The sequence below is a fragment of the Bacillus sp. ok061 genome (assembly GCF_900108285.1).
Taxonomy (GTDB): domain Bacteria; phylum Bacillota; class Bacilli; order Bacillales; family Bacillaceae_G; genus Bacillus_A; species Bacillus_A thuringiensis_S.
Genome location: NZ_FNUW01000009.1, coordinates 115,344 through 173,014, shown reverse-complemented (window position 1 = coordinate 173,014; position 57,671 = coordinate 115,344). Strand labels below are relative to the sequence as shown.

Genomic DNA, 57,671 nt, shown 5'->3' with positions numbered 1-57,671 from the left:
TTCGCCGTGTTACATTACCGATGCTATCGCCAACTTTATTCTTTATTGTAACAGTAACGTTAATTAGTGCGTTCCAAAGTTTTGGACAAATTGATATTTTAACGCACGGTGGACCGAATGATGCAACGAATTTGATTGTGTACTCGATTTACAAAGAGGCGTTTGTGAATCATCAATTTGGAACAGCAAGTGCACAAGCGATGGTATTATTTGTTTTCATTTTCGTTGCTACATTACTTCAATTTAAGTTTGCTGAGAGAAAGGTGCATTATAAATGATTGTTAAACAGTGGAAACAAAATTTCCTATTATACATGCTGCTCATTATTAGTGCAGTAATGGTATTTTTTCCTGTACTGTATGCATTTTTAATAAGTTTTATGACACCAGACGATATTCAAATGAGAAGGTTATTTCCGACCCAGTTTACTTTTGATAATTTCATTAATATTTTTCAAAAAGTACCACTTTTTACATACTTATATAACAGTTTAATTGTATCGACAGTCGTTATGATTGGACAACTTATCGTATCAAGTTTAGCAGCTTATGCTTTTGTTTTTCTTCAGTTTAAAGGGAGAAACTTAATTTTCTTCCTGTTTATTTCAACGATGCTGATTCCGTGGGAAGCAACGATGGTGCCTAACTTTTTAACGATTCAAAACTTTGGCTGGATCAATAGTTTCGCCGGGATGACAGTGCCGTTTTTTGCAACAGCTTTCGGTATTTTCTTGTTACGTCAACATTTTATGACACTTCCGAATGAACTAAAAGAAGCTGCGTTTATTGAAGGGATTGGAAATGTAAGGTTTTTATTCAGCGTTGTAATTCCGTATTGTAAAACGAGTTTTATTACGCTTGGAGTATATAGCTTTTTAACAACATGGAATATGTATTTATGGCCACTTTTAGTGACCACTGATGAAAAAGTAAGAACAGTGCAAATCGGTGTGAAGCAGCTTCAGTCTCAAGAAGTTGCAACTGATTGGGGAAGCGTAATGGCCGGTGTTACGGTTATCGTTATTCCAACATTGATTTTACTATTTTTAGGGCAAAAGCAATTACAACAAGGATTAACAAAAGGTGCAATTAAATAATTAAGAGAAGGTGAGATTTAAATGAATCTAGTAAAAAAAGGTGCTGCTCTATTAATGGTAGCAACAATGGCATTATCTAGTGTCGCTTGTTCAAATAGTAAAACAGAGGGAAAACCTGAAGCACAGGCAAAAGTAGCACCAGTTGAAAAAAATGGTGATAAAACAGTAATTCGCTTCTGGCATGCGATGGGTGGAAAAACACAAGGAGTACTAGAGGGTCTTGTTGCAGACTATAATAAGTCGCAAAATAAATACGAGATAAAGGCAGAGTTCCAAGGGACATATGAAGAGTCTTTAACGAAATTTAGAACGATGTCTGCAACGAAAGAAGCGCCAGCTCTTGTTCAATCGAGTGAAATTACAACGAAATATATGATTGATAGCAAAAAAATCACACCAATTGATAGCTGGATAAAAAAAGATAAGTACGATACGTCAAAATTAGAAAAAGCAATTACAAATTATTATTCAGTTGATGGAAAAATGTATTCTATGCCATTTAATTCATCTACACCAGTATTAATTTATAATAAAGATGCTTTCGCAAAGGCGGGCTTAGATCCAGAGAAAGCTCCAAAAACATATGCGGAATTACAAGAAGCAGCGAAAAAGTTAACGATTAAAGAAGGCGGAAATGTAAAACAATATGGATTCTCCATGCTTAACTATGGTTGGTTCGTTGAAGAGTTGTTAGCGACACAAGGTGCTTTATATGTAAATAACGAAAACGGCCGTAAAGATGCTGCAAAGAAGGCGGTATTTAACGGTAAAGAAGGACAGAAAGTATTTGGAATGTTAGATGATTTAAATAAAGCTGGCGCACTTGGAAAGTATGGAGCAAGTTGGGATGATATTCGTGCTGCGTTCCAGTCTGGACAAGTTGCTATGTATTTAGATTCTTCAGCAGGTGTTCGTGATTTAATTGATGCATCTAAGTTTAATGTAGGTGTTTCATATATTCCATATCCAGAGGATTCGAAACAAAATGGTGTTGTCATTGGAGGCGCATCATTATGGATGACGAATATGGTTTCAGAAGAAACGCAACAAGGTGCTTGGGACTTTATGAAATATTTAACGAAGCCAGACGTACAAGCGAAATGGCATACGGCAACAGGCTATTTCTCAATTAATCCAGATGCATATAATGAGCCGTTAGTAAAAGAGCAATATGAAAAATATCCACAGTTGAAAGTAACAGTAGATCAACTGCAAGCGACGAAGCAATCTCCAGCAACACAAGGTGCTTTAATTAGTGTATTCCCAGAATCACGAGATGCAGTTGTAAAAGCATTGGAAGCAATGTATGACGGAAAGAATAGTAAAGAGGCGTTAGATGAAGCTGCCAAAGCAACAGATAGAGCAATTAGCATTTCAGCTCGTACGAGTCAAAAATAAGAGAAAGCCGTATCCTTAAAAGGGATACGGCTTTCTTTATAGGGAGATAAGGGATCAAAGAAATGATGAAGTCTTATCTCTTTTATATGAGTAAAGGGTCTAGAGTGAATGTTGTCCTTTTCATTATTTATTCAACTCCATTGCGACTTGTTTACCATTTACGAAAACCTCTACTATCGCTACTACAACTTCCATTACTTTTTTCATCTCTCATCTCTCCTTGTTTTTTGTTTCATTTCTTACTCTCAGTATAAGGAGATACAGTAATTACAACTATCGAATTGGATGACAAGAGACTTACATTGTTGTAAGGATAATAGTTTAGTTTGTAATAAAGTGAAACTTTAATCAATGGGGCTTTTCTTCATCCCCCAATGATTATTAGCCCTCACCAATCGGGCTTTTACGGGCAGCCCTACCCCCACCTAACTTCTTTGCTTCTGCTGAATTTTGAGGTGGGGGTCTTACTGCCCGTTAATGCGAGATAAATTTAATTCAAGGTTAAGATTCGGAATTTTCCGTTGTTTTGAACTATAATTAGAAAGAGGGGGGATAATATGAAAAGAATTCTTGTTATTAGTGATATTCATGGAGAAATAGAAAAGTTCGAACAGTTGTTGAAAGAAGCTCAATATGATGCGAAACAGGATCAATTAATCTTACTGGGAGATTATGTAGATCGTGGTCCAAATGCGCGTGCTGTAATTGAAAAGGTAAAAGAATTGAAAGAAGAGGGAGCTCTCATTTTAAAAGGAAATCATGAAGATATGATGATTAAGGCGTTAACGACAAATGAGGAACGTTCATGGAACCATTGGGTAAAAAGAAATGGTGGAGATAAGACATTATATAGTTATGGATTTCTAGAAGAAGATATTGTGGTTAATGAGAAAGACTTCCAAAAACCGATTTTACAATCTTCTGTATTAGAGGAACATATAAAGTTTATTCAAGAATTAGATCATTACATTGAAACAGAAGAGTATATATTTGTACATGCTGGGGTTGAGCCGATGAAACGAGTTTCTGAATCTGAACCATATACGTTAATGTGGATCCGTAATGAATTTCATAATGGATATAGCGGTGAAAAGTTTGTTGTATTTGGGCATACGGAAACAAAAACGCTTCATAGTAGTGAGGATTGCGGAGTGTATTTTGGTAGTAATCGTATTATTGGAATTGATGGCGGGGCTGTGTATGGTGGTCAGCTAAATTGTTTGGAGTTGCCAAGTAAAAAGGTATATGTAATAAAAAATTGAAAGAGATAAGAGGAATCTTATTTCTTTCAATTTTTTATTAAGGTAAATTTAAGACAAAGTTTTTATAATAAAATTTCAAAATTTTAGAAGGAAATAGTTGAAAATGAAATTACGTAATATAACAACATTCTTTTGTTATGAAGAGAAGAAATGTAATAATAAATAGAATTGAACTATTTGATGGAAGGTGAGAGCATGCGCTTACTTGTAGTAGAAGATAATACTTCGTTATTAGAGTCTATCGTACAAATTTTGCGTGATGAATTTGAAGTAGATACGGCAATAAATGGAGAAGATGGATTGTTTTTAGCGCTTCAAAATATATATGATGCAATTTTGTTGGATGTGATGATGCCAGGGATGGACGGATTTGAAGTGATTCAAAAAATACGTGATGAAAAGATTGAAACACCAGTCCTGTTTTTGACAGCGAGAGATTCTTTAGAAGATCGGGTGAAGGGATTGGACTTTGGTGGAGATGACTATATCGTTAAGCCATTTCAGGCCCCTGAATTAAAAGCGAGAATTCGCGCTTTACTACGCAGAAGTGGTAGTTTAACAACGCAGCAAACCATTCGCTATAAAGGGATTGAATTGTTCGGAAAAGATAAAGACGTTCAAGTAGATGGACAAGGTATTAAGTTGACATTGAAACAATATGAGCTACTAGAGTATCTCATTCAAAATAGCGGGAAGATTTTAATGCGTGAACAAATTTTTGATCGTGTTTGGGGATTTGATTCAGATACGACAGTAGCAATTGTAGAAGTGTATGTGCATCATTTACGTAAAAAATTAGAGCCATTCGGTTATCAGAAAGATATTCAAACCGTTCGAGGTATTGGATATATATTAAAAGAACAATGAAAAAAGGAAGTATGTTTCAAAAGACACGCATTCGTTTGACTATAGTGAATTCATTAGTATTTATCCTATTAATAGGGATATTAGGCAGTATTATTTATTCATACACATATAAGCGTATTTATAATGAAGTGGATCAATCTATAAAAATGATGGCTCAGTATAGAGAAAAATTAGATGTCAAAATACCACCAAGAAAACGCATGGAGAATATCCAGATTGGAGATCCGCGAGTAACTAGAATAACTTGGAATGGGAAAATAGTGAAAATAGAGGGCGATAACCGTAAATTCCGTTCTATTTTTGAAGAGAATTTGGAAAAGTTTTCTCCAAAAAAATTAGGGGAGTTACAAGATATTGAAGTACAAGGACGATATTTTAGAGTATTCTCGCTTCAAAAAGATGGAGAAATAGTTCAAATCTTGCGAGATATAACAGCGGAAGAAGGAATGTTAAATACTTTATTTTTAATTCTAGTTATAGGTTGTAGCATAGGAAGCCTCTGTGCGATAGGTATTGGCTTTTTCCTAGCTGGTAGAGCACTTGTACCTATTCAAAATTCATGGGAGAAACAGCAGCAATTCGTTTCTGATGCATCACATGAACTAAGGACACCACTTGCAGTTATTCAATCAAAAACGGATGTGTTATTCCAATCACCATCCGCTACGATAGAAGAAAAAGCGATGGATATTTCTACAATTTCAAAAGAATGTAGGCGGTTATCGAAACTCGTTAGTAATTTATTATTGCTAGCACGTTCTGATTCTAATCAAATTGAGATGGATAAGAAAACATTTGAACTTGATAAATTGTTAGAAGAAATAGTAGCTCCATATAAAGAGATTGCTTCTTATCAAGAAAAAGAAATGATACTAAAAGTAGAACGTGGTGTATCTTTTATGGGGGATAGAGAGCGGATTCATCAAATGATGGTCATACTGTTAGATAATGCGATGAAATATACAAACGAAGGTGGGCATATTCAAATCGATTGTACGCAAACGAGTAGTTCAATTCGTATACAGGTGAAGGATGACGGGATAGGAGTGAAAGAAGAAGATATTCCGAAATTATTTGATCGTTTTTATCAAGGGGATAAAGCAAGAAGTACGTCAGAAGGAGCTGGATTAGGTCTTTCAATCGCCAATTGGATTGTAGAAAAGCATTATGGAAAAATATCAGTAGAGAGCAGATGGGGAAATGGCACTTGTTTTGAAGTGATTTTCCCTAAAAATCAAAAAATATAAGTAAGAAGACGATCTTGTTTTTACAAGGTCGTCTTTTTTTTAAGGGAAAGTTAAGAAACTATTTATATTATGTATGGCATAAAGAACGTTCGTTACATGAAGAAGAGACTAGGTGTATGTGAGTCGATTTTATCAATCATAATGTTATCTCAAGCAGCGATGAGATGTATGTATAGTATTAAAAAAACTAGGGGAATGATGGAAAAGAAAGTATAAGAGGGAGGAATTAATTTTGAAAAAGAAAATGATGACGGTATTCACTATTGGAGTAATGAGTTTAAGCATATTAGGGGGTGCCTCTCCTTCTGAAACACAAAGAGGAAAGACAGATTACACGCAGCGCAGTAAAGAACAATTGAACAATGGTAAGATACATGCAGTGCATACAGAAGAAAAAGCAGAGAAACTAGGTATCGAAACGGAAGGAAAAGAACAAATTACATTAGAAAAAGAAATTCATGAAACAGAAGTAGGAAGGGAAGCAGAGCAGTTAGGTATTTCGATTGAAGGAAAAGATGTTGGGACGCTGTCAGAAGAAATCTATGAAACAAAAGTAAAGCAAGAAGCGTTAAAGCTAGGCATATCTATAGAGAATACATCAATTGTAGATTTAATTACTCAAATTAATACGATTAAAATTAAAGATGAAGCAGATAAATTAGGCATTTCTACAGATGGAAAAGAAATCGAAGACATTGCGGAAGAAATCTACGGAACGAAAGTAAGAGAAGAAGCAGGAAAGTTAGACATTTCTCAAAAAGGAAAAGAAATTGAAGAGTTAGCACAAGAAGTGTACGAACAAAAAGTACAGGAAGAAGCAAAAAAATATCATATTGATTTGTATGGGAAAGATATATATCAAGTATTAAGAGAAATTAATGAACAAAAGGTGCTACAAATGGCAGATGAGCTTAATATGGATAAAATGAATATGAATATTCAAGAGTTAGCGGAAAAGATAAAAAAAGAGCAGCCTGAAAAAGGAAAAGAACTAAATTTTGTACCGATGATACGAACGGATGCTGACGCATTTTATTCTTATTTAACGAATTAATAAGGGCGTGAAAGCGATAAGAAAATTGAAGTGGTATATATGTACAGCTTTACTAGGTGCAGCAATATGGAGTGTATATACAAATGGAATTCCAAAGTATGTAGAGAAGTTAACATTCTCAAATATACAAAGAGGAAAAGAAACGGAGTTTAGTAATAACGATGAAAAAGTCATCTTATCAAATGTTCCCTTAATTCAGCAGTTACCAGAATTGGATAGAGGCTGTGAAGTGACAAGCTTAGCGATGCTGTTACAATACGCTGGTGTTTCAGTGGATAAGATGACATTAGCAAATGAAATAAAAAAAGTTGATTTTATAGACGATGGTGTGCGCGGGAATCCGAATGAAGGATTTGTAGGTAATATTTATACATTTTCTGAATCAGGATACGGTGTATATCATGGGCCACTTTTTCAGTTAGCGGAAAAATGTTTACCTAATAAAGCTGTAGACTTAACTGGGAAGAATATAGAAGAGATTTATAAGAGTATAAAAGCAGGGAAACCGGTAGTCATGATTACGAATGCAACATTTGCACCATTAGATGAAGATGAATTTACTACATGGGAAACAAATAGTGGAGATGTTTCTATTACGTATAATGAACATTGTGTTGTACTTATTGGGTATGATCAGGAATCTGTATATATTCGAGATCCACTTGAGGATAGCTTAGATGTAAAAGTACCGAGAGAAACCTTTGAACAGGCATGGGTACAAATGGGAAGTCAGGCAATTAGTTATGTAAAGAGCTCCAAATAAATTAGGATGAAGAGTTTTAGTAATATGACTATAAGGCGAAGGATAGAGATTGAGGATTATAAGAGAAATTTTGTAGAGTAGAAGCTGTTGAGAAATAAGAGAACTTTAGCATATATAATGCTAAAGTTCTCTTATTTTTATGATTAAAATCCTTATTAAGGAGTGAATATGCAAAAATGCATAATTGACGAAAAATTTACATGTTATCATTATATATTGTTTTATATATGTTAATTGTATAAAATGACACAAGTATCCGCATTACATAAAGGAGGCTTATTATGCAAAAAATATTTAACTGGGTTAAATGTATGAGTATCAATAAAAAATTAATCATTTCATTTTTTATTATTTTAACTATACCAGGAATTATTATCGGTGGTGTTTCATATCAAACTGCCAAAACAAATTTTGAACATCAAATGACAGATAAAGCAAAGGAGAATATTTCGATTTTAAATACTGTTATTTCTCAAAATATAGAAGAGAAATTTGTTGATGCGACGTACTTTGCAGACATCTTAACAGAGGATACATATCCAAATGGACAAGAAGAAATAGTGAGAACGAAATTAGCACAATATATAAAGCTTCATCCAGAAGTAGAAGGTATTTATATTGGAACAGAGACGGGAAAGTTTATAAGAGAACCATTTATCCAAATGGCTGATGGGTATAATCCAACAGATAGAGCTTGGTATAAAGAAGCACATGAAAATAAAGGGAAAGTAATTGTTACTGCACCATATCAATCAGCATCTACAAAAAATATGGTAGTGACCATTGCGAAAGAAGTAAAAGATGGTAAAGGTGTTATAGGAATTAACTTAAATTTAGATAACATCTTAAAAATTTCCAAAATGATTAACATTGGTGAAAAAGGTTATGCAGTTATTTTAGATCAAAATAAGCAAATTGTTAGTCATCCATCTAGAAAACCAGGTGCAAAAGTTACTGATCCTTGGATTAAACCAATTTATGAAGATAAACAAGGAAATGTGTCTTATACAGAACAAGATGATAAAAAGAATTTAATCTTTGCAACAAATGAGAAAACAGGCTGGAAAGTAGTTGGCGTTATGTTCGATGAAGAAATTACCCAAGCTGCCAGTCCAGTGTTTTATAAGACTTTAATTGTTATTGCTATCGCTATTGCATTTGGTAGTGTATTAATTTATTTCATTACAAAGTCTATTACAGGGCCATTACGAAAAATAGCTGAATCGGCATATAAAATTAGTAAGGGAGATTTAACAGAGAAAATTACAATCCATTCCAAGGATGACATAGGAAAATTAGGGAATTCATTTAATGAAATGTCTACGTCTTTACAAGATGTTATTACCCAAATTAGCTTTTCAGCAGAACATGTTGCAGCATCGGCAGAAGAGTTAACAGCGAGCGTACAGCAAGCAAATGATGCGACAGACCAAATTACAATTGCAATGGAACAAGTATCAGGTGGGGCTGAATCACAAAGTCAAGGTGTTGAAGAAGGTGCGGCTACATTGCAACAAGTAAATACAGCAATTCAAGATGTAACTGGAAGCGCAGAGTCAATTTCTATTTCCTCATTACATGCGAGAGAAAGAGCTGAAGAGGGAGAAGATTTAGTTGAACAAACTGCAAAACAAATGCAGTCTATTTCTAGGTCGGTATCCGAGTCAGATGCTATTATTAAACTTCTTGATGAGAAATCAAAGCAAGTAGGAGCTATTTCTGAAGCAATTCAAAACATAGCTACTCAAACGAACTTATTAGCTTTAAATGCGGCTATTGAAGCAGCAAGAGCAGGTGAACAGGGACGAGGATTTGCTATTGTAGCAGATGAGGTTAGAAAATTAGCAGAGCAATCAGGAGAGTCATCTGGAGAGATTGCAAATTTAATTGCAGAAATTAAGGCGGATATTGAACATACTGTTAAGGCAATGGATAATGTGAATGGAGAAGTTCAACAAGGCCTTGATGTTGTAACAAAAACGAAAGTAAGTTTTACGGAAATTTTAAGTTCTACTACACATATTGTTTCTCAAGTTAATCAAATGGTAGAAACAACGAAGAGAATTGCTGGAGATGCAAATGAAGTGACAAATGCTATTGATGAAATTGCAGCGGCTGCAGAAGAAAATACAGCTAGTATGCAAAGTGTTGCAGCTTCAACAGAAGAACAGGTTAATTCAATGGAGGAAATTAGTTCAGCTTCGCAAAACTTAGCTGGGATGGCCGAAGAACTACAAGCGATGACTAGTAAATTTAAAGTATAATAACAGCAGATAAGTAAGGTGAAAATAATATCACCTTACTTATTTTTCTATTCAGCAATTAGGGGAGTCATTAACGGGATGAAAAAAAGAAAAAGACTATGGAATTTGTGGAAAACGATTACATTGTTAGTTTGTACAGTTGTAATTTTTTCTTTACTTGTGACAGATATATTAATTAGTCATAATGTAGAACGGGCGACGGAGGATAGCCAAGCAGAGAAAGCAAAAACAATTGCACACATTGTGGCGAATGATTCAATTGTAATCAATGGTTTGGTTGGGAAAGCGGATACCCCTGCAATCCAAACGTATACAAATAGGATATTAAAAAACACAGGTGTTCAATTTATCGTAGTTATGGACATGGATGGAATAAGAAAATCTCATCCAGATCCTCAAAAAATAGGTCGTCATTTCATTGGTGGGGATGAAGGGCCTGCATTGAAAGGAAAAGAACATGTATCGTTAGCAGAAGGAACTTTAGGTATTTCCATGCGAGTGTTTGTACCAATATTTTCTGAAACAGGTGAACAACTTGGAGCAGTGGCCGTTGGTATTTCAGCAGATAATGTAAAAGAGAGAGTTAAGGAAAGTAGACATATCATTTATATTGGTGTCGGAGTTGGAGTATTAGTCGGAATTATAGGAGCAATATTGCTAGCTAGACATATAAAGAAAAGTTTATTCGGTCTTGAGCCGCACAGGATAGCAAAAATTCTTGAAGAAAGAAATACGATGCTACAATCTGTAAAGGAGGGGATCATTGCTGTAGATAAAGAGGCTAGAGTAACGCTAATTAATAATGAAGCAAAACGTCTATTTAAAAAAAGCGGACTTGAAGAAAATTTTATCGGTAAAGATGTTGAGTTGTATATGCCAAATTCACGTATAAAAGAAGTATTGCAAACGGGAGAAGTACAATTAAACGAAGAACAAAATATTTATGGAATTACGATTGTGACGAATCGAGTTCCTTTATATGTAAAAGGAGAAATAGTTGGTGCAATTGCAACATTTCGTGATAAAACAGAGATTAGAAAACTAGCAGAGGAACTAACTGGTATTAGACTATATGCAGAAGCATTACGGGCACAATCTCATGAGTTTATGAATAAGATGCATGTCGTATTAGGGCTTACACATATGAAACAGTATGAAGAATTACAGAAGTATATAAGCGGTATGGTATCAGAGCATCAATATGAAATTGGTGGAGTTATGAAAAGAATAAAAAGTCCAGTATTTGCTGGTTTTTTACTAGGTAAGCTCAGCTATGCTAGAGAGAAAAATATAAAATTAATTATAAGTGAAGATTCTTACATGCCGGAAATAGATGATGAAAGTATTACTCATGAACTTATTACGATTGTCGGAAATTTAATTGATAATGCATTAGAAGCAGTGACGAATTGTGAAAAGAAGCAAGTTGAAGTTGAGATACAACATGGGGATATATTAACTATTACAGTACAAGATACGGGAAAAGGTATACAAGAAAAAGAAATAGAGGAATTATTTACGAAAGGTTATTCCACAAAGGGAGATAACCGCGGTTATGGTTTGTATCTTGTAAAAGAAAGTATACAGCGAATAAATGGGGAAATTCATATGCATTCATTAGTAGGAAAGGGAACAACGATAACAATTGAAATACCTAAAGGTAGGGATGAGAGGCAAATATGATTAAAGTTTTAATTGTAGAAGATGACCCGATGGTAGCAATGTTAAATACGCATTATTTAGAGCAAGTAGGAGGGTTTGAACTTGTTCAAGCAGTTAACTCAGTAAAGTCGGCGATAGAAGTATTAGAGAAATCACGAGTGGATTTAGTATTACTTGATATTTTTATGCCTGAAGAGACTGGGTTTGAGCTTTTAATGTATATCCGGAACCAAGAAAAAGAAATCGATATAATGATGATTTCAGCTGTACATGATATGGGGAGTATTAAAAAAGCATTACAATATGGAGTTGTAGATTATTTAATTAAACCATTTACATTTGAACGATTTAAAGAGGCATTAACGATATATCGAGAAAAATTTACTTTCATGAAAGAACAACAAAAAATTAGTCAATCGGAATTAGATTCGTTAATTTTACAAAAAGAAAAAAGAGAGCCTACTGTCACTAAAGAGCTTCCGAAAGGGTTAACGAAGCAAACGTTGCAATTAATTTGGCAGAAGATCGAGTCGCTGAATGGAAGAGTGTTTACAACAGATGAAATGGCACAATTAGTTGGAATTTCAAGAGTTTCTATTCGAAAATATGTAATGTTTTTGACTGACATTGGGGTGTTAGAAAACGAAATGATGTACCAACATGTGGGAAGACCTGTAAGTAAATTAAGATGTGTTGATCAAAAGAAAATAGAGTTTTACGTATAAGCGACTTAGTATAAGTCGCTTATACTTTTTTTAATTACAAAATCAATTACAAAACTTACAAAAACTATTTTTACTATTGAAAGCGTTTTAATATTGTTATTAAGAAAACGAGGGGGTGCCATATGGGAATTCAAAAAAATGTGGAAGCGGTATCATTTCCTGAAGGAAATGAAGTACAAAGAGAATCTTTCGCTTCTAAAATTATGAATGTAAAAATCGGTGTTATACCTTTACCGTTATATGTAGTATTGGCTGCTATTATTTATGGGGCATCTGTATATAATAAATTGCCAGCAGATATGATTGGTGGATTTGCAGTTATTATGATCATGGGGATTTTCTTAGGTGATATTGGGATGAGAATTCCAATTTTAAAAAATATCGGCGGTCCAGCAATACTTTCGTTATTTATTCCATCATTACTTGTATTTTTTAACTGGATGAATCCAGCTTCAATGGAAGCTGCGACAATGTTAATGAAAAAATCGAACTTTTTATATCTATATATTTCTTGTTTAGTAGTCGGAAGTATTTTAGGAATGAACCGTAAAGTGTTAGTACAAGGTTTCGTTCGTATGTTTATTCCTTTAGTAGTAGGGACGTTAGCTTCTGTAGCAGTAGGATTATTGGTCGGTTCACTATTTGGATTTGAAATGAAGCAGACATTCTTCTTTATCATCGTACCAATTGTGAGTGGTGGTATCGGGGAAGGAATTTTACCATTGTCGCTAGCTTATAGTGACATTTTAAATGAATCATCAGCAACGTTTGTATCACAGCTTATTCCAGCAGCTATTATTGGAAATATGTTCGCAATCGTGAGTGCAGGGTATATGAAGCGTTTAGGTGAGAAGAAACCAGAGCTTAGTGGTAACGGTGTATTAGTGAAAACAGACAATCAAGCAGAATTATTAAAAGAACAAAATACAGAGAAGCCAATTGACTTCTCATTAATGGGAGCAGGTTTATTAATTGCGTGCACGTTCTTCATCTTCGGAGGATTTGCTTCTAAGTTCATCGGTATTCCTGGGGCAATCATTATGATTTTCTCAGCGGCACTTGTGAAATACTTTAAATTAATGCCAGCGCAAATGGAGCAAGGAGCATTCCATTTATATAAATTTATTTCAAAAAATTTAACTTGGCCTTTAATGGTCGGATTAGGATTGCTATATATTCCGTTAAAAGACGTAGCAGCAGTTCTTTCAGTAGGATATGTTGTTGTGTGTGCATCGGTTGTTCTTACAATGGTAGCATCAGGTTTTCTTGTAGGGAAAGTGATGAAAATGTATCCAGTTGAATCAGCGATTGTAACTGGATGTCATAGCGGTTTAGGTGGAACTGGAGATGTCGCTATTTTATCGGCTTCAAATCGTATGGAATTAATGCCGTTCGCGCAAATTTCTACTCGTTTAGGCGGGGCAGCAATGGTTGTAACAGCGACAATTTTATTAAAAATGTTTTCATGATCAAACAAGCTAGCTATATTCATATAGCTAGCTTGTCAAATTAAGGGGAGATTATAAGTATGTTAGATAATCAAATTAATGAAAGATCATTGTTACTGCATAAAGAATTAGTAGGGAAAATTGAAATTACAAGTAAAGTAGAAGTAAATTCAGCGGATGATTTAAGCCTGACATATACACCAGGTGTAGCGGAGTCTTGCAAAGCAATTGCGGCGGATGAAGAAACAGTGTATGACTATACGGCACGCGGTAATATGGTGGCAGTTGTCTCAGATGGAACAGCGGTACTTGGTTTAGGGAATATTGGACCGAAAGCAGCTATGCCTGTTATGGAAGGGAAGAGTATTTTATTTAAGAAATTTGCGAATGTAGATGCTTTCCCATTATGTTTAGGCACAACGGATGTAGATGAAATCGTTACTCTTGTAAAAAATTTAGAGCCTACATTTGCAGGGATTAATTTAGAAGATATTGCAGCACCACGTTGTTTTGAAATTGAAAAACGATTAAAAGAAGAAACGAATATTCCTGTATTCCATGATGATCAACATGGAACAGCTATTGTCGTTTTAGCAGCTGTTATTAATGCATTAAAAGTTGTTAGCAAACAAATGGATAATGTGAAAATCGTTATTAACGGTGCGGGTTCGGCAGGAATTGCAATCGGAAAATTATTATTAAAGGCTGGTGCAAAGCACATTACGTTAGTTAGCTTAGAAGGTATTGTTTGTGAAGGTGAAACATGGATGAATGAAGCGCAAATTGAAGTTTCAAAAAAGACAAATCGTGAACATGTGCGTGGAACGTTAAAAGAAGCGATTCACCAAGCTGATATTTTTATTGGCGTATCTGCTCCTAACGTATTAACGAAAGAACTTGTACAGACGATGAATGAGAAAGCAATTGTGTTTGCAATGGCGAATCCAATTCCAGAAATCTTCCCTGAGGATGCATTAGAGGCTGGGGCAGCTGTAGTAGGAACTGGGCGCTCGGATTATGCGAATCAAGTAAATAATGTATTGGCGTTTCCCGGAATATTCCGCGGTGCGTTAGATGTGCGCGCGACTGATATTACAGAAGAGATGAAATTAGCGGCAGCATATGGGATCGCTAACATCATTACGGACGAAGAACGTAATGCGAATTATGTAATCCCGAATCCATTAGATAAAAGAGTTGTTCCAAGTGTTGCAGAAGCAGTAGCGAAAGCAGCTATTGATTCAGGCGTGGCGCAAATTACGAAAATACCAAATTATTAATAGCTAAAAGCAGTGCCTAAAAAGGCACTGCTTTTTTGAGATAAGAAATCAAAATAATGAAGAAGTGTAGAATTATTTATGTTTCTTCACTATTTATTTAATTCCATTGCAACTTGTTTACCATTTACTAAAACCTCAGTTACTGCTACGATCACTTCTATCATTTTTTTCATCTCTCATCTCTCCTCGTTTCATTTCTTACTTTAAGTATAAGAGAAGAGAGATAATTCAACTATCGAAGTACATGACGTAGAAATTACATTGTTGTAAGAAAGTGGTTTATTTTTGTCACTTTACTCAGCAGTAATTACAAACTGATCATAATATTTTTCATTTATATATATATTTAATAACCATAATCCAGATGAAGGTAGTGACATAGTGAGGGGGAGTTCGTTTGTAGTAGAATCGATTGTATTTGAAGTAGTCCAATTTTGTTTGGAAGTTTCTTGTTGAAAGAGTACTGGTGTTGGAGTTACAGATCCTTGTTTTAGCGCAATAATAGACAATTTTCCAGTTGGCCTTTCAGGATCTAAAAAGTGCCACATTATTTCATTTTGTTCATTTGCGATAATAGGACTATCAGCCATTGCGATTTTACCTTCGATGCCTTTTAAAGGCATTTTTCCTTCTACGAAAGAAGGTGTTTCTTCCCAATTTACATCTTTTAAAACACTAAGGTGAAAGAAGGAAGGTGCGTTCACTTGAGTGGATGACGTTGCTATTACGTCTTTTTTTTGTTCTTTTGAATCCGGTTGCGTTTGTGTGCATCCAGTGATGAGGAAGGAGAGAAGTAGCATAGTTCCGATTTTTTTCATGGTGCCACACTCCTAGTTTTTATTGTTAGTGTAATTGTATTTGCTAGAAGGCGGGACAATTCCTTTAAAGTATAAAAAGAGGTCGTAAGTTTTGTACGACCTCTTTTGACATTTTTTATCCCGTAAAAGCCCGATTGGTGTAGGTTAATCATCAGTGGGAGATAGCCCCACTAATTAAAGTTTCATTTTATATTTGTTCCGTTGTATAGGTTGGTTCGGTTTCTTTTTGAGGCATCGTCAAAAAAATAACGGACAGAACGATACATACGCCGCCTAATAATTGGTATACTCCAAAAGCTTCATTTAGCCAAGTAATTGAAACGATGGTAGCTACAAGGGGTTCAATGCTAGATAAAATGCTTGTTTCTGTTGCTGCTAAATATTTAAGACTACCGATATATAGAAGGAAAGAAAGGGTACCACTAATAATGATAAGAATAAGCATAGAAAAAGTTTTTAGTGTAAGGGTTTGTGAAAATTGATTCCACCCGAATGAACGATTATAAATAAGTAGTGCAATTCCTCCGATTAACATCCCCCAACCAATTACTACAGTTGTCCCGCATTCTTTAATGAGAGAAGCCGGATGAAGGGTATAAAATGCAAATCCGATTGCTGTTAATAGTCCAAAAATAATAGCTTCTTTAGATAAAACAATATTTTCAATTGAGCCATTTGTAATAATAAAGTATGTTCCTATTAGCGCGGCTATAATTGCGAATAGTTGCATGGAAGCAGGGAATTTTCTTTGTTCAAATGCAACGTACACGGTAATAAGAACAGGACCTAGAAATTGAAATAGCGTTGCAGTGACCGCGTTACTAATATGAACCGTTTCGATAAAGGCGTATTGCGCACCAAGCATGCCGAGAATAGAGAAAATAATAAGTTGTATAGAATATCTAGGGTGTTTCCAAATTTGAAATATGTTTTGTTTCTTTATAAGTAAGAAAGACAAAATAAATATTCCTGCAAGCAACAATCGAATTGTTAAAAAATCAATTGAGGATACATTAGTATGCTGAAATAGCCACTGAATCATTGGACCAGATAATCCCCATAATGTAGCCCCTGTAATAATCATAATAAGTCCGATACGTCTACCATTGTTCATTATCATGTTTCTCCTCTCCAGTATTTGATTTTTTATGTGTGACATGATAAAAGGAATTATATATAACTTCTGGTACTGTAAAAAGTATCAGATTTTAGTTTTATTAAGGGGTCAGATATTATGTTAGAATTAACGCCTAATTTAAATATGAATAGTAAAAAGGCAATATATGTGCAATTGTATGAGTATATAAAAAAAGAGATTAAAGATGGATCGATTCCGGCTTTTACAAAATTACCTGCTAAAAGAAAGCTGGCGAGCTATTTACAAGTGAGTAAAAATACAGTAGAAGCAGCTTACGAGCAATTACTTGCAGAAGGTTATATTGAATCGGCATCGAGAAAAGGTTATTTTGTATGTAAAATTGAACAAATGATTTATGTAGAAGGAAGAGAAGTGAAAGTAGAAGAAGTATCGTTTCGGGAGGAGAACTATAAATTTGATTTCACCCAAACAGGGGTTGATACGGATACTTTTCCGTTCACTACGTACCGCAAGCTTATAAATGATGTATGGCAGCCACATAATAATGAGTTGCTTTTTCTTGGACACCCTCAAGGAGAATTGAGCTTAAGGGAGGAAATAGCGAGCTATTTGTATGAATCTAGAGGAGTGCGTTGCTCAGCTAGTCAAATTGTATTAGGAGCGGGGACACAAATATTAGTGAAACTACTTTTTCAATTGTTAAAGGAAAGCAATTATGCAGTTGAAAATCCAGGGTATCATAGGAAAATGGTCGTTTTTGAACAGGGAGAAACAAGGGTCCAAATGTTACCTTTAGATAGAGATGGAATTTGTATTGCAGATTTAGAAAATAGCAATGCGAATGTTGTATTTGTTACACCTTCCCATCAGTTTCCATATGGAATGATTATGCCTATTACGAGAAGGATGCAGCTTTTACAATGGGCAAAGAAAGAAGAGAGCAGGTATATTATTGAAGATGATTATGATAGTGAATTTCGCTATTCTGGAAAGCCTATACCGGCGCTGCAAGGGTTAGATACAGAGGGGAAAGTTATTTATATGGGGACGCTATCTAAAGCATTATTGCCATCGCTACGGATGAGTTATATGGTGTTGCCGAAGAAATTAATTAAAAAGTATCAACAGCAATATTTATTTTACACACAAAGTGTTTCAAGAATGGACCAAGAAGTGATTAGAAGATTTTTAAATGAAGGCTATTGGGAAAAACATATTCATAAAATGCGTGTCGTCTACCGAAAGAAGAGAGATCGACTTGTTTTTGAAATAGAGAAGTATTTCTCTAATCGTGTTGAAGTGATAGGAGAAGATTCGGGATTACACATTTTATTAAAAGTGCATAATGGAATGCGGGAAGAAGAATTAATTCAAGAAGCTGCGAAATATAGTATCAAAATATATCCTGTGTCTACGTACTATAAAGACGGTACGGCGCCTGAGAGTGTAGTTTTACTTGGGTTTGCGATATTATCAGAGGAAGAGATTGCGAAAGCGATTCAATTATTACACACGGCATGGTTTACAAGAAAGTAAAAAAACATCCTCCAAACATGAGGATGTTTTTTATTATTTATTTTCATCTAAGAATAAGACCATATGCTCTTCGTCCCAATATTGTCCGTTATATTTTAATGAACGTTCTTGTACACCGAATGTTTTAAAACCTAATGATTCATAAAGTTTTTTCGCTCCATCGTTGCCGACGACAACATCAAGCATAACTTGTTCTACTTCTAAAGATTTAGCAAGTTCAAGACATTCTTTAATAAGTGCTTTTCCTGCTCCAAGTCCGCGTGCTTTTGGAGATACATATACAGAACCGATTTTAGCTTTATGTTCTTGTTTTACATATGGTTTCGTTTCCAGTGTTGCAACCCCGATTAATTTTCCATCTTTAAATGCACCTAGCGTATAGTTTTCATCTTGTGCTAATTTTTGTGCTTTATATTCAATCGCACACTCTTTATTAATAATATCTTCATAAGAAGAGCTGAATGCTTCAGGGTTTTGCTTTAATCCTTCTACGCGAAGTTCTAAGTAAATTTCTGCTTCGTCTTTTGTTAATACATGGATATCCAATTATATCACCCTCCAAATCTTTGCAAATGTACCTTTACCCCGCATTAACGGGCAGTAAGACTCCAACTTTAAAATTCGGCGAATGCGCGGAATTTAGGCGGGAGATAACTGCCCGTAAATGCCCGATTGGTTCAACTAATAATCCATGGAGTGAACCTTTCCATGGATTAAAGTTTCACTTTATTTTATATTGAAATAAGAATAATTTCAAAAGCTTAGCTTATATGAGCAGTTTTTATGAACAAAATAACACCAGTAGTGTTTACTACTACTGGTGTTTTCACACGCATATTATTCAAAAGGTAGCTCGATTATAAAGTTTGTTCCCGCTCCTAATTGGCTTGTTACTAGAATAGAACCGTTATGCAATTCTACAATTTCCTTTGCAACAGCTAGCCCGATGCCTTTTCCGCCTGTAGCTCGTGTTCTGGATTTATCAACACGATAAAAACGGTCAAAAATATGCGGGATATCTTCTTCAGGAATACCTTCACCTTCATCTTGTACACTTATTGTAAAAGAATATGTTTCCATGAGTACACGTATCGTAATGGATGTGTTTTCTGGCGAATGTTGATAAGCGTTGTGTAATAAATTTAACATAACTTGTTCCATACGTCTTTCGTCTATACAAACTTCTAAATCATCTTTGCAATATACATGAAGTTGCATTTGCTTATTCGTTAATGTTGTTTTTGTTTTTTCAACCATTCGTTCTAAAAATGGCTGAAGAAGCACTTTTTGTTTTTTTATAACAAATTGGTGTTGTTCTAATTGTACAAGCATAAATAAATCTTGGACGAGATCGGTTACACTATCCGTTTCATCCTCAATGATTTGTAAGTATTCTTCTCGCTCCTCTTTTGTTAAAGAGTCTCTCTTTGCTACCTTTGCATAACCTTTCATATAGGTCAATGGAGTTAATAGTTCATGAGCGACACTAGCGAGAAATTCATTGCGCTCTTTTTTCATATACGTAAGCTCACTCGATAAATCTTCAATTGTTTTTGCTAAACTTCCGAGTTCATCATTTCGTTTAATACCTAATTGAATTGGCTTGTTTAATTTTGACATTTTTTCTGTCGCTCTCTTCATTTTTATAAGAGGATCTGTAATAAATTTAGAAAAAACAAAGACAGAAATAGTTGTTAAAATAATCGTCAAAATACTAATGATAAGAAATTGATGCAGGAGTTTAAGTAACATCTTTTCTAAGAAAGATGTTTTTAATAACATATGTAAATTACCTTGAAATCCTTGAATTTCAAGTGGACTTACTGTTGAGATGAATTTTGATTTTTTCCAGTTTCTTTCTACAATTAACCCGCTTTTTGGAATAGATTTTGTTTTACAAATAAGTTGTTTTTGCATTTCTTTCGTTATGGGTTCTGAGTTAGAAATAATTTTGCCGTTATTGTCAGTTATAATGATTGTGATATCAGTATTAGCAATTAATTCGGAACCGATTAAATCTTCAGCCGCATGCTCGATAGTGAAATCCTGATACCGAGGGTGTTTAGGACGTTCTGTGTATTGCTGTTGTTTAGAATGATCATTCCATCTTGCACGGTTTACAATCTTATCACGATACCGATTACCTTTCTCTAATAGAGCATCGGTTTCTTCTTTCACACGCATTGTTGAAAGGCTTTTATAAAAAGATACGAAAGCAATTGTTTCAATACATAAAGCTAATATTAAAAAGTATGTCCCAATTTTAAGGGAAAGTTTACTCATTTTCTCACCATACCTTATTCATAATAAAGAGTCAGTGGTATACGATTTCCCACTGACCGAAGTAATTATTCACTTTTCCATTTATATCCGACTTTATAGACCGTTTCTAGGTAATCTTCAATCGGAAATCCTTTTTTGCGTAGTTTATCACGGATATTACGAATGTGTGAATCAATTGTTCTATATTCGATATCTGTTTCATAGCCCCAAATTTTTTCGATTAAATCATCTCGGCTATAAGCACGGTTTGTATTTTGCAAAAATAGTCCGAGTAACGAAAATTCGATAGGAGTTAGCGAGATTTTTTCATCGTACACTGTGACGGTATGTTTCGTTTTATCCCACTCAATACCATTGAAACTAACAAAGCCATCTTTTTTTGTACGGCGTAATATAGCCTCGATTCGTGCGACTAATACATGCTCATCAAATGGTTTTGTAATATAATCATCTGCGCCCATCGTGAGGCCTTTCACCATATCGTAGTTTTGGTTGCGAGCTGTTAACATAATGATAGGAACGTTAGAAATTTGACGAATTTGATAGCAAGTATCCCATCCATCCATATTCGGCATCATAACATCTAATAAAATAATATCGAATTCTTTTTGTTCGATTAATTTTAGTGCTTCAAGGCCAGAGGTAGCTTTCATACAAAAATAGCCGCGAGGGCTTAAGAATAGATCTAATAATCGTAACATACGTTCTTCATCGTCTACTAATAAAATTTTTACCATAATCTTGTGCACCCCAAACTGTTCATTCTACTTGTATAGTTTACATGAAAATAATAAAAAACTCTTTTTATGTGATTGAATGGAGGGATGATTTTTTCGCTCGGAGTAATTGACATAAAAAATGCACTAGTTTTGCACAACTATTTTTTATAATAAAAAACGTAGCGACACAAAATACCCTATGTTGCGACATAACGTCATGTCATTTTATTTATAAAATGACAATTCCATTCTATTGTGTATGTGAGATAGAGAGGGTTTTCGTATTCACCTCGCATCGGATAAGAAAAATTTCCTATCTCACACTTTTTTTAAAGGAGATCATACACATGAATCCAAAAGAAGAAATTTCAAAAAAAGAAAAGCAAGATCGTAATACGGTTGTCATGTGTGTTGCCGTATCTATGGTTATTATTATAAGTTGTGTAAATAAAATTTTAGGGATTTTATAAAATAAAAAAGCTGATTGCTTCTTAAGAAGCAATCAGCTTTTTTCATTGTTAGGGGAGTATTCCTATATGATAAACCAAGGTAAAATTGCTAATCCAGAAGTTATAATCGCTGTAGTAAATATTAAAAGCATAGCTCGTTTGTTTTGTTTCATGTCACATTCTCCTTTACATATCAAGTACATTGGATCAGTGTGAGATGTGGTTCCCCACTGAGTAAAGTTTCACTTTATATTTTTAGTATAATGAATGGTAAGGATTGGTACGATCGATAAAGGTGACATGAAGATTACATTGTTGTAATGCAAAAAAACATCTTTCTTATTAAGAAAGATGCTTTTGGAAAACTACCCCGTAATAGCCCGATTGGTTCAGCTAATACTCAGTGGGGGATGGAAAAATCCCCCACTGAGTAAAGTTTCACTTTATATTGAAGTATTAATCATTTAAGAACAGAACCATATGTTCCTCGTCCCAATATTGACCGTTATGTTTTAATGAACGTTCTTGTACGCCGTAAGTTTGGAAACCTAATGACTCATATAGTTTTTTGGCACCAACGTTACCAACTACAACATCGAGCATAAGTTGTTCTACATGTAATTTATCGGCATTTTCAATAATTGCTTTAATGAGAGCTCGTCCTGCTCCGAGACCACGTGCTTTTGGGGAAACAAAAACGGAGCCAATTTTTGCTTTATGTTCTTGTTTAATAAATGGTTTTGTTTCTAGAGTAGCGATACCAATTAAATCATTATCTTTGAAGACACCTAGAGTATACTTATCCGGATTGCTTAATCGTTTAGCCATAGCAGCCACAGGATCTTCATGTTTAAGAACATCTTCATAAGAAGAGCTAAAAGCTTCCGGATTCTTCGTTAAACCTTCCATACAAACTTTTAAATATATTTCTGCATCCTCTGTTGTTAATAAGCGAATTTCCATAGTTGTAACCTCCCTGGTGGATTTCAAATAAATCCATTACTTTTATAAGATTGAGTATATGTTTTGTTAGTATTCTCTTTTAATTTGTAAAAGAATGAAAAGATATATGCTACAATGTTTTGTTTTAATTATGTAATGAAATTATATATTAACTTTATTAACTATTCAAGTGTTTAATATGTTACATTTTTATAACTAAAATAACTCCTCATTGAGGAGTTATTTTTTAAACATTGGATTGATAGCCGTCAATTCGTTTTGGATGTGTGTAAATATTACAAGATTCATTTCTAATAAACCCTACGACTGTAATGCCTAAATCATGGGCAAGTTGCAATGCCAGTTTTGTTGGAGCGGATTTAGATAGAACAATTTCACATCCGATTTTTGAAACTTTGAGTAAAATTTCGGATGAAATACGTCCGCTAAATGCGATGATTTTTCCTTTAATGGATATATCGTTACGCAAACAATGACCATATATTTTATCTAATGCATTATGTCTTCCAATATCCATTCTTGATAGGAGGATATTGTTGCGATCACATAGCGCGGTATTGTGAACACCGCCAGTTTGGCGAAATGTAGTAGAAGATTGTTGCAAGGTATTCATTAAGTGAAAGCATTCTTCAGGAGTAATTTTTACATGTATATCATGTAAGTCTTTTGCTTTTGCTGCGTCGTTTACGAAAATAAACCCTTGTCTACCTTTTCCGCAGCAAGAAGTGATGTATCGTTTATTATATAGAGTTTGATAGAGCGGATTCACTTTTGATGATTTTACATGGACAATTCCGTTATCTTTTTGAACCCATATTTCTTCAACATCTTTATAGGAAGAAATAATCCCCTCAGAAATTAAAAAACCAATTACCATATCTTCAATATAATTTGGTGTGCATACGACTGTTACATATTCTTCACCATTCAATTTAATAGTAATAGGAGATTCTGTAACAATCTCATCAAGTTGTTTTGAAAATGTACCAGATTGATAGCGTACAATTGTATAAGTCTCTTGTGTAGGCCCCATATTTAATTCCCCTTTTATATGTATTTCTCTCCCACATTTATCATAAAACAATGGAAAAATAAAAACACCTATTAGCAAGAAGATCACAGATTATTTTGGTTATTATTGTATATGTACGATATAATAGAACTGTAGAATAGTGATATTTTCAAGCTTTCGTAGTTATACCTTATAACATCTAGAATCGACTTCATAAGAAAGTATTTGGGTAGAGCGTTTCAAAAATATGTACAGTAATGCGATTTTGAAAACGGATTCATAATTGTGTTGTACAGTTGGTTGTAAGGAGAGGGGAAACTATGGCAGAACAGACAGTCCGTGTAACCGTCGATGGTAAAGAATTTTCTGCATCAGGTGAAAAGACGATACTACAATTATTTAACGAGAGTAATTTGGAACATCCTCAAATTTGTCATGTACCAGAAGTAGATCCAATTCAAACTTGTGATACGTGTATTGTAGAAGTAAATGGAAAGTTATTGCGTGCTTGTTCAACGAAATTAGAGAACGGTATGCATATCGAAAGACAGTCCCAGCGTGCAAAAGAGGCACAGACTGAGGCAATGGATCGAATATTAGAGAATCATCTATTGTATTGTACCGTTTGTGATAACAATAATGGTAACTGTAAAGTCCACAATACAGTACATATGATGGGAATTGAGGAACAGAAATATCCGTATGAGCCGAAAGTAAGTGCGTGTGAAGTGGATATGTCACATCCATTTTATCGATATGATCCAAATCAATGTATTGCTTGTGGGCAGTGTGTAGAAGTATGTCAAAACTTACAAGTGAATGAAACTATATCGATTGATTGGAGCTTAGACCGTCCACGTGTTATATGGGACAATGGTGTAAGTATAAATGACTCATCTTGTGTAAGTTGTGGGCAGTGTGTAACAGTATGTCCATGTAATGCGTTAATGGAAAAAACAATGCTGGGTGAAGCTGGATTCATGACTGGATTGAAAACGGATGTGTTAGATCCGATGATTGATTTTGTGAAGGATGTAGAGCCTGGATATAGTAGTATTTTAGCTGTTTCAGAAGTAGAGGCTGCGATGCGTAAGACGAAAGTGAATAAAACAAAAACAGTTTGTACATTTTGTGGTGTAGGTTGTTCATTTGAAGTATGGACGAAAGACCGCCACATTTTGAAAGTACAGCCTGTTTCAGATGCGCCGGTTAACGGTATTTCCACATGTGTAAAAGGCAAGTTTGGATGGGATTTTGTAAACAGTGAAGATCGTATTACAAAGCCATTAATTCGCCAAGGAGATATGTTTGTTGAAGCTTCATGGGAAGAGGCTCTTGAAGTTGTTGCATCCAATATGCAGCATATTAAATCAGAATATGGCAGTGATGCATTTGGATTTATTTCTTCTTCAAAAGTAACGAATGAAGAAAATTATCTTATGCAAAAACTAGCCCGTCAAATATATGGAACGAATAATGTAGACAACTGTTCCCGTTATTGTCAATCTCCAGCAACAGACGGTTTATTTAAAACTGTCGGTATGGGCGGGGACGCTGGAACAGTGAAAGATATTGCGGAAGCGGGTCTTGTCATTATCGTTGGAGCAAATCCAACAGAAGGACATCCTGTACTTGCGACGCGTGTAAAACGTGCTCATAAATTACATGACCAAAAATTAATTGTGGCGGACCTTCGTAAACATGAAATGGCAGAGCGTGCAGATTTATTCATTCATCCGCGCCAAGGAACTGATTACGTATGGCTCGCTGGTATTACGAAATATATTATTGATCAAGATTGGCACGATAAAAAGTTCATAGCTGAAAATGTGAAGAATTTTGATGAATATAGCAAAATGGTAGAAAAGTATACGCTGGATTATACAGAAGAAATTACGGGTATTTCGAAAGAAAACCTGAAAGAAATGGCTCGTATGGTATATGAAGCAGATGGTACTTGTGTACTTTGGGGAATGGGTGTAACTCAAAATACTGGAGGAAGTACAACTTCAGCAGCAATTTCAAATCTATTGCTTGTTACGGGTAACTATCGTCGTCCTGGTGCAGGAGCATATCCATTACGCGGACATAATAACGTACAAGGCGCTTGTGATATGGCAACATTACCAAACTGGCTTCCAGGTTACCAAGCAGTTTCAGATGATGCGCTCCGTGCGAAATTTGAAAAAGCATACGGTACTACAATTCCGAAAGCACCAGGCTTAAATAATATTGCAATGTTACTTGCGGCAGATGAAGGAAAACTGCGTGGTATGTATGTTATGGGTGAAGAAATGGCTTTAGTAGATTCGAATGCCAACCATGTACAACATATTTTAGCGAATTTAGATTTCCTTGTTGTTCAAGATATGTTCTTATCGAAAACAGCTCGTTTTGCTGATGTTATTTTACCGGCAGCACCAAGCTTAGAAAAAGAGGGAACATTTACGAATACAGAGCGCCGTATTCAAAGATTATATGAAGTATTGAAGCCGCTTGGTGATTCAAAGCCAGACTGGTGGATTTTACAAAAAGTAGCTCGTGCACTTGGCGGGGACTGGAATTATGAAAATCCAAGTGAAATCATGGATGAAATTGCATCGCTTGCACCTTTATATTCTCAGGCAACATACGATCGTTTAGAAGGATGGAATAGTTTATGTTGGGGTAGCCATGATGGTAGCGATACACCACTATTATATGTGGACGGATTTAACTTCCCGGATAAACTAGCTCGTCTATCATTAGATGAATGGGTACCACCAGTTGTAGCACCAGATGAGTATGATTTACTTTTAAATAATGGTCGTATGTTAGAACATTTCCATGAAGGGAATATGACGAATAAATCGGCTGGTATTTTATCTAAAGTATCTGAAGTTTTCGTTGAAATCTCGCCGGAACTTGCCCTAGAGCGTAATGTGAAAGATGGTGGTCTTGTAGAATTAGCATCACCATTTGGGAAAATTAAAGTACAGGCACTTGTTACAGATCGTGTAACGGGGAAAGAGCTATATTTACCGATGCATGCAACGGTAAATGAAGAGGCAATCAATATTTTAACTGGAACGGCGACAGATCTTTATACGTGTACACCAGCGTACAAACAAACGATGGTAAAGATGCGTGTACTACGTGAAAAAGGGAATCGTCCGTTACCATCTTCAAACCCGAGAGATAAAAAGGGTAATCCGCAAAACGGTGTTGAAATCGAGCAAAAATGGCAAAGAAAACAATACGTATCACTTGTGGACTAGGGGGCGGAGATAGTGGCGAAAGAAATTACTATAATTAAAAAGAAAGTTGTAACAGAGGAAGAACAGAAACAGCAAGTAGCAGATGAACTTCTAAATGAGCTATCTAATAATCGTGAAGCAGTAGAAGAAACGATGCAGCTTTTAGCACAGTTGCAGAAGGCTGGTATATTAGATGCGGCAATTAGTTTACTTGTTGCGAAGGAAGATGTTTCAAAAATCGCTGTGGAGCAATTAAATCGTGAACCCGTTAAAAATGCGTTAAATAATATGATGGGGGCAGGAGAAGCGTTATCTTCAGTTGACCCAGAAATAACGAAGCAAATTACGTCAAGTTTAGTTACAGGATTGCAATTTGCAACAGACGAATTAAATAGTGGTAAAAAAACAAAAGTGATGGATTTCTTTAAAGTATTAAAAGATCCAGATATCAATAGAGCTATTACATTCGGTTTTAGCTTCTTGAAAGCATTTGGACAAGGGTTAGAGAAAAAATAGAATAAATGAAAAAGTGATGGGAAGTAGCCATCACTTTTTTCATTATATGTATAAGAGTGTTCATGTTAAGTGGAATATATTATTATTAAAAAGATGGATTAGAACTGGAAATGTGGAATCCATCTCAAATACCGTTTTAGAATTTGGAGGAATATATGCAACACCGTAAAAAACTATCTATACCAGGAGTAATGAGACATTCCTTTCAAACAGTTAAATTTGCTTTTTGGAATGTATTAACTTTTCAACTTGCTTATAAATTATTAGCAGCGATTGTGTTTGTTCCACTATTTGGAATCATTTTTAATAAGTTATTGTATTTTGGTGGTTATGCAAATGCGACAAATGATGAATTATTAGCGTTTTTAAAGACGCCTTATGGCATCTTAGCAATCGTGATTTTGTCATTGCTAGCACTGTTTCTTATCTTTACGGAATTTGCGGTGCTTATTATTATTTCGTATTTCGCTCATAAAAGACAGAAGGTGAAATTACGTCCGATTTTATATAAAACGGTAACGTATTTACCTACTCTTTTCACATATTGCTTACCAGGATTTATTTTATATGCTGTCGTATTGTTGCCTCTTTTAAATATGGGATATGAAACGGCATTAATCCCGCAAATTCAAATTCCTAACTTTATTACAGGAGAACTGTTTAAGACAACGATTGGGCAAGTTGGTTATTACACGTTCTTTGCTGTAGTCGCGTATTTGAATCTTCGATGGATTTTCGTTCTACCTATTGTTGTTTTAGAGCAAAAACCATTTCGCGTGGCAGCACGTAAAAGTGCAACTTTAGTAAAGGAAAGCTTTTTTAAAGTACTATTTTTTTTAGTAGGATTTTTTATTTCAATTGGAATTGTATATGTCGTATTTTTGGGAATGTATTTATTGTGCCTATGGGGTGTTTATGAATTTACAAACCCGAAAGGAACATTTGCATTATTAGCTGAATCAACGATTTCTGTATTTTTAACGAGTACATTGTATTTATTTAGTTTTATCGTGACGCCATTTTATATTATGGCGATTACGCGATTATACTTACAAAAGGTACCGGTTGAAGATGTTTTATTAGAAGAAGGGTTAGATTATTCGAAAACGAAAGCAGATAAATGTTTCTTCCAAAAACATCGTTGGAAATTTCTTGGCGTATATATTGTGGGGATTATTACTGCTGGAATGGTTGTTGCCTTCATTGTAACGTTTATTTCAAATTCGTATAAAGAACCAATTATTATGGCGCACCGCGGGTATATATCAAAAGGCGTAGAAAATACGAAAGAAGCTGTGCAAGGTGCTATTGATGCAAAAGCAGACTATGCTGAAATAGATGTATTACAAACGAAAGACGGTGAACTAGCGGTTATACATGATTTGAAGCTGAAACGTCTCGCAAATGCCAATGTGCATGTGTCAGATTTAACGATGGCTGAGTTAAGCCAGCTTACCCTTAGTCAAGATGGACTTTCAGGACAAATAAGTACACTTGATGAAATCATTAAACTAGCAAATGGCAAAATCAAACTTAATATAGAAGTGAAGCTTCATGGGGGCGAAAAAGATTTTGTAAACAAAGTCTTAAAAACAATTAAAGATAATGAATTCGAGAAGCAATGTGTAATTCAAACGTTACACTATCCGCTTATTAAAGAGTTTAAGCGTGCAAATCCAGATATAAAAGTAGGGTATATATTGTATGCAAGTAGAGCTAACTTAAAGAATGTGAAGGCTGACTTTTACGTAGCAGAAGAATATATGTTAAATAAGAAATTAGTAAAAGAAGCAAGGAAGTTAAACAAACCAATTTACGTATGGACAGTAAATGATATGGAAAATTTAAAGGCATATTATAAGTTAAACGTAGATGGTATCATAACCGATTACCCTGAAGATGCACGTGAAACAATTAAGATGTTAAAAGAGCAAGAAGCGGAAGAAAGTGGTCTGTTTGATAAAATTACTGAAACGACAGATGACTTGTTTTCAAAATTATTTATAAGTTATCCAGCTGCTAGCTAAATGCTAGCAGCTGTTTTTTTGTGAAAAGAATATATCTCTAAAGTATTAAGTAAAGTAATAACTGTATATGTATACATTATCGCTTAGTTTTTTACATTGTTACATTATTGTCAAATAATAAATGATTACTGTTTATTTTGAAGAAGTATAATAAAAATTGAGTGAAAGATAATGGGATGTCACGAAACCCCTAATAGAATCAATGTTTTATATATTTACACTATTCTAAATATATAAACTTTATAAAAATGGTATGTTAGCGTTTTCATAACTTTTAAGTTATGCTAGAATAAGGACATAAGTTATTAATTATTACAAAAAGAAAAAAGAATCTCTTTTTTCTGTTAATTATAAGGGGGCATTTCATTATGCGTATTGGGGTACCAGCAGAAATTAAAAACAACGAAAACCGTGTGGCAATGACACCAGCAGGTGTTGTACATTTAATTCGTAACAATCACGAAGTATTCATTCAAAAGGGTGCAGGTTTAGGATCTGGTTTCACAGACGCTCAGTATGTTGAAGCGGGAGCAAAAATTGTTGATACAGCTGAAGAAGCTTGGAACATGGAAATGGTTATGAAAGTTAAGGAACCAATTGAAAGCGAATACAAACACTTCAGTGAAGGCTTAATCTTATTCACATACTTACACTTAGCTCCAGAGCCAGAATTAACAAAAGCTTTAATCGAGAAAAAAGTTGTTTCTATCGCATATGAAACAGTACAATTAGAAAACCGTTCATTACCATTACTTGCGCCTATGAGTGAAGTAGCTGGTCGTATGGCTGCACAAATTGGTGCGCAATTCCTTGAGAAAAACAAAGGCGGTAAAGGTATCTTACTTGCAGGTGTTCCAGGAGTTAAACGTGGTAAAGTAACAATCATCGGTGGTGGACAAGCTGGTACAAATGCTGCTAAAATTGCAGTTGGACTAGGTGCGGATGTAACAATCATCGACTTAAGCGCAGAACGTCTTCGTCAATTAGATGACATTTTCGGAAACCAAGTAAAAACTTTAATGTCTAATCCTTACAATATTGCAGAAGCTGTTAAAGAGTCTGATCTTGTAATTGGTGCAGTATTAATCCCAGGTGCAAAAGCGCCAAAACTTGTAACAGAAGAAATGATTAAATCAATGGAACCAGGTTCTGTTGTTGTAGATATCGCGATTGACCAAGGTGGTATTTTCGAAACAACTGACCGTATTACAACTCATGATAACCCAACTTACGAAAAACACGGCGTTGTTCATTATGCAGTTGCAAACATGCCAGGTGCGGTTCCACGTACATCAACTCTTGCATTAACAAACGTAACAGTACCATATGCAGTACAAATTGCTAACAAAGGCTACAAAGAAGCTTGCCTAGGCAACTCTGCATTATTAAAAGGTATTAACACATTAGATGGCTATGTAACATTTGAAGCAGTTGCAGAAGCTCACGGTGTAGAGTACAAAGGTGCTAAAGAATTATTAGAAGCAGAAACAGTATCTTGCTAATAGAAGCATTATACAAAACAAAATCGAACAATATATAATACAACATGATAAGAGCTAAGAGATAATACCTCTTAGCTCTTCTTAGTAAAAGGGGGCATACATCGTGGCCAACCTATTTAAAAAGAAATCCGTTACGCAATTGTTAGGGGAAAGTAAAAGTAAAACTTTGACGAAAACGCTAGGGGCATTTGACCTAACAATGCTAGGGATTGGTGCGATAATTGGTACAGGAGTTCTAGTATTAACTGGATTAGTAGCAGCAAGAGATGCTGGTCCAGCAGTTATTTTTTCATTTATGATTGCAGCAATTGTTTGTGGATTTGCAGCATTATGTTATGCAGAAGTTGCATCTACACTTCCTGTTTCAGGTAGTGTGTACACATATTCATATGCAACAATTGGTGAGTTTGTTGCTCATTTAATGGGATGGACATTGTTATCCGTATATGTCGTAACGACTGCCGCAGTAGCTGGCGGATGGACAGGTTATTTCAATAATTTAGTGAGTGGACTGGGACTTGAAATTCCAAAAGCGTTGCTAACGATTCCAGCGCAAGGTGGTATGGTAAACTTACCAGCAGTTATCGTTACGTTAGTGATAACTTGGTTATTATCACGAGGTACGAAAGAAAGTAAGCGTGTGAATAACATAATGGTATTAATTAAAATTGGTATTGTTGTTTTATTCATTGCAGTTGGTGTATTCTACGTGAAACCAGAAAACTGGATACCATTTGCACCTTACGGTTTAAGTGGAGTGTTCGCAGGGGGAGCAGCAGTATTCTTTGCTTTCTTAGGATTTGATGCATTAGCAACTTCTGCTGAAGAAGTAAAAAATCCGCAACGTGATCTACCAATTGGTATTATTGCTTCGTTAGTTATTTGTACAATCATTTATGTTGTAGTTTGTCTCGTTATGACAGGTATGGTTTCTTATAAGGAATTAGATGTACCTGAAGCTATGGCATATGTGTTAGAAGTTGTAGGACAAGATAAAGTGGCTGGTGTAATTGCAATTGGAGCTGTAATTGGTATTATGGCTGTAATTTTCGCTTACATTTATGCGACAACACGTGTATTCTTCGCAATGAGCCGTGACGGTTTATTACCAAAATCTTTTGCGAAAATTAACAAGAAGACTGAAGCGCCAACATTTTCAGTTTGGTTAACAGGAATTGGTAGTGCTTTAATTGCTGGATTTATCGATTTAAAAGAATTGTCGAATTTAGCGAATATTGGAGCGTTATTAACATTCGCCATGGTTGGTGTAACTGTTATCATTCTTCGTAAAACGCATCCGAAATTACAACGTGGATTTATGGTACCACTTGTACCGATCTTACCGATTATTTCAATTGCATGTTGTCTATTCTTAATGGTAAATTTACCGTTAACAACATGGATATACTTTGGTATTTGGTTAGCAATTGGAGTAGTTGTATACTTTGTTTATTCGAAAAAACATAGTCATTTAAAAGACGATAGAAGTTCGCAGGATAATTTAGATCAAGCTAATTAAAGGGATATAACACAGTAAGCCTTGTGCGTCTAGGGAGCGCGCAAGGCTTTTTCTTTTGTTGAAATGAAGGGAACATATATTACTTTGTTGAATTTTTATGTCGGAATATGAAAAAAGGGGTGGGAGCAAAATGGAAGAAATGAAAATTGTTGTTGGAGCAGAGGGTTATAATAATAACCCTGGTTGGATACATACGAATGAAGAAGAATTAAATTTAGTACGAAGAGAAACTTGGCTTGATAAAGTGAAACTTTAATCAGTGGGGGTTTTCTTCATCCCCCACTGATTATTAGTTGAACCAATCGGGCTTTTACGGGGAGTTGATCCCCCACCTAACTTCTTTGCTCTCTCTGAGTTTTGAGGTGGGGGTCTTACTACCCGTTAATGCGGGATAAATTTCAACCTAATTCTTTATCAATAATTTTGGCAGAACATGTATGGGAGCATTTATCATATGAAGAAGGAATTGAAGCTGCAAAAATTTGTTATGAGTTTTTAATGGAGAATGGATATATTCGTTGTGCAGTACCAGATGCATTTTTTCCAGATGAAGAATATCAGCAAGGGGTACAAATAGGTGGACCTGGTCCATTAGATCATCCTGCAGCAAATCATAAAATTGTTCATAACTATAAAACAATCACGTCCATGTTTAAATCAGCAGGTTTTCAAGTGAGGCTCTTAGAATACTGTGATGAGAAGGGTAAGTTTCACTATAATGATTGGAATGAGAAAGGTGGATTTATTTATAGATCAAAACGTTTTGACCATAGAAATCGGGATAATCAGTTAGGATTTGTTTCTTTAATTGTGGATGCGGTGAAAAATGAAAAGTAAGTAAAAAGGGGTGTGCGACTTGTACATCCTTTTTTGTATGAGAATATAGAGGATGCGGAAAATATGTATATGCCTTATTAAAATGTTCATAAAAAAATTCAGATTTCATTGACACATATGAGCAGGTACTCATATAATAAAAGTATAAGATATATGAATGATTGTTCATATGTTCAATTAAAGAGGTGAGCTATAATGGCTGGAAATAAAGTAGAAACACCACAAGAGACATGTTCTCAAACAATAATTCATGAAGAAGTTGTTGAGCAAGTAAAACAAACAATTCCAACTGATGAAAGTTTAAGTAAAGTAGCAGAACTATTTAAAGTATTAGGTGATCGTACACGTACGAGAATATTACATGCGCTATTTGAAGCTGAAATGTGCGTTTGTGATTTAGCTTATTTATTAGGAATGACACAATCATCTATTTCGCATCAGCTTCGTGTGTTAAAGCAAGCGAAACTTGTAAAGAATCGTAAAGAAGGAAAGGTTGTTTATTATTCGTTAGCTGATCAGCATGTAATTCATATCTTCGAGCAAGCGTTTGAACACGTAAACGAAGAAGAATAAAAAGAACGCGAGGAGGGAGAACGATGGCTGAAGCATTAGTGAAAAAGAAATTGATGTTAGAAGGTTTAGATTGTGCGAACTGTGCAATGAAAATTGAAAAAGGTGTTGGGAATATAGAAGGAGTAAATTCTTGCTCTGTAAACTTCGCAACAAAGACAATGATCTTAGAAACAGCACAAAATAAAGAAAACGAAGTTGTTACGGAAGCAAAACAACTCGTTACAAAATTAGAACCGCATATTAAAGTGCAAGAAGAACAAAAAAATAAAATTGCTAAAGAAGTATTTATATTAGAAGGTTTAGATTGCGCGAACTGTGCAATGAAAATTGAAAATAAAGTTAAGGAAATGCCAGCTGTCTCAGAAGCAACTGTTGATTTCGTATCGAAGAAACTACGAGTAGAAGTTGCGAATAAAAGAGAACTAGAAGCGACTGTAGCAAATATAACAAATGTCGTTCAAAAATTAGAGCCAGATGTGAAAGTTGTTCGTGAAGAGAAGAACGGTCATGACCACGGACATAGTCACGATCATGGTGAAGCAAATGTGAAAAAGATGGTAGGGAGATTAGTGGTCGGCGGAATTTTGACAGCAATTGCTGCATTAGCGGGTTTACCACAAATGGTAACAATTCCGTTATTCGTCCTTGCTTATTTATTAATAGGTGGAGATATCGTTTGGAGAGCGGTAAGAAACATAACTCGTGGCCAAGTATTTGATGAAAACTTCTTAATGGCAATTGCAACTGTAGGAGCTTTTGCAATTCAGCAATATTCAGAAGCTGTAGCAGTAATGCTATTTTATCAAGTAGGAGAACTATTCCAAAGCATTGCGGTAAACCGCTCTCGAAAATCAATTACTTCATTAATGGATATTCGTCCTGATTATGCAAATATAAAGGTTGGAAATGAAACGAAACAAGTATCACCAGAAGATGTACAAATTGGCGATTATATTATCGTTAAGCCAGGTGAGAAAGTACCATTAGACGGAAAAGTAATTGAAGGAACATCAATGGTAGATACTTCAGCATTAACTGGTGAATCTGTGCCGCGTGAAGTTGAAGTTGGAAATGATGTATTAAGTGGCTTTGTGAACCAAAATGGTGTATTGACAGTTGAAGTTAAAAAAGAATTCGGTGAATCAACTGTATCGAAAATTTTAGATTTAGTTCAAAATGCAAGCAGTAAAAAAGCACCAACAGAAAACTTCATTACGAAATTTGCGCGTTACTACACTCCAGTTGTAGTTATTACAGCGGCGATCATGGCGTTTATTCCACCACTTATTTTAGAAGGAGCTACATTCTCTGAGTGGATTTATAGAGCTTTAGTGTTCTTAGTAATCTCTTGTCCATGTGCGCTAGTTGTATCCATTCCTCTTGGATTCTTTGGAGGTATCGGTGGTGCATCTAAAAGTGGGGTTTTAGTAAAAGGAAGTAACTATTTAGAAGCTTTAAATGATGTGAAATATATTGTTTTTGACAAAACAGGAACATTAACAAAAGGTGTTTTTAAAGTTACAAAAATGGAACCGAGCGAAGGTACTACAAGTGAGGAGTTATTAGAGTATGCGGCATTTGCTGAAGTGTATTCTAATCATCCAATTGCCCAATCTATTCGAAAGGCATATGGAAAATCAATTGATGAAAAAATAATCGATGATTATAACGAAATTTCTGGTCACGGTACAGTCGTAAAAGTACAAGGAAAAGAAATTTTTGCAGGTAATGCAAAATTAATGAGAAAAGAAAATATTGAATTTAAACAACCAGAAACAGTAGGTACATTAGTTCACGTTGCTGTAGATGGAAAATATGCAGGTTATATTGTTATCTCTGATGAGGTAAAAGAGGATTCGAAACAAGCGATTCAAAAGTTAAAAGAACTAGGTATTAAAAAGACAGTAATGTTAACTGGTGATGCAAAACCAGTGGGTGAAGCTGTCGGTAAAGAATTAGGATTAGATGAAGTTCATGCGGAATTACTACCGCAACAAAAAGTAGAAGAGATTGAAAAAATTGATGCAGTGAAGCACGGAAAAGAAAAAATTGCCTTCGTTGGTGACGGTATTAACGATACACCAGTATTAGCCCGTGCAGACGTTGGTATTGCGATGGGTGGTTTAGGATCAGATGCAGCAATTGAAGCGGCAGACATCGTTATTATGACTGATGAGCCTTCAAAAATTGCGACCGCTGTAAAAATTGCAAAACGCACAAGAAGTATAGTGTGGCAAAATATCATCTTTGCTTTAGGTGTAAAAGGGATCGTTTTATTACTTGGTGCCTTTGGTATTGCAACAATGTGGGAAGCTGTTTTCTCAGATGTTGGTGTGACACTACTTGCAGTGTTAAATGCAATGCGTGTATTACGAGTGAAAGATTTATAAAAAAGAGGACGCAATCTGCGTCCTCTTTTTTATTGGTTATTTTGTTGAAATTGATTCAATAAAATAATATCAAATATTATTTTACTTTTAAATAGTATAATATTAAAATTTACAAATAAAAAACATTCGTCTTATTATTTTAATATATTTTTTACAAATATCCATATAGTATTGAAAAAACAGAGAAGGGGAAACTTCTCTGTTTATTTTTGTATGTTTTTTTCAACTTGTTCTCGAACAGTTTGAATGTAATTCATTTTATGATCCCAGCACTCTTGGCTTAAATCGACAGGATACTCTTCGGGATTTAAAGTGCGCATATATTCTTCCCAAAATAGAGCGAGACTCTGTTCATTATATTGTTGAATATCTAATATACTTGGTAGTTCATATGTTCTTTCACCGTTAACGAAAATGTCTTTATGCAGTTCACGGGCTTCAAAGTTTGTTACGAATTTACTTATATATGTGTGAACTGGATGGAACATTTTTAAGCGCTCTTCTTTTCCGGGTTCTTCAGAATCTAACGCAATATAATCACCCTCTGCATGATCGTTAACACGGTTGATAATACGATAAATTCGTTTCAGTCCTGGAGTGGTGATTTTTTCAGGGTTAGATGAAATTTTAATCGTATCATTTAATTTTCCATCAGTATCTTCAATCGCAACTAGTTTGTAAACAGCTCCTAATGCAGGTTGTTCAAAGGACGTAATTAACTTTGTCCCAACGCCCCATACGTCAATTTTGGCTCCTTGAGATTTAAGGTGCATAATTGTGTATTCATCTAAATCGCTAGAAGCGATAATTTTTGTATTTGTAAATCCTGCTTCATCTAGTAGTTTTCTTGCCTTTTTAGATAAATAAGCCATATCACCACTATCAAGACGAATACCATAGAAATCAATACGATCTCCAAATTCTTTTGCGACACGAATCGCATTTGGAACACCAGATTTTAATGTGTCATATGTATCAACGAGAAAGACGCACTTTTTATGAGTTTCAGCGTATTTCTTAAATGCGACGTATTCATCGCGATATGCTTGAACGAAAGAGTGAGCATGTGTGCCAGCTACAGGGATCCCGAAGCGTTTTCCGGCACGAACGTTGCTTGTAGAGGAGAAACCACCAATAAAGGCAGCGCGTGTCCCCCAAAGGGCAGCATCAAACTCATGGGCACGTCTTGTGCCGAACTCTAAAAGCTCATCATTACTTGCAGCATGTTTCATACGAGCAGCTTTTGTTGCAATTAATGTTTGGTAATTCACAATATTTAAGAGGGCGGTTTCAATAATTTGTGCTTCACCGAGTGGTGCATCAACACGTAATAAAGGCTCGTTATTAAATACAACTTCACCTTCTTGCATACTGCGAATCGTCCCAGTGAATTTCATATTTTGTAAATAATGAAGGAATTCTTCTTCAAATTGTAATTCTGCTAAATAAGCGATATCGCTTTCAGTAAAACTGAAATTTTCTATGTACTCTACAATTTTCTCAAGGCCAGCAAAAACAGCGTAACCGTTCTCAAATGGAAGCTTTCGAAAATATAAATCAAAAACAGAACGGCGATTATGAATACCATCTTTCCAATATGTATAAGCCATGTTGATTTGATATAGGTCTGTATGTAAGGCATAACTATCGTCTTTATAATGAGTCATCGCGAGAACACCTCCATAATTTGGTTATAGTATACCAATTTTTCACCATTCGTAGCAAAGAAGAGATATTGATGTGAAGTCAAGAGAGAAAAAAATGAAATTATGCATATTTTTTAGAAAATTTATATTTATCAATTTATATTTCTCCAAATTTTATGTATTATTAGAGTAATGGGGTAATGAGAATGGAGGAGGACAATGCAACAAACATTAGAAAAAATAGGCAAACAAGTCTTTTACAAACGGCTTCAGCAAAAAATGACACAAGAAGAATTATGTCAGGGCATTTGTTCTGTCTCATACTTAAGTAAGATCGAAAATGGAAAGATCGAAGCATCAGAAGAAATTCTACAATTGCTCTGCACAAGACTAGAAATTGCTGTGACGGATTTGAGAGATGTAGAAGAAGATGTGAAGGGGAAGCTGGATGAATGGTTGAATGCACTAGTTCATTTGGACAAGCAACAAGTAGAACGTATATATGAAGAGTTGCAAGGTGAAATGAAGCATGTGTTGGATTTTGAAATTATAAATTATTATAAACTGCTGTATACGCGGTATTTAATTATGAAAAGGGATATTTCTGCACTCGAAGAAGAATTAGATAAGTTGAAGAAGGTATATAAAAAATATTCTCCATTTCAGAAGTTATTATATATGTATAGTAGAGGGTTATTGTGCTGTTTACAGTATAGATGGAAGGATGGGTTAGATTACTTATTAAAAACAGAAGTAATGGCCAAGGAACAAGGGTATTATGAAACAGGCTTGTATTATAATATAGCGCTTGCATATACTCATTTAGATATTCATCATCTTGCAATTCATTTTGTAAATATGGCATTAGAAGGATTTCGTAGTGAATATAAGTTTAGAAACATAATTAATTGCCAAATCCTTATTGCGGTAAGTTATACAGAAAAAGGTCAGTATGAAGAAGCTTTAAAAATGTATGAGAGTATATTGAGAGAGGCCACATCTTTTGCTGATAAGGATGTACTATTAGCTATTACTTTAAGTAATATGGGAAGTATCTATTATAAAAAAGGCAAATACCAGCAAGCGAAAAAATATTATTTAGATAGTCTACAACTTCAAAAACAAATAGATTTAAACTATTTAGATACAATATACGAAATGGCATTAGTATGCATTAAATTAGAAGAGTTGGAAGAGGCAAGGACATTAATTGATAAGGGAATTGATGCAGCAAAACAGGAAGAGAGATTTAATGCAAAATTATATTTGCTTTTAATGCTTAGATATAAATATTTTGAAGAAGCAAAAGATTATAAAGTATTTTTGGAAAATGAGGCTATCCCATTGTATAAATCTGCAGGAAATAAAATAGAATTAAAGAAAGTATACGTTGAACTAGCAGAACATTTTTCCAGTTTATCGAGATTTGAAGAAAGTAATCGATATTATAGGTTAGTTATTGATTTAATGAATGATAATAAGGAGGAATAAAAATGAAAAAGATGGTATTTGGAGTATTGGCATTTATAGTGACTCTTACAGTTGCTGGAGGAATACAACAATATAGCAGTAAACCTGATATTGTTGGTCAACAAGCTAAAACTGTTGAACAAGTTAATTTATAATCCCCCCCTTTCCAACCGGAAAGGGGTTTTTCAATATTTGTTCCTCAAAATTCTACAAAACTTGAGAAAATAATTATTTGAATTTTTAGTATATTAATAGTGGAAACATAATGCTAATATGAAACTACTCTTTTTCAAAAAATTTTTTATTAGGGGGAAGGTTCATGAAAAAGAAAAGTTTAGCGTTAGTGTTAGCGACAGGAATGGCAGTTACTACGTTTGGAGGGACAGGCTCTGCATTTGCGGATTCTAAAAATGTACTCTCTACGAAGAAGTACAATGAGACAGTACAGTCACCTGAGTTTATTTCTGGTGATCTAACTGGAGCGACTGGTAAGAAAGCAGAATCTGTTGTGTTTGATTACTTAAACGCAGCAAAAGGTGATTACAAGCTAGGGGAAAAGAGTGCGCAAGATTCTTTCAAAGTGAAACAAGTGAAGAAAGATGCTGTAACTGATTCAACAGTAGTACGTATGCAACAAGTTTACGAAGGAGTACCTGTATGGGGTTCTACGCAAGTGGCTCACGTAAGTAAAGACGGTTCTTTAAAAGTATTGTCTGGAACAGTTGCACCTGATTTAGACAAAAAGGAAAAGTTGAAAAATAAAAATAAGATTGAAGGCGCAAAAGCAATTGAAATTGCGCAGCAAGATTTAGGGGTAACACCGAAATATGAGGTAGAACCAAAAGCGGACTTATATGTATATCAAAACGGTGAGGAAACAACATATGCATACGTTGTAAATCTAAACTTCTTAGATCCAAGCCCAGGAAACTACTACTATTTCATTGAGGCAGACAGCGGTAAAGTATTAAATAAGTTTAATACAATTGATCATGTAACGAATGATGATAAGTCACCAGTTAAGCAAGAGGCTCCTAAACAGGATGCGAAAGCTGTTGTAAAGCCTGTTACAGGAACGAATAAAGTAGGAACTGGTAAAGGTGTATTAGGAGATACGAAGTCGCTTAATACAACGTTATCTGGATCATCTTACTACTTACAAGATAATACACGCGGGGCAACGATTTTCACATATGATGCGAAAAATCGTTCAACATTACCAGGAACATTATGGGCAGATGCAGATAATGTTTTCAATGCAGCGTATGATGCAGCAGCAGTAGATGCTCATTACTATGCAGGTAAAACATATGATTATTATAAAGCTACGTTTAATAGAAATTCTATTAATGATGCAGGAGCGCCGTTAAAATCGACAGTTCATTACGGAAGTAATTATAACAATGCATTCTGGAACGGATCACAGATGGTATACGGAGATGGTGATGGTGTAACGTTTACTTCATTATCTGGTGGAATTGATGTAATTGGTCACGAGTTAACGCATGCTGTTACGGAAAATAGTTCAAATCTAATTTATCAAAATGAATCTGGGGCTTTAAATGAAGCGATTTCTGATATCTTTGGTACTTTAGTAGAATTCTATGATAACCGTAACCCGGATTGGGAGATTGGTGAAGATATTTACACACCTGGTAAAGCAGGAGACGCGCTTCGCTCTATGAGTGATCCAGCGAAATATGGTGACCCAGACCACTATTCTAAGCGTTACACAGGTTCAAGTGATAACGGTGGCGTTCATACAAACAGTGGTATTATTAACAAACAAGCTTATTTATTAGCAAATGGCGGTACGCATTCGGGTGTAACTGTAACGGGCATTGGTAAAGATAAGTTAGGTGCAATTTATTACCGTGCAAACACACAATATTTCACGCAATCTACTACATTTAGCCAAGCTCGTGCTGGTGCAGTACAAGCTGCAGCTGATTTATATGGTGCGACTTCTGCGGAAGTAGCAGCAGTTAAGCAATCATTTAGTGCTGTTGGTATTAACTAAGGATTTAAGGGATAGCTATTAATAAAATACCTCAAAAATAAAGAAGGAGCCGATGCTCCTTCTTTATTTTTTTCTCCATTTTTTCCACAAATAAAACAATCCAATAGTGCCTGCGATTGTTACAATCCACTTCGCTTCATTTGTTCCGTTCATAACATGATATGCCGAATATACTTCAATCAATAAGGCCGGTATTTTACCTATTGTACTGGCAATACTGAAGGAGAGTAATGACATTTTCCCTAGAGCTGCAAATAAAGTCACGATACTTGATGGGATGAAAGGTATCAATCGAAACGATAGAACGAGTAGGAAGGCCTCTCTACCTTCTACATAAAGAAGACGCTCTACCTTTGGATACTTATTTACTTTATCGTGAGTGAACTTTTGAAGGCCCATGCGATAAATATAAAACGAGATAATAGCCCCTAAGGCCTCACCTGCGATCGAAATGATTGTGCCATTTGTTACACCGAAGAGCTGTATATTAATGGCGGTTAAAAAGATGCTAGGAATAACACCTAAAAGACTAATGATGATGTTAATTAAGATACTAAGTGGAATTGCGATTGAATAGTATTCTGTTAAGAAATTTTGAATCGTTTCAGCCATGGTTTAAAATCCTTTATCTTTTTTTGCATTACACCATATTTCGATTGTATAGGCAAGGATAAATTTACATAATGTAGAAAAACGTTGATAAGAAGGTGTCTTTATACCTTATATAGGTATTGGGTATATAAAAACAGGGGTATTTTAAATTGTTTTGAAAAATGCTATAAAAACCTTTGTACAAAAGAGTTTTATAGTTATGTTATTGGTGATTTTTTCTGGGAAATAATTATAAAATATAGGGGGTATATATTATAAAACTCGGAAAATAGAGGGTTGATGAAATTGCGCGGGTAAATATGGAAAAACAGATGAAAAAAATGAAAACTGATAGATTTTTTTATTGTGAAATTGACTTTTAGTGAAGTTGCGATAATAATCATGGAAGAGGTGATATGATGAAACGAATAAGCAGTCTTTTCTTCAGTAGTTTATTGGCATTAATGCTGATCTTAAGTGGATGTGCAGGAAAAGAACAAAAACCAGAGAAACAGACAGGGAATCAAGCTACATCGGTAGAAAAAATTAGTGATAATATTTTAGATGAAATGGAAGGACCACCTAAAAATGGTCATACGATTGAAAGACATGTAGGCAAGTCAGAAGAGGATTTGAAGAATCGCTTGAAGACAGATAAAGTGTCAGCCGCAAGTACATACTATGATAAAGAAACAGCGACGAAAGCTGTAAAAGATAGCTTGAAGCAACATGACAAGGAAATTCAAGATTGGTTAAAAAATTCTAAAGAGGCTCGTCTCGTATTAAATACAACTCATTCATTCCCTGTTGGAAAAACGGTAATAAAGAAAAATATGAGTGTAAAAGACAAGTTAGTAAAAACTGTTACTGTTTTAGCAAGAGATAAGTCAGGGGAATTAGGGTTTAAGATTATTACTTCTTATCCATCTGATAAATAAGAAGGGGGAGTACATTATGTATACGACATTACAATACTTTCTTAAATCGTACTGTACGTTAAGTATTCATGAGGATGAAATAGTAAGCGTGATGGAAGAGTTTATTGAACAAGAAGACGAAGAAATTGTTTTGAAATTACGTGATGAATTAATAAATATGAAGAAAAAGAACGTGTGGGAAGAGGCGTGTGTATTAGCTGCGAAGGAAGGGAATCGTATGTGGTCTTTAGAAGAAACGAAAGACCATCTTGAAACTTTTTTACTATTACTGCAAAAGAAAAAGGCGTGATTTAATCACGCCTTTTTCTTTATGCTATTCGGTTGATATTATCTATTCTTTTGCAGCGCTTTTATATACGCTTTTTGAAATTTGTCCATTTGATATTACTTCCCCGTTTTGTGTTACTTTTTTATACGTAACCGCTGTTATTTTATCACTAGTTCTACTAATTACTTGAGAAGAAACTTCAACATTTTTACCAGTATTTGTACCGAAAATGCGTGTAGTAATACTACCTCCATTTGAAAATGCTTGAATATAAATATGATTGCCTGTATTATTTTTAAATTTTAAATCTGGACCATAATCTGCTACTGCTGCATCTTGCCCAAGTGGTAAATAATTTACCGGCATAGAATGATTGCTTCGAGAAACAATTCCTAAATCTGCCCTTAAAGCAGCGCTGTATAATGTACTACTGACTTGGCAAACTCCTCCGCCTGCACTTTGTATTACTTTACCTTGTGAATATACTGCTGCAGATTTATAACCGTGTGCAGCATCAGTTACGCCAACGCGGCCATTAAAACTAAACGTTTCATCAGGTGCGACAATAACCCCACTTAAAGTATTGGCTGACTTATTTACGTTAAATGATTGATTTCCGTTACGGCCAGCCATTGGCGTAGAATATTCAGCAATGACTTCTTTAATCCCCATTTTCTGTATGTCTTCTGTAGAGCGTTCTGGTTTTATGAATGTAACTGGCAATGTAACATCTGATTTACCGGTAGTAATAGCTTCGTTTGTTAAACCGTTTAGTTTCCCTTTATCAATTTTTTCTCCGTTTTGGCTTTGACTAGCATTTACTGTTGAGCCTTCAATACTGAATTCTGCATTAACAGGATTTTTTAATGTTTCATTATATTTATCTTTTATAAAGGTTTCATAAGCTGTTGCATTTAATTGTGGTGTTAATTTATAGTCACGTTTTAATTCACCGTTTTCAGCTTGCTTACGCATTTTGTAACGATTCATTACGTTTCCTTCTTGTTCTTTAAAGATTTTGTCAATAATATCTTTCTCTTTATAATTTATCCCTAAATCTTTCCATGTATAAGTTTGTTTATCGTTTTGGAATATGTAGGTAAGGGATTTTTGATCTAATTCAGTTACCTTTTGATTAATAATTGCTTGAATATCTTTCTTATTTTTTCCATCGAGAGAAATACCTTCAAATGTAGTATTTGGTAATGCAGTAGTATCTAATTGATTATTTAATTTGGAGACATATTGATATCCCCCAACACCGCCTACACAAAGTAATATGCCCCCAGCAATTGCAGAACCGATCAGTATTTTACTTAGCTTCATTTATTTCCCCCCAGAAATTTATGTATAAATATATGTATTACATTTTTTGTATAAAAATGATGAAAATAACATTATGTACGTACTAGTATACTATTATTTTCACTGTGTGTGTAATGTTTTCATAAAAAATGTTACACCGCTGTAATAATTGTCACTTCTTGTCACAATGTGTATGAAAAATATGTTGAAAATTATAATAAAAAGGCTGTCTAGAAAAATCTAGCAGCCTTTTTATTATAATTTTTTATGCTCATTTTTATTCGTAACACCGAGATGTTCTTGTAGTTTTGTCGAAATATTATCGACGCTTTTTTCATTTGGAACGTAATAATAAATACCACCTATATATTTATCTGTACCTTCTACTTGCATTTTTTCCATCTTTAAATTTGAATCCATTGAATTTTTTGTAATTGTCATCATATCATCAAAAGTTAAATTGGTTTTTAAGTCTTTATCGACAGCGTCTAGTAGGCCTCCGATTTTATTAATGGAATTAAGAGATAGTGCCTTTTCAGCAATGGCCTCTAATACAAGCTGTTGTCGTTGACCACGCATATAATCACTATCGATATGACGAGTTCTAGCCAGTGCCAGTGCCTCTTCTCCATTTAAATGTTGACGTCCTTTTTTTAGATGAATTGCATCTGCTTCATCTTTACTATTTTGCTCTGTGAACTCAACTGGAACGTCTACAGTAATACCACCAAGGGAATCAACAATTTTAATAAATGATTTAAAGTTGAATTTTACATAGTAGTCAACTGGAACATCTAAAAAGTTCTCTACCGTATCGATTGTGCTGTCTACACCACCGAATACGTGCGCATGTGTGATTTTATCGTATTTATCACGTGATTTAATGTAGACGCGTGAGTCACGTGGAATGCTTACAAGTTTAACGGATTTATCGTTTTTATTAATTGTTGCAAGTAATAATGCATCTGTTCGAGTTGCTTTTCCATAACCTTTTTCCCTAATATCACTTTCATCAACACCCATAATTAGTACAGAAATGTTGTCGGTCATAGGTTTAACAGCTTTTTCGCGTTTACTGGACTTATCTCCTCGACCTAGTTCAGCATAAGCATTATTTAAGACGGACTTTGCTTTACTGTATATATGGAAGGAGTAGCCTCCTGCTCCAAGTGCTACAATTAGTAATGGAATAAGAAGGAACCAAAGTAGGCGTTTTTTCTTTGAGCGTCCTTTTTTGGCTCGCGTATTGTTGTTCGGGTCGGATTTCATCATTTTTTCTCCTTTAAAACTATCAAAGTGTATACATTTAGAAGTGTATTCAAACACATAAAAAATATTTTACGCTAAATAAAAGCGATTGTACATGTATAAAAAATAGATGTCTTGATTATTTATCCCGCATTAACGGGCAGTAAAACTCCCACCTCAAAGTCCAGCGAATGCAAGGAAGTTAGGTGGGAGTTAACTGCCCGTAAAAGCCCGATTGGTTCAACTAATACTCAGAGGGGGATAGCCCCCTCTGAGTAAAGTTTCACTTTATAAGACATCTATTCGTTATTGTATACAAAAGATAGGGATAAGAAAATGATAAAATTTTACCTAATTACAACATAATGCTTACGATAATTGCAGATAAAATACTAACGAGAGTAGCTCCATATAGTAATTTAAGGCCAAACCTCGCAACAACGTTTCCTTGTTCTTCGTTTAGTCCTTTTACCGCACCTGAAATAATACCAATGGAAGAAAAATTGGCAAAAGACACAAGGAAAACAGAAATAATACCAACTGTACGGGGAGAAAGGCTATTAGAAATTTTACTAAGGTCCATCATTGCGACAAATTCATTCGTTACAAGCTTCGTTGCCATAATGCTACCAGCTGCGACAATTTCAGAACTTGGTACACCGATAAGGAATGCGATAGGTGCAAATACATAGCCGATTAATTGTTGGAACGTAATACCGAATATAATGAGGAACAGGTCATTAATACAACTAATTAATGCGACGAATCCGATGAGCATAGCGCCGACAACAATGGCTACACGAAAACCATCAAGAATGTATTCTCCAAGCATTTCAAAAAAGCTTTGTTTTTCACCTTTGATTTCTAAAATATCTTCGTCATCTTTAACGTCGTAAGGGTTAATGATGAGTACGATAATAAAACCGCTAAATAAATTGAGAACGAGTGCAGTTACTACATATTTAGGTTCAATCATTGTCATATAGGCACCTACGATAGACATAGATACGGTTGACATAGCAGAGGCACAAAGTGTATAAAGACGGTGTTTTGGAATTTGAGCTAATTGCTTTTTCACTGTAATAAAAACTTCTGATTGGCCGACAATGGCAGAGGCAATAGCATTGTAAGATTCTAATTTCCCAAGACCATTTATTTTACTAAGAAAGTACCCGATCCAATGAATAAAAAATGGTAGTATTTTGAAATGTTGTAATATACCAATTAAAACAGAAATAAAGACGATTGGTAATAATACAGTAAGGAAAAATGGCATTTCACCTTTATTTGCAAGACCACCAAATACGAAATTTATTCCATCAGCAGCATACTCGAGTAGCTTGGTAAACAAACTGGAAATGATTCTAATAAGTATGAGGCCGATTTCTGTATTTAATAGTAAATAAGTTAAAATTAACTGTATAATAAGCATGATAAAAATTGGTTTAAATTTAATATGCTTCTTATTATTGCTAGCAATATAAGCCAGCAAGAAAACAACAATTAGTCCGACGAAAAAAGTAATGAATTTCATGATAAGCCCCCTAAAAGAGATATTCTGCTATATATGTTTTTCATTTCAAGGGAGAATATGCATCTTTGGTAAAGAAAGGAATAGAGAGAGTATGAATATAAGTAGAGTGCATCACGTTGCAATTATTTGTTCGAATTATGAGAGGTCAAAGAATTTTTATACTATAATATTAGGGTTTAAAGAGATTAATGAAGTATATAGAAAGGAACGAGATTCTTATAAATTAGATTTATGTGTAGGAGAAGAGTATCAAATCGAATTATTTTCATTTCCAAATCCGCCTGAGCGCAAAAGTTTTCCAGAAGCAACCGGTCTTAGACATTTAGCATTTGCTGTTACAAATATAGAAGAAGCTGTGAAGCATTTAAACCAATGTGGTGTTAAGACAGAACCAATCCGTATTGATGAAATAACGGGGAAGAAATTCGTCTTTTTCCAAGACCCTGATGGTTTACCTTTAGAATTGTATGAGGTTTGAAAATTGGTGGATTTTATATAGAGTTGCTTTCCAATAATTGAAGAAACTAAAGTGAAACTTCTTTTTAAAAGGAGGTGTAACTTTAGCTAAGAAAGCTAAAGGACATATGTGGATATTTTAAAATTATTGATGGTAGTCATTCTTATTGGGTTAACAGCATTTTTTGTGGCTGTTGAATTTGCAATTATTAAGGTACGTAGCAGTCGTATTGATCAACTCGTTAGTGAAAAAAGACGAGGTGCACTGGCAGCTAAAAAGGTAACTTCAAATTTAGACGAGTATTTATCGGCCTGTCAGCTAGGTATTACAATTACTGCTTTAGGGCTCGGGTGGTTAGGGGAACCAACTATTAAACATTTACTCGAGCCGTTGTTTTTAAAATTACAATTCTCACCTGCAATTTCCAGTACAGTTTCATTTATTATTGCCTTTGCAGTAATTACATTTTTACATGTTGTCATTGGGGAACTTGCTCCAAAGACATTTGCTATACAAAAAGCAGAACAAGTTAGCTTATTGTTATCGAAACCACTTATTTATTTTTACCGAGTTATGTACCCGTTTATTTGGGCTTTAAATGGTTCAGCGAGAGTTGTAACTGGTTTATTCGGATTACATCCAGCTTCTGAACATGAAGTAGCTCATTCAGAAGAAGAATTAAGGTTAATCTTATCTGAGAGCTATGAGAGCGGAGAGATTAACCAAAGGGAATTTAAATATGTAAATAATATTTTTGAATTTGATAATAGAGTAGCAAAAGAAATTATGGTACCTCGTACGGAAGTTGTAGGTTTATATGAGGACGAACCATTTGAAACACATATTAAAGTCATCGCACAAGAAAAGTACACGAGATATCCTGTATTTGGTGAAGATAAAGATGAAATTATTGGGATGGTAAATGTAAAAGATTTATTTATTCGTTATATGGATGGTAATCGGGACGAGGAGTGCTCAATTATGCCATATACAAGGCCAGTTATTGAAGTGCTAGAAAATATTCCAATTCATGATTTACTGTTACAAATGCAAAGAAAACACATTCCATTAGCTGTATTATATGATGAATATGGTGGTACAGCAGGGATTGTTACACTAGAAGATATTTTAGAAGAAATTGTTGGAGAGATTCGAGATGAATACGATGAAGATGAGAATCCACCTATAGAGCATGTAAGTGAAGGATATAAAATCGTAGAGGGAAAAGTGCTTATTAGTGAAGTAAATGATTTGCTTGGCATACATTTAATTGCTGATGATGTAGATACAATTGGTGGCTGGATTATGGTACAAAAACAAATCGTTGCTGAAGGAGATATTATTGAGAAACACGGTTTTTATTTTAAAGTCCTTGAAAAGGATATGCATCAAATTAAACGAGTGGAAATAAGGAAAGTAGAAGAATGATTTTCTATAAACTTTAATAAAAAGGATATACAGAAAAATAAATGTTTGCGCTTTCAAAAAAGGTGCTATATAGTGAAGGTGGATACTGAAAAATTTTTCTGAATGATACTCGTGTTTTTAGAGGGCGGATTTTTTGGATAAGGATTTAGAATGAAAAAGTATAGGTGATAAAAATGATAGCAACGAAGGATATACGTATAGAAAAAGATTTTTTAGGTGAAAAAGAAGTACCAAGTGCAGCTTATTATGGTGTACAAACATTACGTGCCGTAGAAAACTTCCCAATTACAGGATACCGCATTCATCCATCACTCATTACAGCAATGGCAATTGTGAAAAAAGCGGCGGCACTTGCGAATATAGATACTGGTTACTTAGCTAAAGACATTGGACATGAAATTGCAGAAGCAGCGCAAGAAATTGTTGATGGAAAGTTTCATGATCAATTTATCGTGGATCCTATTCAAGGCGGAGCCGGAACTTCTATTAATATGAATACAAATGAAGTAATTGCGAATAGAGCGTTAGAGCGTATGGGATATGAAAAAGGGGAATATGCGAAAATTAGCCCAAACACTCATGTGAACATGGCTCAATCAACGAACGATGCGTTTCCAACAGGGATTCATATTGCAACTCTTATGATGTTAGAAGAGCTTCTTATTACAATGGAAGAACTTCATTCTGCTTTTCGTAAAAAAGCAAAAGAGTTTGATCACGTTATTAAAATGGGACGCACACATTTACAAGATGCAGTTCCAATTCGCCTTGGACAAGAATTTGAAGCGTATAGCCGAGTGCTTGAGCGTGATATAAAAAGAATTAAACAGTCTCGTCAACATTTATATGAAGTGAATATGGGGGCGACAGCTGTTGGTACAGGATTAAATGCAAATCCTACGTATATTGAACAAGTGGTAAAACATTTAAGAACGTTTAGTGGATTCCCACTTGTTGGTGCAGAGCATTTAGTTGATGCAACGCAAAATACAGATGCATACACAGAAGTATCTGCAGCGCTTAAAGTATGTATGATGAACATGTCTAAAATTGCAAACGATCTTCGTATTATGGCGTCTGGTCCACGTGTTGGGTTAGCTGAAATTCAATTGCCAGCACGTCAGCCAGGTTCATCGATTATGCCAGGAAAAGTAAATCCAGTTATGGCAGAAGTAATTAACCAAGTCGCATTCCAAGTCATCGGAAACGATCATACAATTTGCTTAGCATCAGAAGCAGGACAATTAGAGTTAAACGTAATGGAGCCTGTGCTTGTATTTAATTTAATTCAATCTATAAGTATTATGAATAACGGATTCCGTGTATTCCGTGAATATTGTATTGAAGGAATTACAGCAAATGAAGAATTGCTGAAGCAATATGTTGAGAAAAGTGTTGGAATTATTACAGCAGTTAATCCTCATATTGGTTATGAAGCAGCATCGCGTATTGCACGTGAAGCAATTGAAACAGGAAAGTCTGTTAGAGAGTTATGTTTAGAACATGGTGTACTGACAGAAGAAGAATTGGATATTATTTTAGATCCATTTGAAATGACACATCCTGAAATTGCTGGAGCTTCTTTATTAAAAAATAAAAAAATATAATGTGAAAAACACCGATCCATTTGGATCGGTGTTTTATTTTTAAAAGATATTAAACACAGCGTTTAATTGAAGTAAGCTAATAACAGCTAAGAAGATTAAACTGTATTTCATTGCTGTTTTAAATAGAGCAGATTCTTTACCAACTAGTCCAACTGCTGCACAAGCAACTGCTACAGATTGTGGTGAAACCATTTTTGCCATTGTACCACCTACTACGTTTAGGGCAACGAGTGTAGAAGGAACGATGTTTAATTGGTCTGCTGTTACTGCTTGAAGTGGTGCGAATAAAGAACCACTTGAAACTACTGAACCTGTAATGAATACGCCAATCCATCCTAAGATTGGAGAAAGAATTGGGAATGCATTACCAGTAGAAGAGAATGCAAGTCCAAGTGTAGATGACATACCAGAGTAGTTCTCTACGTAAGCTAAAGCGATAACGCTACAAATTGTATATACTGGAGCTTTTAATTCTTTCATTGTTTCAATCATTAATTCTTTAACCAGTTTACCTTTTACGCGGTAAACGATAAGTGAAACGATAATTGCTAGTACAATCGCAGTAGTTGTAGAAGAGAATACATCGAATTTGAAAACAGCTGCGAAAGGTGTATCAGCTTTTGTAATTGGTGTAGTTTTCATAACAGCATTATGAAGACCAGGGAACTGAATGTTAAATACTAAGTTTGCTAACGCACCATCTGGAGCAAATAAAGCTTTAATCGGTTTTAAGTTAAAGATTGTTACAAATGCAGTTAAGAATACGAATGGAGACCAAGCATATAAAATTTGATTGAATGTATGTGATACTTTAGTTTCTTGTTTTTCTTTTTTAGTAGAAGATTTTGGTTGCCAAACACGTAAGAATAATGCAAGAGCAATCATACTTACAACGGCTGCGAAAATGTTAGTAAGTTCTGCGCCTAAGAAGTAAGTTACAGCGAACTGAGTAATTGCGAAAGAAACACCACTTACAAGAATACCTTGCCAAGTTTCTTTAATACCTTTAATTCCATCGACCATTGAAACAAGTAAGAAAGGTAAGATGATACTAATGAAAGGTAAAATAAGAACAGTTTGACGACCAATAGTTAATGCGTCAAGTTCAGTTAATTGTGCTGGTACTGTAACTGGAATACCCATAGCACCCATAGCACCACCAGCAATATTAGCTACTAAACAAATACCTGCTGCTTTTAATGGATTAAAGCCCATACCCACGAGTAGTGCAGCTGTAATAGCAACTGGAACCCCTAGACCAGCTGCGCCTTCTAAGAAAGCACCGAAAGAATAAGCAATTAATAATACTTGTAAACGTTGATCATTTGTAATGCTTGAAATACTATCGCGAATAATATTGAATTGCTCTGTTTTAACAGTTAATTTGTAAAGGAAAATTGCGGCGATAACGATAGTACAAATTGGATAAAATCCAGATAAAACACCGAATCCAGCAGATGCTACAGCTACTGTTGCTGGCATTTTATAAACAAATATTGCAAGGATAATAGCGACAATCACACTATAAAGACCAGCCATGTAACTTTTCATTTTGAATCCCATTAAACAAATGATGAAACAAAAGATTGGAAGTGCTGCGATTAGTGCAGATAACCAAATATTGTTTAATGGATCATAAATTTGTGTCCAAGTACTCATAATAATGACAACTCCTATCTATTATATGTGAAGAAATTCACATTATTTGTGAAACTATTCACAATCAACTTACATGCTTAGTATATTCTCCTTCAACACTATTGTCAACGTAAAAAAGTATAATTATTCCATAATAGTGTTAAAAGAAAAGCTTTGTTCATAAAGTAGACAAAAAACACACTCAAATGAATTTAAGTGTGCTGTATAAATTATTTGCATATTATTTTGCTTATTCAGATGGCATGTTCCCTATAGGTGTATATGAGATGCCGTCTCTTATCCCGCATTAACGGGCAGTAAGACCCACACCTCAAAATTTAGCGGATGCAAAGAAGTTAGGTGGGGATTGGGCTGCCCGTAAACGCCTGGTTGGTGAGGGCTGATAATCAGTGGGGATGAACAAAACCCCCACTGATTAAAGTTTGATATATGCACTTATCTGTCCTGTTTGATTTAGTGAGAGAGGAACGGTGAGTGGATTTAATAGGAAGTTTTTCACAACAATTCAACCGCTTGCAATACGAATAAAAAATAAGAAATGAATTTTTAATACCATATCATCTCTTTTTACTGAAAATTCCTTTTAGCGTAACAAAGAGGTTAAGTATAGTTCAACTACATTACGATAGGTTATCAATTATAGACGATATTTTACAATACCGTTACTGTGCATTTCAATGAGGTGAAAATATAACAAAAAGCTTGATAAAACAACGTTTGCAAGCAAAGTATTCGTAGGCCATTATTTTGCTTTTTCGTTATATCATATAGTATAATATTCAAAATCAGCAAGGATTTTTTCCTGAATTTTTGCTGATGAAGATGGAAAAATTTTTCGGCTTTATAGGTTGATAAAGTTATGTCGTAACAGGAAATATAAGAACAGATATATAAATAAATAAAAAGAACATAAAAACGCAAATAAAAACGAAAATGAGGGGAACTTTATGAACCAAAATCAATTCGAATGTCGTATTTCAGAAGAAGATGTACAAATGTTAAGAGCGTTAGCTCACCCACTTCGTCTACGTCTAGTAATGGAACTTATGCAAAGAGGAACATGTAATGTAACACAACTACAGGAAGTATTAGAAATTCCGCAATCAACGGTTTCACAACATTTAACGAAGTTAAAGCAAAATAAAGTAGTGCGCTTTGAAAGACGAGGATTAGAAGTGTATTATCAAATCCATAATGATAAAGTAAGTGCGGTAGTAAAAACATTATTTTCTTAAAATTTGAATATTATGGAAAAAGACGTGTAGAATATACGTCTTTTTTTATTTGTCAGAAAGGTAGCGAGAGAGTAAATATTAGCATGTGAGGAAGAAATGACTATCAATCAACATGCTGCCTTACGGAATATATTCTAAAAGGAAAAGAAAAAATAGAAAGGAGTGTAGTAAGCAAAAGGAGGAATAGTAGTATGGATTGAGAGCTGTGACGAGCAGAGTGGAGTTGCTCAAGTGTATGATGTATCTAATCCTGGAGAAAGCGTTCACGTGAACGTGACGGCTTTAGAGGAGAAGTAATAGAAAAGACGCTTCTAAAATTAGAAGCGTCTTTTTGTTATTCCATCATACTCGCAACTTTTTTAGAGAAGAGAAGGAGTACAAGTCCTAAGACGATAACGATAATACCGATACTTGCAAATACTTCAAGGTATCCTAATGATTGTGTAAAGGAAGCAAGTTTACCAGCTAACCAGTTAGCCATACCCGTACCAGCTAACCATACTCCCATTAGTAATGATGCTAATTTTACAGGAGCAATTGCACTTACCATTGATAGACCGATTGGTGATAAGAATAACTCACCAATTGTATGGAAGAGATAAGTGATAACGATGAATAATAAATTCGCTTTGACAGTTATATCTGCTTCACTACTTCCAGTTTTTAGAACTGCTAATGTTAAAACAAGATAACCTATACCTAGTAAAATCATACCAAATGCCATTTTTGTTGGTACTTTTAAATCACCGCGTTTTGTTTTAGAAAGTTTTAACCATAGCATAGATACAAATGGTGCAAGTAGTACGATGAATGCTGGGTTAACTGATTGGAACCAAGATGTTGGAACTTCCCAACCGAAAATTGTACGATCAACAAATTTATTTGTATAAAGTGTTAGAGAACTACCAGCTTGTTCAAATCCTGCCCAGAAGAATACTACGAAACAAGTTAAAATTACAATTGCCCAAGTACGATTTTTCTCTTGTTTTGTTAAAGGTTTCTTTTCGACTACAGGTTGATTTTTTGATTTTTTGCCGACAACTGTTGTTCCTGCTTTACCAAGGTAACGAGGAGCTAATAAGTTGAAAACAATTTGTCCAATAATCATACCGATACAAGCTGCTAAGAATCCGTATTTATATCCCATTACAATAACGCCATTAGCGCTTGTTTTAAAGAAATCTTCTGCTAAAAATCCACAAATAAGTGGAGCAAAGAAAGCACCTACGTTAATACCCATATAGAAGATAGTAAATGCACTGTCACGACGTGAATCATTTTCGCCATACAATTCACCTAACAGTGTAGAAATATTTGGTTTGAAGAATCCATTACCAATAACTAATAGTATTAATCCAAGGAATAGTCCTGTTTTTGTATTCATTGAGAATAGTACAAAGTTGCCGATTGCCATGATGATTCCGCCGAGAGTAATGGCATGACGTCTTGTGATATAATGATCCGTTAGCCATCCGCCTATAATTGGCATGAAATATACTGCCGCTGTAAAAGTACCATATAATTGCACTGCGACTGCCTTATCAAATCCTAACCCGCCACTAACAGCAGCAGTTGTTAAATAAAGAACTAAAAGGCCACGCATTCCATAATAACTAAATCTTTCCCACATTTCTGTTAAGAACAACAAGTACAACCCTGGTGGATGTTTTTTTGGTGATTGTTGCTCTCCAGCTTTGTCTAATTTTAAAGCTGCATCCATTTTTGTTTCCCCCTAATCCTGTATAACGGATATTTATGTAATCATTTTAATTTACAAAATATTTAGAAGTCAATAGAATTATATGGAAATAGAAAGAAAATTTCTAAAAAAGTTCTATTTTTCTTCGACCGTTACTGTATTTTGCCCTGAAAACGAGATGATAAGCGTTTTCAAATGTAATAATTGAATTCTAAAAGAAAATAAAATAGTGATTAATCAGAAAATTTAGATTAAAATATTTATTCTTATATAAAGAAAATATATTCTATTTACTTTCCCAATATAACATATTGGGAATAAAAATACAAAACGAAATAATGTGACATTTAAGTGAATTGAAAAATAACCAGCTCCATAGAAGGGAGCTGGTTAAGGAAATATTATTTAACAAAGCGTTTTTCGATGTCATCTAATAGTAGGTTAGCGGCCATTACGCCACCAGCTGTATTCCAAATAACGTCGTCAACTTTGTATGCTTTACCATTTTTTACTGCATTTAAATTTTTAAATAGCGGATCATTAATATATTCTTTTTCTAATTCAGATCCTTTTTTCTCATTTCCTTTATCGAATGTGAAGTAGAATAATACGTCACCATCCATTGCAGAAATACGCTCTTTAGATACGTTACGCTCTGCAAAATCATCTTTGTTTTGATCTCCAGGACGTTTAAATCCAAGTTCTTTTAAAATAACACCAGAGAATGTATCACCATGATAAATACGAACATCACCAGGCATGAAACGAACCATAGAGATTTCTTGATTTACTTTATCGCCAAGTTTGCCTTTTAAATCTTTCATACGTGATTCGTAATCAGCTACAACTTTTTGACCTTCTTTTTCTTTATTTAATGCTTTTGCATAAAATTTGAAGTTATCTTTCCATTCACCACGTAATGTTTCTGAGAACACAGTAGGTGCAATTGCTTTTAGTTGTTCGTACACTTTTTCGTGACGCATTTTGTTACCGATAATTAAGTCTGGTTTTAAAGAAGCAATTGTTTCAACGTTAACTTGTCCTTCATCACCAACAACTTTTACATCTTTCATTTTATCCTTAATATGTGGATACCATGGGTCACCAGTCCAAGACTTTACAGCACCAACTGGTTTCACACCTAATTCAAGTAAAGCTTCAGTTCCTTCATTTGTCAAGATAACTACACGTTTTGGATTAGCAGGAACCTCTGTTTTACCCATTGCATGTTCTACAGTAACCACTTCTTTTTTATTATCTTCTTTTGTAGATTCTTCTTTGTTACTTGATTTTCCACAAGCGCTTAAAAGCATTGAAAATGCTAGTAAAAATACAAATACTGTAAACGATTTCTTCCGCATGAAATTCATTATGTACCCCCTACATGTTGAGAATATTTTTCAATAGCAAGCATGATATTAAGCCTTTATCTTTTGATTGTCAATACATATGGATGAAAATAATTCTCATTTCCGTTGACAATAAGAATTAAGTTGAAATACACTAACAACGTATCATTATACATTGAAGGGGAAACGCTGCATGTTATTAAAAACAAATCGAGCAAAATGGATTGGATTATTTGTTGGAATCATTGCAGTCGTTATTTGTATTTGGGGAAGTATTATTTTCGGATATACAAATACGAGTTGGAAACTAGCATTGGATGCTTTTTTCCATTTTAACGGTTCCAATGAACATATTATTATTCAAAATGTACGTCTGCCTAGGGCGTTAATTGCAGCTAGTGTTGGTGCTAGTTTAGCCATTGCTGGTTGTCTTATGCAAACTTTAACTAAGAATCCACTTGCTTCTCCAGATTTTATTGGATTAAATTCAGGTGCTGCGTTCTTCATAGTTGTAGCAATTGTAATCTTTTCAGTAACATCATTATCAGCTTTCACATGGATCGCCTTTTTAGGAGCGGCGGTTGCAGCTGTACTTGTATTTGCTTCTAGTTCTTTAGGAAAAGAAGGGACTACTCCTCTTAAGTTAACGTTAGCAGGGGTCGCAATTAGTGC

The 57,671-nt window shown here is 34.7% G+C and carries 47 protein-coding genes and 3 pseudogenes (2 of these 50 cut by a window edge); 35 read left to right on the top strand and 15 right to left on the bottom strand.

What is annotated here, in order from left to right:
• The 13 genes from C4S65_RS14675 to C4S65_RS14615 form a co-directional block, all read left to right on the top strand.
• Window positions 1–278: the end of a sugar ABC transporter permease gene (locus C4S65_RS14675; protein ID WP_000573802.1), read on the top strand. Its footprint begins 655 nt before the window's first position; 278 of the gene's 933 nt are visible here — the last part of the coding sequence; its start codon lies beyond the left edge, outside the window; its stop codon occupies window positions 276–278.
• On the top strand, window positions 275–1,096 hold the full coding sequence (locus C4S65_RS14670; RefSeq protein WP_000635948.1) for a carbohydrate ABC transporter permease: 822 nt from the start codon (window positions 275–277) through the stop codon (window positions 1,094–1,096). The genes C4S65_RS14675 and C4S65_RS14670 overlap by 4 nt, the downstream gene beginning before the upstream one ends.
• A gap of 21 nt (window positions 1,097–1,117) precedes the next feature.
• Window positions 1,118–2,494: an ABC transporter substrate-binding protein gene (locus tag C4S65_RS14665; protein WP_086407053.1), complete on the top strand. Its 1,377-nt coding sequence runs from the start codon at window positions 1,118–1,120 to the stop codon at window positions 2,492–2,494.
• Window positions 2,495–3,051: 557 nt separating this feature from the next.
• Complete coding sequence (locus tag C4S65_RS14660; protein ID WP_086407052.1) at window positions 3,052–3,756, top strand: metallophosphoesterase family protein; 705 nt, start codon at window positions 3,052–3,054, stop codon at window positions 3,754–3,756.
• Window positions 3,757–3,951: 195 nt separating this feature from the next.
• Window positions 3,952–4,623 (top strand): response regulator transcription factor, encoded by a 672-nt coding sequence (locus C4S65_RS14655; RefSeq protein WP_002162940.1) that lies wholly within the window; start codon window positions 3,952–3,954, stop codon window positions 4,621–4,623.
• Complete coding sequence (locus C4S65_RS14650) at window positions 4,620–5,870, top strand: HAMP domain-containing sensor histidine kinase (protein WP_103945274.1); 1,251 nt, start codon at window positions 4,620–4,622, stop codon at window positions 5,868–5,870. The genes C4S65_RS14655 and C4S65_RS14650 overlap by 4 nt, the downstream gene beginning before the upstream one ends.
• Window positions 5,871–6,102: 232 nt before the next feature.
• A complete protein-coding gene (locus C4S65_RS14645; RefSeq protein ID WP_086407051.1) occupies window positions 6,103–6,924 on the top strand; it encodes a transporter in 822 nt (273 codons plus the stop codon).
• A gap of 7 nt (window positions 6,925–6,931) precedes the next feature.
• A complete protein-coding gene (locus C4S65_RS14640) occupies window positions 6,932–7,687 on the top strand; it encodes a C39 family peptidase (protein ID WP_086407050.1) in 756 nt (251 codons plus the stop codon).
• A gap of 281 nt (window positions 7,688–7,968) precedes the next feature.
• Window positions 7,969–9,951, top strand: coding sequence for a methyl-accepting chemotaxis protein (locus tag C4S65_RS14635; RefSeq protein ID WP_061666979.1), 1,983 nt, complete (start codon window positions 7,969–7,971; stop codon window positions 9,949–9,951).
• A gap of 78 nt (window positions 9,952–10,029) precedes the next feature.
• Window positions 10,030–11,634 carry a sensor histidine kinase gene (locus tag C4S65_RS14630; protein ID WP_000746399.1) on the top strand — a complete coding sequence of 535 codons (1,605 nt, stop codon included), beginning with the start codon at window positions 10,030–10,032 and terminating at the stop codon, window positions 11,632–11,634.
• A complete protein-coding gene (locus C4S65_RS14625; protein WP_000598689.1) occupies window positions 11,631–12,338 on the top strand; it encodes a response regulator in 708 nt (235 codons plus the stop codon). The genes C4S65_RS14630 and C4S65_RS14625 overlap by 4 nt, the downstream gene beginning before the upstream one ends.
• 122 nt (window positions 12,339–12,460) lie before the next feature.
• Window positions 12,461–13,807, top strand: coding sequence for a 2-hydroxycarboxylate transporter family protein (locus tag C4S65_RS14620; RefSeq protein WP_086407049.1), 1,347 nt, complete (start codon window positions 12,461–12,463; stop codon window positions 13,805–13,807).
• A 59-nt stretch (window positions 13,808–13,866) separates the two neighbouring features.
• A complete protein-coding gene (locus C4S65_RS14615) occupies window positions 13,867–15,066 on the top strand; it encodes a malic enzyme-like NAD(P)-binding protein (RefSeq protein ID WP_000886555.1) in 1,200 nt (399 codons plus the stop codon).
• 293 nt (window positions 15,067–15,359) lie between these two features.
• Here C4S65_RS14615 and C4S65_RS14610 read toward each other — a convergent pair whose 3' ends face one another.
• Window positions 15,360–15,884 carry a DUF4871 domain-containing protein gene (locus C4S65_RS14610; RefSeq protein ID WP_086407048.1) on the bottom strand — a complete coding sequence of 175 codons (525 nt, stop codon included), beginning with the start codon at window positions 15,882–15,884 and terminating at the stop codon, window positions 15,360–15,362.
• 187 nt (window positions 15,885–16,071) lie between these two features.
• On the bottom strand, window positions 16,072–16,998 hold the full coding sequence (locus C4S65_RS14605) for a DMT family transporter (protein WP_001059058.1): 927 nt from the start codon (window positions 16,996–16,998) through the stop codon (window positions 16,072–16,074).
• Between the two features lie 120 nt (window positions 16,999–17,118).
• Here C4S65_RS14605 and C4S65_RS14600 point away from each other — a divergent pair, with 120 nt between their 5' ends.
• Entirely contained in the window at window positions 17,119–18,519 is a 1,401-nt protein-coding gene (locus C4S65_RS14600; RefSeq protein WP_086407047.1) for a PLP-dependent aminotransferase family protein, read from the top strand.
• Window positions 18,520–18,552: 33 nt separating this feature from the next.
• Here C4S65_RS14600 and C4S65_RS14595 read toward each other — a convergent pair whose 3' ends face one another.
• The 3 genes from C4S65_RS14595 to C4S65_RS14585 form a co-directional block, all read right to left on the bottom strand.
• On the bottom strand, window positions 18,553–19,065 hold the full coding sequence (locus C4S65_RS14595) for a GNAT family N-acetyltransferase (RefSeq protein WP_000351212.1): 513 nt from the start codon (window positions 19,063–19,065) through the stop codon (window positions 18,553–18,555).
• Between the two features lie 291 nt (window positions 19,066–19,356).
• A complete protein-coding gene (locus C4S65_RS14590; RefSeq protein WP_086407046.1) occupies window positions 19,357–20,802 on the bottom strand; it encodes a HAMP domain-containing sensor histidine kinase in 1,446 nt (481 codons plus the stop codon).
• 65 nt (window positions 20,803–20,867) lie between these two features.
• The gene (locus C4S65_RS14585; RefSeq protein ID WP_000238956.1) at window positions 20,868–21,539 is read right to left on the bottom strand and encodes a response regulator transcription factor; all 672 of its coding nucleotides are present in this window, start codon (window positions 21,537–21,539) and stop codon (window positions 20,868–20,870) included.
• Between the two features lie 329 nt (window positions 21,540–21,868).
• On the opposite strand from C4S65_RS14585, the gene C4S65_RS35180 reads away from it, so the two are divergent.
• Window positions 21,869–21,991, top strand: coding sequence for a hypothetical protein (locus C4S65_RS35180; protein WP_001068392.1), 123 nt, complete (start codon window positions 21,869–21,871; stop codon window positions 21,989–21,991).
• 435 nt (window positions 21,992–22,426) lie between these two features.
• Here C4S65_RS35180 and C4S65_RS14575 read toward each other — a convergent pair whose 3' ends face one another.
• Entirely contained in the window at window positions 22,427–22,933 is a 507-nt protein-coding gene (locus C4S65_RS14575) for a GNAT family N-acetyltransferase (RefSeq protein ID WP_000405877.1), read from the bottom strand.
• Between the two features lie 226 nt (window positions 22,934–23,159).
• Window positions 23,160–23,966 (bottom strand): formate dehydrogenase accessory sulfurtransferase FdhD, encoded by an 807-nt coding sequence (gene fdhD / locus C4S65_RS14570; protein WP_000529229.1) that lies wholly within the window; start codon window positions 23,964–23,966, stop codon window positions 23,160–23,162.
• 299 nt (window positions 23,967–24,265) lie between these two features.
• Between fdhD and fdhF the strand changes: the two genes are divergently transcribed.
• The 9 genes and pseudogenes from fdhF to C4S65_RS14525 all read left to right on the top strand — a co-directional run bounded on the left by fdhF (window position 24,266) and on the right by C4S65_RS14525 (window position 36,545).
• Window positions 24,266–27,202 carry a formate dehydrogenase subunit alpha gene (gene fdhF / locus C4S65_RS14565; protein ID WP_103945273.1) on the top strand — a complete coding sequence of 979 codons (2,937 nt, stop codon included), beginning with the start codon at window positions 24,266–24,268 and terminating at the stop codon, window positions 27,200–27,202.
• Window positions 27,203–27,214: 12 nt separating this feature from the next.
• The gene (locus C4S65_RS14560; protein WP_001040508.1) at window positions 27,215–27,697 is read left to right on the top strand and encodes a DUF1641 domain-containing protein; all 483 of its coding nucleotides are present in this window, start codon (window positions 27,215–27,217) and stop codon (window positions 27,695–27,697) included.
• Window positions 27,698–27,852: 155 nt separating this feature from the next.
• Window positions 27,853–29,724: a glycerophosphodiester phosphodiesterase gene (locus C4S65_RS14555; protein WP_086407043.1), complete on the top strand. Its 1,872-nt coding sequence runs from the start codon at window positions 27,853–27,855 to the stop codon at window positions 29,722–29,724.
• A gap of 368 nt (window positions 29,725–30,092) precedes the next feature.
• A complete protein-coding gene (gene ald, locus C4S65_RS14550; protein ID WP_001219742.1) occupies window positions 30,093–31,226 on the top strand; it encodes an alanine dehydrogenase in 1,134 nt (377 codons plus the stop codon).
• Window positions 31,227–31,329: 103 nt separating this feature from the next.
• Window positions 31,330–32,745, top strand: coding sequence for an amino acid permease (locus tag C4S65_RS14545; RefSeq protein WP_001284898.1), 1,416 nt, complete (start codon window positions 31,330–31,332; stop codon window positions 32,743–32,745).
• Between the two features lie 130 nt (window positions 32,746–32,875).
• Window positions 32,876–32,998, top strand: a pseudogene (locus C4S65_RS14540) (SAM-dependent methyltransferase); the annotation flags it as partial.
• 137 nt (window positions 32,999–33,135) lie between these two features.
• A pseudogene (locus tag C4S65_RS14535) lies at window positions 33,136–33,582 on the top strand (SAM-dependent methyltransferase); the annotation flags it as partial.
• 195 nt (window positions 33,583–33,777) lie between these two features.
• Window positions 33,778–34,155, top strand: a complete 378-nt coding sequence (locus C4S65_RS14530; RefSeq protein WP_000918378.1) for a metalloregulator ArsR/SmtB family transcription factor — start codon at window positions 33,778–33,780, stop codon at window positions 34,153–34,155.
• A gap of 23 nt (window positions 34,156–34,178) precedes the next feature.
• Window positions 34,179–36,545, top strand: coding sequence for a heavy metal translocating P-type ATPase (locus C4S65_RS14525; RefSeq protein ID WP_098838591.1), 2,367 nt, complete (start codon window positions 34,179–34,181; stop codon window positions 36,543–36,545).
• Between the two features lie 203 nt (window positions 36,546–36,748).
• On the opposite strand, the gene C4S65_RS14520 is transcribed toward C4S65_RS14525, so the two are convergent.
• On the bottom strand, window positions 36,749–38,212 hold the full coding sequence (locus C4S65_RS14520) for a nicotinate phosphoribosyltransferase (protein WP_000150186.1): 1,464 nt from the start codon (window positions 38,210–38,212) through the stop codon (window positions 36,749–36,751).
• Between the two features lie 198 nt (window positions 38,213–38,410).
• Between C4S65_RS14520 and C4S65_RS14515 the strand changes: the two genes are divergently transcribed.
• From C4S65_RS14515 to C4S65_RS14505, 3 genes are all read left to right on the top strand, one after another.
• Entirely contained in the window at window positions 38,411–39,682 is a 1,272-nt protein-coding gene (locus C4S65_RS14515) for a tetratricopeptide repeat protein (RefSeq protein WP_097820776.1), read from the top strand.
• 2 nt (window positions 39,683–39,684) lie between these two features.
• Entirely contained in the window at window positions 39,685–39,816 is a 132-nt protein-coding gene (gene nprX, locus C4S65_RS14510) for a quorum-signaling peptide NprX (protein WP_080481882.1), read from the top strand.
• Window positions 39,817–39,980: 164 nt separating this feature from the next.
• Window positions 39,981–41,681 carry a M4 family metallopeptidase gene (locus C4S65_RS14505; protein ID WP_000730373.1) on the top strand — a complete coding sequence of 567 codons (1,701 nt, stop codon included), beginning with the start codon at window positions 39,981–39,983 and terminating at the stop codon, window positions 41,679–41,681.
• 63 nt (window positions 41,682–41,744) lie between these two features.
• Here the strand turns inward: C4S65_RS14505 and C4S65_RS14500 are convergent, their stop codons facing one another.
• Window positions 41,745–42,293 (bottom strand): VTT domain-containing protein, encoded by a 549-nt coding sequence (locus tag C4S65_RS14500; protein WP_000852234.1) that lies wholly within the window; start codon window positions 42,291–42,293, stop codon window positions 41,745–41,747.
• A gap of 398 nt (window positions 42,294–42,691) precedes the next feature.
• On the opposite strand from C4S65_RS14500, the gene C4S65_RS14495 reads away from it, so the two are divergent.
• Window positions 42,692–43,210, top strand: coding sequence for an RNase A-like domain-containing lipoprotein (locus C4S65_RS14495; RefSeq protein ID WP_000822689.1), 519 nt, complete (start codon window positions 42,692–42,694; stop codon window positions 43,208–43,210).
• Between the two features lie 16 nt (window positions 43,211–43,226).
• The gene (locus C4S65_RS14490; RefSeq protein WP_000288806.1) at window positions 43,227–43,499 is read left to right on the top strand and encodes a hypothetical protein; all 273 of its coding nucleotides are present in this window, start codon (window positions 43,227–43,229) and stop codon (window positions 43,497–43,499) included.
• Window positions 43,500–43,541: 42 nt separating this feature from the next.
• On the opposite strand, the gene C4S65_RS14485 is transcribed toward C4S65_RS14490, so the two are convergent.
• From C4S65_RS14485 to C4S65_RS14475, 3 genes are all read right to left on the bottom strand, one after another.
• On the bottom strand, window positions 43,542–44,804 hold the full coding sequence (locus C4S65_RS14485) for a VanW family protein (RefSeq protein WP_103945272.1): 1,263 nt from the start codon (window positions 44,802–44,804) through the stop codon (window positions 43,542–43,544).
• 234 nt (window positions 44,805–45,038) lie between these two features.
• Window positions 45,039–46,055: an LCP family protein gene (locus C4S65_RS14480; protein ID WP_042972342.1), complete on the bottom strand. Its 1,017-nt coding sequence runs from the start codon at window positions 46,053–46,055 to the stop codon at window positions 45,039–45,041.
• A 331-nt stretch (window positions 46,056–46,386) separates the two neighbouring features.
• A complete protein-coding gene (locus C4S65_RS14475) occupies window positions 46,387–47,565 on the bottom strand; it encodes a nucleoside transporter C-terminal domain-containing protein (RefSeq protein ID WP_000668865.1) in 1,179 nt (392 codons plus the stop codon).
• Between the two features lie 91 nt (window positions 47,566–47,656).
• Here C4S65_RS14475 and C4S65_RS14470 point away from each other — a divergent pair, with 91 nt between their 5' ends.
• From C4S65_RS14470 to aspA, 3 genes are all read left to right on the top strand, one after another.
• A complete protein-coding gene (locus C4S65_RS14470; protein ID WP_061668100.1) occupies window positions 47,657–48,043 on the top strand; it encodes a VOC family protein in 387 nt (128 codons plus the stop codon).
• 108 nt (window positions 48,044–48,151) lie between these two features.
• A complete protein-coding gene (locus tag C4S65_RS14465) occupies window positions 48,152–49,450 on the top strand; it encodes a hemolysin family protein (protein WP_000353319.1) in 1,299 nt (432 codons plus the stop codon).
• A gap of 173 nt (window positions 49,451–49,623) precedes the next feature.
• The gene (gene aspA / locus C4S65_RS14460) at window positions 49,624–51,057 is read left to right on the top strand and encodes an aspartate ammonia-lyase (protein WP_000562136.1); all 1,434 of its coding nucleotides are present in this window, start codon (window positions 49,624–49,626) and stop codon (window positions 51,055–51,057) included.
• A 39-nt stretch (window positions 51,058–51,096) separates the two neighbouring features.
• Here aspA and C4S65_RS14455 read toward each other — a convergent pair whose 3' ends face one another.
• The gene (locus C4S65_RS14455; RefSeq protein WP_061668101.1) at window positions 51,097–52,716 is read right to left on the bottom strand and encodes a lactate permease LctP family transporter; all 1,620 of its coding nucleotides are present in this window, start codon (window positions 52,714–52,716) and stop codon (window positions 51,097–51,099) included.
• 947 nt (window positions 52,717–53,663) lie between these two features.
• Here C4S65_RS14455 and C4S65_RS14450 point away from each other — a divergent pair.
• Together C4S65_RS14450 and C4S65_RS33990 are read left to right on the top strand one after the other, a co-directional pair.
• Complete coding sequence (locus C4S65_RS14450) at window positions 53,664–53,951, top strand: metalloregulator ArsR/SmtB family transcription factor (protein WP_001075219.1); 288 nt, start codon at window positions 53,664–53,666, stop codon at window positions 53,949–53,951.
• 180 nt (window positions 53,952–54,131) lie between these two features.
• Window positions 54,132–54,248 (top strand): annotated as a pseudogene (locus tag C4S65_RS33990) (H-type small acid-soluble spore protein); the annotation flags it as partial.
• A gap of 37 nt (window positions 54,249–54,285) precedes the next feature.
• Here the strand turns inward: C4S65_RS33990 and C4S65_RS14445 are convergent.
• Window positions 54,286–55,671 (bottom strand): peptide MFS transporter, encoded by a 1,386-nt coding sequence (locus C4S65_RS14445; RefSeq protein WP_000338329.1) that lies wholly within the window; start codon window positions 55,669–55,671, stop codon window positions 54,286–54,288.
• A gap of 380 nt (window positions 55,672–56,051) precedes the next feature.
• Window positions 56,052–57,020, bottom strand: coding sequence for an iron-siderophore ABC transporter substrate-binding protein (locus tag C4S65_RS14440; protein WP_001010281.1), 969 nt, complete (start codon window positions 57,018–57,020; stop codon window positions 56,052–56,054).
• A 172-nt stretch (window positions 57,021–57,192) separates the two neighbouring features.
• Between C4S65_RS14440 and C4S65_RS14435 the strand changes: the two genes are divergently transcribed.
• Window positions 57,193–57,671, top strand: partial view of an iron ABC transporter permease gene (locus C4S65_RS14435; protein ID WP_000925232.1) — the beginning only. Its footprint extends 526 nt past the window's final position; the window shows 479 of its 1,005 coding nt (coding positions 1–479); the start codon lies at window positions 57,193–57,195; the stop codon falls past the right edge of the window.

Excerpts from the sequence above, each read along its gene's own strand:
- C4S65_RS14670 (WP_000635948.1), top strand. The coding sequence starts at position 275 with ATGATTGTTAAACAGTGGAAACAAAATTTCCTATTATACATGCTGCTC.
- C4S65_RS14665 (WP_086407053.1), top strand. The coding sequence starts at position 1,118 with ATGAATCTAGTAAAAAAAGGTGCTGCTCTATTAATGGTAGCAACAATG.
- C4S65_RS14660 (WP_086407052.1), top strand. The coding sequence starts at position 3,052 with ATGAAAAGAATTCTTGTTATTAGTGATATTCATGGAGAAATAGAAAAG.
- C4S65_RS14655 (WP_002162940.1), top strand. The coding sequence starts at position 3,952 with ATGCGCTTACTTGTAGTAGAAGATAATACTTCGTTATTAGAGTCTATC.
- C4S65_RS14650 (WP_103945274.1), top strand. The coding sequence starts at position 4,620 with ATGAAAAAAGGAAGTATGTTTCAAAAGACACGCATTCGTTTGACTATA.
- C4S65_RS14635 (WP_061666979.1), top strand. The coding sequence starts at position 7,969 with ATGCAAAAAATATTTAACTGGGTTAAATGTATGAGTATCAATAAAAAA.
- C4S65_RS14630 (WP_000746399.1), top strand. The coding sequence starts at position 10,030 with ATGAAAAAAAGAAAAAGACTATGGAATTTGTGGAAAACGATTACATTG.
- C4S65_RS14625 (WP_000598689.1), top strand. The coding sequence starts at position 11,631 with ATGATTAAAGTTTTAATTGTAGAAGATGACCCGATGGTAGCAATGTTA.
- C4S65_RS14620 (WP_086407049.1), top strand. The coding sequence starts at position 12,461 with ATGGGAATTCAAAAAAATGTGGAAGCGGTATCATTTCCTGAAGGAAAT.
- C4S65_RS14615 (WP_000886555.1), top strand. The coding sequence starts at position 13,867 with ATGTTAGATAATCAAATTAATGAAAGATCATTGTTACTGCATAAAGAA.
- C4S65_RS14610 (WP_086407048.1), bottom strand. The coding sequence starts at position 15,884 with ATGAAAAAAATCGGAACTATGCTACTTCTCTCCTTCCTCATCACTGGA.
- C4S65_RS14605 (WP_001059058.1), bottom strand. The coding sequence starts at position 16,998 with ATGAACAATGGTAGACGTATCGGACTTATTATGATTATTACAGGGGCT.
- C4S65_RS14600 (WP_086407047.1), top strand. The coding sequence starts at position 17,119 with ATGTTAGAATTAACGCCTAATTTAAATATGAATAGTAAAAAGGCAATA.
- C4S65_RS14590 (WP_086407046.1), bottom strand. The coding sequence starts at position 20,802 with ATGAGTAAACTTTCCCTTAAAATTGGGACATACTTTTTAATATTAGCT.
- C4S65_RS14585 (WP_000238956.1), bottom strand. The coding sequence starts at position 21,539 with ATGGTAAAAATTTTATTAGTAGACGATGAAGAACGTATGTTACGATTA.
- C4S65_RS35180 (WP_001068392.1), top strand. The coding sequence starts at position 21,869 with ATGAATCCAAAAGAAGAAATTTCAAAAAAAGAAAAGCAAGATCGTAAT.
- C4S65_RS14575 (WP_000405877.1), bottom strand. The coding sequence starts at position 22,933 with ATGGAAATTCGCTTATTAACAACAGAGGATGCAGAAATATATTTAAAA.
- fdhD (WP_000529229.1), bottom strand. The coding sequence starts at position 23,966 with ATGGGGCCTACACAAGAGACTTATACAATTGTACGCTATCAATCTGGT.
- fdhF (WP_103945273.1), top strand. The coding sequence starts at position 24,266 with ATGGCAGAACAGACAGTCCGTGTAACCGTCGATGGTAAAGAATTTTCT.
- C4S65_RS14555 (WP_086407043.1), top strand. The coding sequence starts at position 27,853 with ATGCAACACCGTAAAAAACTATCTATACCAGGAGTAATGAGACATTCC.
- ald (WP_001219742.1), top strand. The coding sequence starts at position 30,093 with ATGCGTATTGGGGTACCAGCAGAAATTAAAAACAACGAAAACCGTGTG.
- C4S65_RS14530 (WP_000918378.1), top strand. The coding sequence starts at position 33,778 with ATGGCTGGAAATAAAGTAGAAACACCACAAGAGACATGTTCTCAAACA.
- C4S65_RS14525 (WP_098838591.1), top strand. The coding sequence starts at position 34,179 with ATGGCTGAAGCATTAGTGAAAAAGAAATTGATGTTAGAAGGTTTAGAT.
- C4S65_RS14520 (WP_000150186.1), bottom strand. The coding sequence starts at position 38,212 with ATGACTCATTATAAAGACGATAGTTATGCCTTACATACAGACCTATAT.
- C4S65_RS14515 (WP_097820776.1), top strand. The coding sequence starts at position 38,411 with ATGCAACAAACATTAGAAAAAATAGGCAAACAAGTCTTTTACAAACGG.
- nprX (WP_080481882.1), top strand. The coding sequence starts at position 39,685 with ATGAAAAAGATGGTATTTGGAGTATTGGCATTTATAGTGACTCTTACA.
- C4S65_RS14505 (WP_000730373.1), top strand. The coding sequence starts at position 39,981 with ATGAAAAAGAAAAGTTTAGCGTTAGTGTTAGCGACAGGAATGGCAGTT.
- C4S65_RS14500 (WP_000852234.1), bottom strand. The coding sequence starts at position 42,293 with ATGGCTGAAACGATTCAAAATTTCTTAACAGAATACTATTCAATCGCA.
- C4S65_RS14495 (WP_000822689.1), top strand. The coding sequence starts at position 42,692 with ATGAAACGAATAAGCAGTCTTTTCTTCAGTAGTTTATTGGCATTAATG.
- C4S65_RS14490 (WP_000288806.1), top strand. The coding sequence starts at position 43,227 with ATGTATACGACATTACAATACTTTCTTAAATCGTACTGTACGTTAAGT.
- C4S65_RS14485 (WP_103945272.1), bottom strand. The coding sequence starts at position 44,804 with ATGAAGCTAAGTAAAATACTGATCGGTTCTGCAATTGCTGGGGGCATA.
- C4S65_RS14480 (WP_042972342.1), bottom strand. The coding sequence starts at position 46,055 with ATGATGAAATCCGACCCGAACAACAATACGCGAGCCAAAAAAGGACGC.
- C4S65_RS14475 (WP_000668865.1), bottom strand. The coding sequence starts at position 47,565 with ATGAAATTCATTACTTTTTTCGTCGGACTAATTGTTGTTTTCTTGCTG.
- C4S65_RS14470 (WP_061668100.1), top strand. The coding sequence starts at position 47,657 with ATGAATATAAGTAGAGTGCATCACGTTGCAATTATTTGTTCGAATTAT.
- aspA (WP_000562136.1), top strand. The coding sequence starts at position 49,624 with ATGATAGCAACGAAGGATATACGTATAGAAAAAGATTTTTTAGGTGAA.
- C4S65_RS14455 (WP_061668101.1), bottom strand. The coding sequence starts at position 52,716 with ATGAGTACTTGGACACAAATTTATGATCCATTAAACAATATTTGGTTA.
- C4S65_RS14450 (WP_001075219.1), top strand. The coding sequence starts at position 53,664 with ATGAACCAAAATCAATTCGAATGTCGTATTTCAGAAGAAGATGTACAA.
- C4S65_RS14445 (WP_000338329.1), bottom strand. The coding sequence starts at position 55,671 with ATGGATGCAGCTTTAAAATTAGACAAAGCTGGAGAGCAACAATCACCA.
- C4S65_RS14440 (WP_001010281.1), bottom strand. The coding sequence starts at position 57,020 with ATGAATTTCATGCGGAAGAAATCGTTTACAGTATTTGTATTTTTACTA.